Here is a 56469-nt window from a genome sequence, read left to right as displayed (position 1 = left end):
GAAGCGATCACCGGCATTGACCTCGTTCATGAGCAGATCCGCGTCGCATCCGGCGGTGGGCTTTCCGTCAAGCAGGAAGACATCAACTTCCACGGCCATGCCATCGAATGCCGCATCAATGCAGAGGACGCACGAACCTTTGTGCCTTCGCCAGGCACGATCACGCACTTCCATGCACCGGGAGGCCTCGGCGTCCGCGTCGATAGCGGTGCCTATCAGGGCTACAAGATCCCCCCCTACTACGACAGCCTCATCGGCAAGCTCATCGTATTCGGCCGTACGCGCGTTGAATGCATGATGCGTCTGCGCCGTGCGCTCGACGAATTTGTCGTCGACGGCATCAAGACCACGCTTCCGTTGTTTCAGGATCTGGTGGACAATCAGGACATCGCCAACGGCGAATATGACATCCACTGGCTGGAAAACTATCTGGCCAAGAAACCGGCGTAACAGAGAATGGCAGGATCGCGCAGGAAGTCTCCAGGCATAACACCGGAAATTCTCCTGCGCGCCTACTCCATCGGCCTGTTTCCAATGGCCGAGTCGGCTGACGACCCGGAGATATTCTGGGTCGAGCCTGATCTTCGCGGCGTGCTCCCGCTCGATGAATTCCACGTTTCAAGAAGCCTCGCCAAGACCATCCGGCGCAAGCCGTTCGACATCCGCTTCAACTTCGATTTCGATGCGGTCATTGCAGCCTGTGCGGCAGAGACCGGAGACAGGCCGAGCACGTGGATCAATCAAACGATCAGAACGCTGTATTCCACCCTGCATCGCATAGGACACGCCCACACAGTCGAGGCCTGGGACGGCGATGAGCTTGTCGGCGGCCTATACGGGGTGTCGCTCGGCTCGGCATTCTTCGGCGAAAGCATGTTCTCGCGGCGGACGGACGCTTCGAAGATCTGTCTCGTTCATCTTGTGGAGCGACTGCGCGCCAAGGGCTTCACCCTGCTGGATACTCAGTTCACGACCGAGCACCTGAAGACATTCGGAGCGGTCGATGTTCCGAAGGATGAGTATGCCCATCTCCTTGCAGCAGCGATGGAATCGCCGCACCTTGAATTCTAGGACCTAGTTGGCTGCCTTATCGGGCGCAGGAACGTCAGAGTTCTGCTTGCAGTCCTTCAGCCAGACGTCATAGATCGGATGCTCGACGGCGTTGAGACCCGGGCTGTCGGCAAACATCCATCCCGTGAAGATACGGCGGATCTTGCGGTCTAGCGTGATCTCGTCAACTTCCACAAAACCGTCGATTTTCTGCGCTTCGGCCTGGTCACGCGAGTAGCAGGCCTTCGGAGTAACCTGCAGCGCGCCGAACTGCACGGTCTCATTAACATAGACGTCGAAGGTCGTAATGCGGCCGGTGATTTTGTCGAGACCGGAGAAAACGGCAACCGAATTCTCGATGCGGGCAGCGGAGGCAGCCTGAGGGAGAAGGGTCGAGCCAAGCACCAGGGAAAGCCCGGCGGCACGCAGGAGCTGGTTCCGCGTGAAAAGCTTCATGTCTGCCCGTCTCCACAGCATCTTAAAATCGAAGGCCGCAATTGATGCGGCCATTCTGCGGGTAATGGTCAATTGTGGCTAAAAGCGGGGCCGGCGGCAACCGCTCAGTTGCCGGGCGTCCAGGCGTCATAGTCGCCGGTAACACGCGGACGCTCACCTGGAACGACCAGCGAACCGGGCGGGCGATATGCCTGCGGCGAACCGGTCGGGTTCGCCCGGTGCGGCTTCTGCCATTCCTTGGCTACGTAGTTCTCCTGGGTCGGCGGAACGTTCGTGCGGTGATGCATCCAGCCATGCCAGCCGGGCGGAATTGCGGAGGCTTCCGCATAGCCCTTGTAGATCACCCAACGCCTCGGCAGGCCATAGGACGACGTGCCGCCTTCGTAATAAACGTTACCCAATTCGTCTTCACCGACGCGCTTGCCAAAACGCCAGGTCGCGAAACGCGTACCGATCGTCTGACCGTTCCACCAGGTGAAGATTTGCACGAGGAGATTCTTCATGTCTTTTCCTTGAGCTTGCCAAACGGCGAGCGGGACCAGAATTTGATCCCTCGCTTATGCCGCTAGCGAGGCGCATTGTCCAGTGATTCCAAAGCCACACAGGCTCATTTCAGGGCCATCTTGAAGCCGAGATGCGATTGCTTGAAGCCAAGGCGCTCGTAAAAACGGTGTGCATCCTTGCGACCGGCGTTCGAGGTCAGTTGAACGAGGCGCAAGCCGCGACGTTTTGCCTCCGCGATGGCGAATTCGATCATCTGCGAGCCGATACCCTGCCCCCGCATATCGCTGCGCGTCTGCACCGCCTCGATAATCATCGACGACGAGCCGCGCCCGACCAGGGACGTCACGATCATCGTTTGAAAGGTTCCGACGGCCTGCCCGTCGCGTTCGGCAACGTAAAGCGTCTGGTCCCGCGAGGAGACGATCCGGTCGAAAGCCTTGAGGTAGTCGCCGAACGCCTCCGGTGTTGTCGTATCACCATGACCGCCGAGTTCATCGGCAGCAAAGATGGCGACGAGCGCGGCGATGTCGGCGCTCCGCGCCTCGCGAATGGTGATCTCGTTCATGAGGGGGTGCGACCTACTGCTGTTCGAGAGGCTTTTCGAGGATCAGCGTCGGGATGCCGGATTGCCCCGGTCCGTCGTTTTCATTGCGGCCGACATCTTCGAAGCCGTGGGCGTGATAGAAGGCGATTGCCGTCGTGTTCCGTGGCTCGACCTCAAGGCGCATGATCTCGGCGTCGGGAAAACAGGTTTCCAGCTCGGCAAAGATCTCGCGCCCAATGCCCTGGCGGTGTAGCGGGGGCCGGACATAGAGCAGATGAAGCATGACGGTCTTCGTCATTTCATCCGACATGGCGGCATAACCGATGCCGCCAATGTTCTTCCCATTGTCCGCGACAAGGAACTCGGCATTCTTCTTTGCCAGTCTCGTCTGCAACGCCGCCGGCGAAAAGAGGCGCTCGATGAGTTCGCTCACCTTGTTTTCGCCGTAGAGGCCAGCGTAGGTCGCGCGAAATCCTTCATCCAGCAAGGTGCGGATCCTGCTGAGATCACGCTCGCTGGCGGTGCGCACGAAATACACGACCTTACTCCTCGATGCCGAGCTTTGCCTTTACCAGGGCCTGAACGGCCTGCGGGTTTGCCTTGCCGCCGGTCGCCTTCATCACCTGACCGACAAACCAGCCGGCAAGCGTCGGCTTGGCCTGGACCTTTGCGACCTGATCCGGATTGGCCGCGATGATCTCGTCGACCGCACGTTCGATCGCGCCGGTATCGGTCACCTGCTTCATGCCGCGCGCTTCGACGATCTCGGCAGGATCGCCGCCCTCGTTCAGCACGATTTCGAACAGGTCCTTTGCGATCTTCCCTGAGATAGTCTCCGCCTTGATCAGGTCAATGATCGACCCAAGCTGAGCCGGCGAAACAGAAGTCTCCTCGATGCTCTTGCCGGTACGATTCAAGGCGCCGAGCAGGTCGTTGATGACCCAGTTGGCGGCTGCCTTGCCATCGCGGCCTTCGGCGACGGCTTCGAAATAGTCGGCGATCGCCTTCTCCGAGACCAGAACGGAAGCGTCGTAGATCGAGAGCCCGAGTTCGCGCACGAAGCGCTCCTTCTTGTCGTCGGGCAGTTCCGGCAGGTCGACTTCGAGAGCCTTGACGAAGGCATCGTCGAATTCGAGCGGTAGAAGATCCGGATCCGGGAAGTAGCGGTAGTCGTGTGCGTCTTCCTTGGAGCGCATCGAACGCGTTTCACCCTTGTTCGGGTCGAAGAGACGGGTTTCCTGCTCGATCGCACCGCCGTCTTCGAGGATACCGATCTGGCGCCGGGCCTCGTATTCGATCGCCTGACCGATGAAGCGGATGGAGTTGACGTTCTTGATTTCGCAACGCGTGCCGAAACCTTCACCCGGGCGACGGACGGAGACGTTGACGTCGGCGCGCATGGAGCCTTCGTCCATGTTGCCGTCGCAGGTGCCGAGGTAGCGCACGATCGAGCGCAGCTTCGTCATATAGGCCTTGGCCTCGTCCGAGGAGCGCATGTCAGGCTTGGAAACGATTTCCATCAGGGCGACGCCCGAACGGTTCAAGTCGACATAGGACATAGTGGCGTGCTGGTCATGCAGCGACTTGCCGGCGTCCTGCTCCAGATGCAGGCGCTCGATGCCGATCTCGATGTCCTCGAACTGGCCCTGACGATCCGGGCCGAGCGAGATGATGATCTTGCCCTCGCCAACGATCGGGTCCTTGAACTGCGAGATCTGGTAGCCCTGTGGCAGATCAGGATAGAAGTAGTTCTTGCGGTCGAAGATCGAGCGCTTGTTGATCTGCGCCTTGAGACCAAGGCCCGTGCGGACGGCCTGCCTGACGCATTCCTCGTTGATGACAGGCAGCATGCCGGGCATGGCCGCGTCGACGAGCGAGACGTTGGAATTTTGCGGCTTGCCGAATTCCGTTGCTGCACCCGAGAACAGCTTCGAGTTCGACAGCACCTGCGCATGGACTTCCATGCCGATGATGACTTCCCAGTCGCCAGTGGCGCCGGGAATGAAGCGTTTCGGATCAGGCGTGCGAACGTCGACAATGGTCATTGGGATGCTCTTTTTAAGGCTGTTCTTTTCAACTGGTGAGGTAACGGAAATGGCCTGCGGGTGCAAGGCTTTCGGCTGTGCGTCGCAGCAAGCCGGGCGGTTTGGTGCATGTTAACGCAATGGCTCTAGCGTGATTTGAATGACAGCGATTGATATTCTCAAGATCACCGGGCTCTTCGTGGCGTTGAATGCCTTCGTGTTCTCGATCTACTTCCTCGACAAGCAGGCTGCCCGCTATCGTCGGCGCCGGATCAGTGAGAGGACCTTGCTCACGCTCGCTTTCATCGGTGGCAGCGTGGGGGCTGTTTGTGCGCAAAGGCTTCTTCGGCACAAAACGCAGAAGGAACCGTTCCGGTCGTTCCTGAGGGCTATCGTCATGTTGCATGTGATGGTGGCGGCGCTCTTGCTATCGAGCGCTCTCAGCTACTTCACCCTGGAAGGCCCGTTTTAAAGCAGGCCGTAGGTGCCGTCGGCCCCGGATTCCAGTGACTTTGACAATCCGACCGACGGGACATCGCGATCGAGCTTGGGATTGTAGGCAATCGATAGCCAATGAATTGCGTACCCACGCTTCAGGAAAAAGCCGATCGCTTCGGAGTTGCCCGAGTGCGTCTGCATCATTGCCGTATCGAAGCCCTGCTCGGCTATGTCTTTCTCGATATCCTGCAAGAGTGCGGTCCCAAGACCGTGACCGGTGAAGGCAGGATCGATCCAGAAGTCCGAGATCTTCTCGTCGAGCATTTCGCGCGCCGCCCATCCTGCCGCATGCCCGTTCCATTCGACGACGGTGACGGTGATCCAGCTCCCCGCAACGAAGTTGAAGAACGCGCTTCGCGCGGCATCGACCATGGCATCTCCTTCACCGATGGATGCCATCGCCTTCTGCCAGGCCCTTACTCCGATCTCGCTCAAAAGCTCCGCTTCGCCTTCCCGGGCATTGCGAATGTGGATCAACGGCACCTCCGACGTTGCGCTGAGTAAAGCACCGAATCACCCGGTTATCCAAGCCTCATGTTTCGAGCGCGAGGCACGGTGCAAAGATCCTCCACCGGTTGCAAAACTTGACGGAATGCCGTCCAGCCGGTATCAAGGCCGCATGTTGAACTCATCCTCTGAGACCCGGTAGAGGCCCTGCCCGCAGGCTTTCTGCGCGCATGGGCCCGAAAAAAGCGAAGCCATGACGTCCCCCGGGACGCCAGATCGTTTTTACGCGCCTAGTCGGCGCCATACCGGATCGACATATCCATGGATATTTCACGCACGGAGCAGCGCATCCTGCACCTATTGGCCCAGGGCGGCCGCATTGAAATCGAACGCGACGACAACAGGAAAATCGAGACAGTGAAGTGTTTCACGCGCGACGGCTGGGTCTATCCCGGCTTTGGCCTCGAGTTGTTTCGCAAATTGAAGCAGAAGCGGGCGATCAAATCCTCGGGCGGGAAGCCCTATCGGATTACCGAGCGAGGACTGGTTCTCGTGAGAGCGGAGCAGGATAACAGGTAGCCTTTGACATTCAGCCGCGCGCTGTCCCGGCGCGCGGCTTCACCGAAAGGCTGCAAGCGCTGCCTTCATCACCGACCATTCCTCGGCCATGGTGCCGGTCCCGCGGCGTTTTCCAGCGCGGCGGTACCAATAGTCAGCATTCCAGTCGTCGCCTTCGATTCGATGGCAGATCGCATGTCCCCAGTCGAAAGGCACCTCGCCCTCATGCGCTTGGCAGATCTCGTGCACCGCCTGCCACTCCGCGCCCATGACGAACCCCACCGCTGCGAGGCGATCGAGCGCCTCGATCATATCAGTCAGATCCTGTTTGGACATAAGCCCCTCCCGAGATTGCGGCTTAGCCGAAGTGCCGCTCCATATGCACCTTTTCGAGCGAAATTCCGAGTCCCGCATCGAACCTCTCGCCACGCCAAACGATTGAGAAGCCGGCCCGCTCATAAAGTCGGATCGCGCCCACATTGCTAGCTCGCGTGTCAATTTTTGCGAAGTTGAACCCGTCGGCAATAATGCATGCAAGGAAATGACGAACAAGGGCGGAGCCGATACCACGGCCTTGGTGGATCGGATCAATCCAGATATCCGATATGTAATCGGGCTCGTTTTCTCGAGCGCCCCAACCGACCACCCTGCCTTCAAGTTCAGCGACGACGACATCGCCTTTTGCAGCAACAGGGTAATCGAAGAATGCATTGCGAGCACGTTCGATGACGTGTGCCTGGCTGAAGCCGGCCTCTTCGGCACTGCTGGATTTCCATGCCGCGAAACCGACTTCGCCGACCATGTGATGGTCGGCGACGGTCATTCTCCGGATTGTAAGCTCGCTTACCACCACTTGGCGGGCGTGAACTTGCCTGCCGCCTGCTCGATTACGTGCGCCGTCTTGAACAGCGTCTCTTCGTCGAAGGGCTTGCCGATCAGCTGCAGACCGAGCGGCAGGCCGCTGTGATCCAGGCCCGCAGGAACGGCAATACCCGGCAGCCCGGCCATGTTCACCGTCACGGTGAAGATGTCGTTGAGGTACATCTTGACCGGATCCGAGGCGAGGTTCTCGTCGGCGACGCCGAAGGCCGACGACGGAGTCGCGGGCGTCAGGATCGCATCGACGCCGGCGTTGAACGCCAGTTCGAAGTCGCGCTTGATCAGCGTGCGAACCTTCTGGGCCTTGATGTAGTAGGCGTCGTAGTAGCCTGCGGACAGAACGTAGGTGCCGATCATGATGCGGCGCTTGACTTCCTTGCCGAAGCCGGCAGCACGCGTCTTTTCGTACATGTCGACGATGTCCTTGCCATCGACCCGCAGGCCGTAGCGGACGCCGTCGTAGCGGGCAAGGTTCGAGGAGGCTTCCGCCGGAGCGACGATGTAATAGGCCGGCAGGGCGTACTTCGTATGCGGCAGCGAGATGTTGACGATCTCGGCGCCGGCATCCTTCAGCCAGGCAATGCCCTGCTGCCAGAGCGTTTCGATTTCCTCAGGCATGCCATCGACGCGGTATTCGTTCGGAATACCGATTTTCATGCCCTTCAGCGACTGGCCGAGTGCAGCCTCGTAGTCCGGGACCGGCAGGTCGACAGAAGTCGTGTCCTTCGCGTCGACAGACGCCATCGACTTCAAGAGGATCGCGGCATCGCGCACATCGCGCGCGATCGGGCCGGCCTGATCGAGCGAGGACGCGAAGGCTACCGTGCCCCAACGCGAGCAGCGGCCGTAGGTCGGCTTGATTCCAACAGTGCCGGTGAAGGCAGCAGGCTGGCGGATCGAGCCGCCGGTATCGGTTGCCGTGGCACCGGCGCAGAGGTGGGCCGCAACTGCGGCAGCGGAACCGCCGGACGAGCCGCCCGGCACCAATTGCTGGTTGGATCCGCCCGAGCGCCAGGGGTTAATCACCGCGCCGTAGTAGGAGGTCTCGTTGGAAGAGCCCATGGCGAACTCGTCCATGTTGAGCTTGCCGAGCATGACGGCGCCATCGTCCCACAGATTCTGGGTGACTGTCGACTCGTAGTGCGGCTTGAAACCGTCAAGGATGTGGCTGCAAGCCTGTGTATGGATGCCTTCGGTGGCGAACAGGTCCTTGATACCGAGCGGGATGCCTTCGAGCTCACCGCCCTTGCCGCCGGCGAGACGCGCATCGGAGGCTTCGGCCATCTGCAGCGCCTTCTCGGGCGTGACCTTGATATAGGCGTTGAGCTTTTCGTTGGCCGCTTCGATCGCCGAGATGTAGGCCTCGGTCAATTCGGTCGCTTTGATCTCCTTGGCACGCAGCTTCTTGCGGGCTTCGGCAATGGTCAGGCTGGTGAGTTCGCTCATGATAATTCGCTTCAAATCTGGAATGGCAACGGAGGTCGGAAAGCGGCTAATGCCTTATTCGACGACTTTGGGTACCAGGAAGAAATTCTGATCGGTGACAGGCGCGTTCGAAACGATATCGGCGGCCTTGTTGCCGTCGGTCACGTCATCCGTGCGCTTCTTCATTTCCATCGGGGTGACCGAGGTCATGGCCTCGACGCCCTCGACGTCGACTTCGGAGAGCTGCTCGACGAAGCCGAGAATACCATTCAGCTCACCCACCATGCGATTTGCCTCTTCTTCGGTGACGGCAATACGGGCAAGGCGCGCTACGCGCTTAACGGTGGCAAAGTCGACGGACATGGTATTCTCCGGATAGGATTTTTCCTACCCGCTATAAAGGCCACGCCCGCCGTGCGCAACGGGCATGGCCTTCGGATTGCGTAGAATTCCGCTGCCGAAATCGGGCGGTTTTGCAGACGTAACCTAGAAGGAAAGGCTCGCGCCGGGCTTCGGCGTCTTTACCGTTGTCTTCGATCCATCCATACCAGAGACAAACTTCTCGGGCGTCTGGTCGATAATCGGGAAGGTGCCGTAATGGCAGGGTATCGCCGTCTTGAAGTTGAAGTAGCGCTGGCAGGCCAGCGCCGCGACCGCGCCGCCCATCGTGAAGCGGTCGCCGACCGGCACCAGCCCGATATCCGGCTGGTGCAGTTCATTGATCAGCGCCATGTCCGAGAAGATGTCGGTATCGCCCATGGCGAGGATGGAGGCTTCCTCGTCGAAATGCAGCATCAGGCCGTTGGCGTTGCCGAGGGCATGCGAAACGCCGTCCTCGGTGATCTGGGCGGAGGAATGCAGCGCGTTGGTAAAGGTCGCCGAGAAACCGTCGAACGAAATCGTGCCGCCGGTGTTGCCCATTTCGAGCTTCGTCAGCCCCTTCGAGCCCAGCCACGACGCAAGGTCGGCGTTGGCGAGAACGACCGCTCCGGTCTCCTTGGCGAGCGCGACGGTGTCGCCGACATGATCGCCGTGACCGTGGGTCAGCAGGATATGGGTGACGCCGCTTGCGACATCCTTGATGCTCTGTCCGGAGAAGGAGGAATTGTGCGTGAGGAACGGATCCAGCAGGATTTTCGCCTTCCCAATCTCGATGCGGAAAGCGGAGTGACCGAGCCAAGTGATCTTCATAAAATGTCTCCTTCGATTATCGGATGCAAAAGCCTGTTTTGCTGGCTATGGACATATCGGATGCGGTCGCAAAGAAAAGCGTCACCGCTTCAATTTCTTTTGAGGGGATGAAACGACGATGACGGTGCTGACGATCGAAGAACTGGCAACTGCGTTGCAGCCGGGACAGGCGATCGCCGGTCTCGATCTCGGCACGAAGACGATCGGGCTTTCGATGTCCGATCTCGGTCGGCGTTTTTCGACGCCGCGGCCGGTCATCAAGCGCGAGAAATTTACGATCGATGCGACGACGTTGCTGGAGTTTGCCGCGAAGGAAAAGGTCGCCGCCTTCGTCATCGGCCTGCCTGTCAATATGGACGGATCGGCCGGACCGCGCGTTCAGGCGACGCGAGCCTTCGTGCGCAACATGGAGCAGAAGACCGATCTGCCTTTCGTCTACTGGGACGAGCGGCTTTCGACGGTCGCTGCCGAGCGGGCGCTGCTCGAAATGGACGTATCACGCAGGCAGCGTGCCGAGCGGATCGACTCGGCAGCGGCAAGCTTCATTCTTCAGGGAGCGCTAGACAGGCTATCGCTGCTCGGCAGAACGGCATCGGACGATTTTGACGCGTGACGTGCACGCCACCAGGCGGCAATCGCCTTGCGTCGGCGGAACCCAATGATTGCGAAGACTACAAGACTGTCCACGACGATCGCGCGGGCGACCAGCGGCGGAATGGTTTCCGGCGGAATGCCGAGCACCTTGCCGTAAATCTCGAAGGTCAGGTCATGCACCTGCCTGCTGAGCATATAGATGCCGAAATTCATGTCGTAATAGGAAAGCCAATACCATCCCGCCAGGAAGACAATGGGACCGGCCCAGAAGATCAGGAACCACTTCATGCGGTCGTCTCTCGTTCTCTTCGAATGGATAGCCCCTCGTGGGAAACCGCCCATATCGACAACGCCATCGAACCCAAAACCAGCGCCGGCACAGCGATATCCAGCGCAAGCACAGCGAAAAACATCATCGCGGCAACAAGAAACGCGGCTCTCGCGATTTTAGTTCCCATGGTTCCAGACACCCAACATTTTGGACTGCCTGGCAAACTGACGTCTTAACCGGAAAGGCGCAACGTAAACCATTTGCTAAGGTTAACGCGCACCGGGACGCCTGTGGAAAGACTGTGCTCCGGCTCCGCCCTCAGCCGTAGACGCCGCGAACGATGCGTTTCAGAGCCGTTGCGGCCTTATCCCAATCCTTCGCCGTTTTCAGCGCCAGTCCGGCACACTGGCCGCCAGCGGATGCGGAGAGAACGAGATGCTGGATGGCCGCGATCAAAATCGCATTGACGGCCACAACGTCGACACCCTTCGGCGGCGTCAGCGATCCACGCATGCGATCGAGCCAGGTTGCCAGGGCCTTTGACCGCGCCTCGGAAAGCCGCCTCACCTGCTCCGTGTTCTCGGACACTTCCCAGGCAACGATTCGACGAACAAGCGGATCATCCCGCAACGCTTCGAGGAAAAGCAGCGACAGCCGCTCCATGAGGTCGCCGTAGGTCAGAAGGAACATGCCGCCAGTATCCTCGGGAATGCGGTCCTTGACCCAATTGCCGAGATCGGCGCCGATCGCTTCCACGAGGCCATTCAAGCCGCCGTAATAGCGGTAGATCAGCTGCTTGTCGCAGCCGGCGCGGCGGGCGACCGCGTTGATGCCGAAATTCTGGAATCCTTCTTCCGCTAGCAACGACTTGGCCGCATTCAGGATCGCTTTTTCCGTTGCGCCGCGGTCGCGGACGCGCTTTTCGGGTTCGACGCGGATTGCGTCGGCAACGGGTGCAAGCACCATGGGGTCGTTTAGCATGAGGGATTCGGTCCAGTTGTCACTTTGCGGTGAGTAACAACGCCACAGATCAGCGGCAACGGACAAGTCTTGCAAAGATTGTGGACAGTTCGCGAAAGACGGCAACGATTTCAAAGTGTCACCATACGGTGACATTTAGCTGCCTGTCCTTATAGCCTCTGTCCGAACCAGACCGTTCGGTCGGAAGCGTCGACCAATGGCGGGCCAAGTCGGCTGAACCCGCGGGAGCCCCAAAAACGCAGAGCGCCATAATTGTTGGCATTGGCGCCGAGGTGGACGGCTTCGACGCCGGCCTCCCTTGCATTCTTCAGCCATCGGTCGAGGAGCTTCGTGCCCATCCCCTGCCCCTGCAAACGCGGCAGCAGGTTCATGTGGATGTGCGCGGGAAAGGCTTCGAGGAGCGCAGCAGGCGCCGAAGAAGGATGGTGGATCGCGGCTATGCGTTTCTGATCGGCGTCCCAGCTCTCGGGATCGCCCTGTGGATCACTGTAGGCTTGACGAAGTGACGGCCACCAATCGCGTTCAAGCCGCTGTTCGAATGCAACCGTATCGAACACGCCGACGATGTAGCCGGCGACGCCTTCGGAGTCCTCTGCCACGAAAGCAGTTTCGGGGCTCAGCATGACGTAAGGTGCGGAGTAGATGTGCCCGATCAGCTTGCCATCGCGATGCAATTTGGTCGCGTCGCTGCCGGCATCGCCCGTCACCAGCGAGATCTGATAAATCTGCTCGAGATCGCCGGCGCGGACGGGACGCAGCACAGTCATAAGTTTGCCGGCGGATAGAGCAGATCGACGATGTAGCTGGCGTCGAAGCGTGAATCCAGCATGCCGTAGGTCGAGCGCCAGCCGCCTGCGAGGCGGGTTTCGATGAAGGCGTCGGCGATCCGCCCTGCCCCCAGGCGATAAAGCTCGGCGGCGCCGGCGGCGAGCGCCAGCTGTTCGACCAGCAGGCGCGCAGCACCCTCGTCGCGCTCGCAAAGCGCCATGGCGGCACGAAGCACGTCGATCGTCTTCTTGCCTGCCGGACCGAGATCGCGCGCGAGCCCTGCAAACACGGTCTCGAAGAGATCCTTGCCCCGGTTCAGAATGCGCAGCACGTCGAGCGCCATGACGTTACCCGAGCCTTCCCAGATCGCGTTAACGGGCGCTTCGCGGTAGTGGCGGGCGATAGGCCGTTCCTCGATATAGCCGCTGCCGCCGATGCACTCCATCGCTTCGTAGATCAGCGCAGGCGCGATCTTGCAGCACCAGTATTTCGCGACCGGCGTCATGACGCGGGCGTAGGCGGCCTCTTCGGCGCTGCCGCGTGCCCGGTCAAAGGCATCGGCAAGGCGGAAGGACAGCGCCGTCGCAGCCGCCACATCGAGGGCCATATCGGCCAGGACACGCGTCATGATCGGCTGGCTCACCAGCATCTTTCCGAAAACGCTGCGGCCGCGGGTGTGATGCACGGCTTCCGCCAGCGACGCGCGCATGATGCCCGAGGATGCCAGCGCGCAGTCGAGCCGCGTCAATGTCACCATATCGAGAATTGTGCGGATACCGCCATCCGGCGTGCCGAGCAGGAAGCCGAACGTATCGTTGAACTCGACCTCGGAGGAGGCATTGGAGCGATTGCCCACCTTGTCCTTGAGTCGCTGGAAGTGAAGGCCGTTCGCCGAGCCATCCTCCAGCAGCCGAGGAACGAGGAAGCAGCCCATTCCATCTTTCGTCTGCGCCAGCATCACGAAGGCGTCGCTCATCGGCGCAGACATGAACCACTTATGGCCGGACAGGCGGTAGATGCCTTCACTGACCTTTTCGGCCGTCGTGGTGTTGGCGCGAACGTCCGTGCCGCCCTGCTTCTCGGTCATGCCCATGCCGATCGTCACGGCGGACTTCTGCATGGCAGGCTTGTTGGTGGAATCGTATTTGCGCGAGAGAATCTTCGGCGCCCAGTCCTTCTGCACGGCCGGCGAAGCCGAAAGCGCCGCGACCGAAGCGCTGGTCATCGTCAGTGGGCAAAGATGGCCGGATTCCAGCTGCGCCGTCAGATAGAAGCGTGCCGCCCTGACCTTATGCGCCTGGTTCTTCGCCTCGGTATCCGCCTGCGGATCCCAGACCGATGAATGCAGCCCCGACGACATCGAACGGCGCATCAGCGCATGCCAGGCCGGGTGGAACTCGACCACATCCAGCCGCTCACCACGCGGACCATGCGTGCGCAGTTGCGGCACGCCCTGATTCGCCATGCGCGCCAGTTCCTGCGCCTCCGGCGAGGTCACGTATCGGCCCATGCTATCAAGGTCATCGCGGATGCCGCGCGGCAGCGTGCCTGTCAGATCGACGATCAGCGGATCGGACCTGTAGGCATTGATGCCGGACCACAGGCTCGGCTGGTTCAGTTCGGCAAGTTTCTCTTCGGCGGGCGTCATGAATCGCTTCTAGTGCAAGAGGCAGGCAAAGGGAAACCGGAAGTTACAATTTCCCTGTCCTCTGCAATAGTTGAATTCGGGCAAAATTGCAGGGGGAGACGGGCCTTTGCCCACAGCACAAGCTTGCCGCCGCCCGGCTCACTCTTTATAGACCCCGCAGACGACAGCAAGAGGCAGGTTCATGGTCTTCTTTCCCCACCGCCACCTCATCGGTATCAAAGGGCTCACAGAGCAGGATATCACCTTTCTCCTCGACAAGGCCGACGAGGCCGTCAAGATCAGCCGGCAAAGGGAGAAGAAAACGTCGACCCTTCGCGGCCTGACTCAGATCAATCTGTTCTTCGAGGCATCGACGCGAACGCAGGCTTCCTTCGAACTCGCAGGCAAACGCCTCGGCGCCGACGTCATGAACATGTCGGTCGGCAATTCTTCGGTGAAGAAGGGCGAGACCCTGATCGATACGGCGATGACACTGAACGCGATGCGGCCCGACGTGCTCGTGATCCGCCATTCCAGCGCAGGTGCCGCCGCCCTGCTCGCACAGAAGGTTTCCTGCTCGGTGGTCAACGCCGGCGACGGCCAACATGAGCATCCGACGCAGGCGCTGCTCGACGCGCTGACAATCCGCCGCGCCAAGGGCAAGCTGTCGCGCATCATCGTCGCGATTTGCGGCGACGTGCTGCATTCGCGCGTGGCGCGCTCGAACATCCTGTTGCTCAACGCCATGGGCGCACGCGTGCGCGTCGTAGCGCCAGCGACCCTGCTGCCATCAGGCATCGCCGACATGGGTGTCGAGGTCTTCCATTCCATGAAGGAAGGTCTGAAGGATGCTGACGTGGTGATGATGCTGCGTCTGCAGCGCGAGCGCATGTCCGGCGCCTTCGTGCCGTCGGTGCGCGAATACTACCACTTCTATGGGCTCGACGCGGAAACGCTGAAGGCGGCGAAGGAAGACGCGCTTGTCATGCATCCCGGCCCGATGAACCGCGGCGTCGAGATCTCCTCCGAGGTTGCCGACGGCCCGCAGAGCGTGATTGCAGAACAGGTGGAAATGGGGGTCGCAGTGCGCATGGCCGTGATGGAGACGCTGCTGGTCTCGCAGAACCAGGGTCCGCGCACCGAAGGAGCCGGCGCATGAAGAACTCGATCGTCCTCAAGAACGTTCGCATCGTCGACCCCTCGCGCAATCTCGATGAAGTCGGCAGCATCATCGTCAGGGATGGCCTGATCGTTGCGGCCGGCGCGGATGCACAGAACCAGGCAAGCCCCGCTGGTGTCGAAGTCCGCGATTGCAGCGGTCTCGTCGCGACGCCTGGCCTCATCGATGCCCGCGTCCATATCGGTGAGCCAGGCGCCGAGCATCGCGAAACAATCGCTTCGGCGAGTCGGGCGGCAGCGGCCGGCGGCGTTACGTCGATCATCATGATGCCGGATACCGATCCCGTCATCGACGACATCGCGCTTGTCGAGTTCGTCAAGAAGACGGCGAAGGACAATGCTCTCGTCAACGTCTATCCGGCGGCTGCGATCACGAAGCATCTTGCCGGCGAGGAAATGACCGAGATCGGCATGCTGATGGAAGCCGGCGCCGTCGCGTTTACCGACGGCCGCTCGAGCGTCCACGACACGCAGGTCCTGCGCCGCGTCATGACCTATGCGCGTGAATTCGGCGCCGTGATCTCGTGCGAGACGCGCGACAAATATCTCGGCGCCACCGGCGTCATGCATGAGGGACTGTTTGCAAGCTGGCTCGGTCTCGGCGGCATCCCGAAGGAAGCCGAGCTCATCCCGCTCGAACGTGACCTGCGTATCGCCAAGCTGACGCGCGGCAACTACCACGCCGCGATGATCTCCGTCCCGGAATCGGTCGAGGCGATCGAGCTTGCCCGCAGCCGTGGTGCGCGCGTTACCTGCGGCATCTCGATCAACAATCTGTCGCTGAACGAAAACGACATCGGCGAGTACCGCACCTTCTTCAAGCTCTATCCACCGCTGCGGTCCGAAGATGACCGCGTGGCGATGGTCGATGCGCTGGCGCGCGGCGCGATCGACATCATCGTCTCCTCGCACGACCCGCAGGACGTCGACACGAAACGCCTGCCCTTCGGCGAAGCAGCCGACGGCGCGATCGGTCTCGAAACTATGCTCGCGGCTGCGCTGCGCCTACATCACAGCGGCCAGGTCAGCCTGATGCGGCTGATCGATGCCATGTCGACGCGGCCTGCTCAGATCTTCGGTCTCGAGGCCGGCACGCTGAAGCCGGGCGCGAAGGCGGATATTACGCTGATCGATCTCGATGACCCTTGGCTTGTCTCGAAGGACATGCTTCTTTCCCGCTCGAAGAACACGCCGTTCGAAGACGCTCGCCTCAGCGGACGCGCTGTTGCGACCTACGTCGCCGGTCGCTGCGTACACACCATTTAAATCAAGACATACTCACACAGGTTAAATCAAGACATACTCACACAGGAGGCAACATGGTCTCGAATCTCATGACGTGGCAGATCACGCTACCGATCGCGTTGGCGGCGGCCGCTATCGGCTACCTGCTCGGCTCCATCCCGTTCGGCCTGATCCTGACGAAAGCGGCCGGGCTTGGCGACGTCCGCAGTATCGGGTCTGGCAATATCGGCGCGACCAACGTGCTCAGAACGGGCAACAAGAAGCTTGCAGCCGCAACGCTCCTTCTCGATGCGCTGAAGGCATCGGCCGCAGCCTGGATCGTCGGCTATTTCCTGGGCAACGAAGCAGCGCTGATCGCGGGTTTCTTCGCCTTCATCGGTCACCTCTTCCCGATCTGGATCGGCTTCAAGGGCGGCAAGGGTGTTGCCACTTACATCGGGACGCTGCTCGGCGTCGCGCCGATCATGGTCCTGGCTTTCGCCGTGGTCTGGCTGGCTGTCGCTTTCACGACCCGGTACTCCTCGCTTGCCGCACTGGTTGCAATGCTTGTCATTCCGGTTGCATTGTGGATACTGGGCGCCGAGAAGGTTGCAGCCGTTATGGCGATCATGACCGTGATCTCCTACTGGAAGCACAAGGCCAACATCTCTCGCCTGATGAGCGGGACGGAAAGCAAGATCGGGGCGAAGGGATAGAATGGACGCTCGCAGCGCAAGGCCAAAAGGAATTGCGCTGACGGAACGCCAACGCATCGCGTGGCTGCGTCTCATCCGCTCCGACAACGTTGGGCCGGCAACCTTTCGCGACCTCATCAATCATTTCGGATCCGCAGAGACGGCTTTGGCCGCCCTGCCCGAACTCTCGGCGCGTGGTGGGGCCACGCGCTCCATCCGGATTGCAACGGAAAGCGAGGCGCACAAGGAGTTGGAGGCCGCGCGGCGCTTCGGCGCCCAGTTCGTCGGCATCGGCGAGCCGGACTATCCCCAAGCGCTGAAGCAAATCGACGGCGCTCCGCCGTTGCTCGCAGCCAAAGGCAATCTCTCCGTTTCCTCGCAGCCGGCCGTCGGCATCGTCGGCTCCCGCAACGCGTCTATCAGCGGTGCCAAGTTCGCCGCGACAATTGCGCGCCAATGCGGCCAGGCAGGCTATGTCGTCGTTTCCGGCCTTGCGCGTGGCATCGATACGGCAGCGCATCGCGCGAGCCTCGACAGCGGAACCGTAGCCGCCATGGCAGGGGGACTGGATCAGCCCTACCCGCCGGAAAATGCCGGTCTGCTTGACGATATCTGGAACGGCAATGGGCTCGCCATCAGTGAGATGCCGTTCGGCTGGGAACCGCGGGCACGCGACTTTCCACGCCGAAACCGGCTCATCGCCGGCGTTTCGTTGGGCGTCGTTGTTGTCGAGGCGGCGATGCGCTCGGGCTCGCTGATCACGGCAAGGCTGGCCGGCGAATTCGGCAGGCTGGTCTTTGCGGTACCCGGTTCGCCGCTCGATCCGCGCTGTCACGGCACCAATGGACTGCTTAAAGACGGTGCGATGATTGTCACGTCGCCGGACGACGTCACCGAAGCGCTGGCACCACTCTCGCAGATCGAGCGCTACTCGGCGCCGGTCGCCGAGGAGCCGGAGCGCCAGGAAGGGCGTTCCATGCTTCCGCCTGGCGAATCCGATCGTTCGCTTATCGTCGATGCGCTCGGCCCGACACCTGTCGAGATCGACGACATCATCCGCCACACCGGTCTGCCAGCGTCGTCGGTCTACCTTGTCCTGCTGGAGCTCGATATCGCCGGACGGCTTCATCGCCATCCCGGCGGCTTCGTCTCACTTGCGATGGGCGATTGAGATCCCTACATGCGGGCCTGCAGATCGCCAGCCTCCACGTAGGCCATCTCAATAAGATAGCACAGCATATCGGCGTTCTCCTTTTCCGCCACTCGCCGCAACTCAGCGAGCATCTGCCTGATAAAGGCGATGTTCTCATGCGAGCCGGATCGTCCGGTATCTTTCTTTGCGAACTTGGGCGCCATGGGATAGTCTCTGAGAAAAGAGAAACGCTGCCTTTCGGCAAGCCCGAACCACACTTCAAAAACGATACCTCAATTATCAGAAATTGCAATACGTTTACTATCTCGCATTGGTTGCAACGCGTTGTAATGCGCAAAAATGAGGTCAAACCACTTGACCGAAACGATTTCCCTGTCCATGTCGAAGAACCGGTTATCTTGGCGCGGCAGGGATTCCATTAGCTTATCCGCCCGCCTGGCACATTTTTTAGAGAATCATGATGAATGTTGTAGTGGTGGAATCGCCTGCCAAGGCTAAGACGATCAACAAGTATCTGGGCTCCGGATACAAGGTGCTCGCCTCCTTTGGCCATGTCCGCGATCTGCCTGCCAAGGACGGCTCTGTTCTTCCGGATCAGGATTTCGAGATGTTGTGGGAGGTCGATGGCGCATCGGCCAAGCGGATCAAGGACATCGCCGATGCGGTGAAGTCGTCCGACGGCCTGTTCCTCGCAACCGACCCGGATCGCGAAGGTGAAGCGATTTCCTGGCACGTCCTCGACATGCTGAACAAAAAGCGCGTCCTGAACGGCAAGACCGTAAAGCGGGTCGTCTTCAACGCGATCACGAAGAAGGCCGTCCTCGACGCCATGGCCGATCCGCGCGACATCGACGTGCCGCTGGTTGATGCGTATCTTGCCCGCCGCGCCCTCGATTATCTTGTCGGCTTCAACCTCTCGCCGGTTCTGTGGCGCAAGCTTCCCGGCGCACGTTCGGCAGGCCGCGTTCAGTCAGTTGCGCTGCGCCTTGTCTGCGATCGCGAATCCGAAATCGAACGCTTCATTTCGGAGGAATACTGGAACCTCTCGGCTCTCCTGAAGACGCCGCGAGGCGACGAGTTTGAAGCGAAACTGGTTGCGGCGAATGGCAAGCGGTTGCAGCCTCGCTCGATTGCGAACGGCGAAGAAGCCGGCAAGCTCAAGGCGCTTCTGGAAGGTGCGACCTACGTCGTCGACACGGTCGAGGCAAAGCCCGTCAAGCGCAACCCAGGACCACCCTTCACAACCTCCACGCTGCAGCAGGCGGCGTCCTCGAAGCTCGGCTTTTCCGCGTCCCGGACCATGCAGGTTGCCCAGAAGCTCTACGAGGGTGTCGACATCGGCGGCGAGACGGTCGGTCTGATCACCTACATGCGTACGGACGGCGTTCAGATGGCGCCCGAAGCCATCGATGCGGCGCGGAGCGCAATCGTCGATCAATTCGGCCAACGCTATCTGCCGGAGAAGGCTCGCTTCTATTCCACCAAGGCCAAGAACGCCCAGGAAGCACACGAGGCGATCCGCCCGACCGATTTCAATCGCTCGCCCGACCGCGTGCGGCAGTTCCTCGATGCCGACCAGTTGAGGCTTTACGACCTTGTCTGGAAGCGCGGCATCGCGAGCCAGATGGCCTCGGCTGAAATCGAGCGTACCACGGCTGAGATCACCGCCGACAACAAGGGCGAGAAAGCCGGTCTGCGCGCCGTCGGCTCGGTGATCCGTTTCGACGGCTTCATCGCCGCCTATACCGACCAGAAGGAAGATGGCGAACAGAGCGATGACGGTGACGAGGATGGTCGCCTGCCCGAGATCAACGCTCGCGAAAACCTTGCGAAGCAGAAGATCAATTCGACCCAACACTTTACCGAGCCGCCACCGCGCTATTCGGAAGCATCTCTGATCAAGAAGATGGAAGAGCTCGGGATCGGCCGTCCGTCGACTTACGCTGCGACTCTGGCGACGCTGCGGGATCGCGAATATGTAACCATCGATAAGCGCAAGCTCATTCCGCAGGCCAAGGGCCGGCTGGTGACGGCCTTCCTCGAAAGCTTCTTCACCAAGTACGTCGAGTACGACTTTACGGCAGACCTTGAAGAGAAGCTCGACCGGATCTCGGCCGGGGAGTTGAACTGGAAACAGGTGCTACGCGATTTCTGGAAGGATTTCTTCTCCCAGATCGAGGATACGAAGGAACTTCGCGTCACCAACGTTCTCGACTCGCTCAACGAAGCGCTGGCGCCACTCGTTTTCCCGAAGCGCGAAGATGGCGGCGATCCGCGCATTTGCCAGGTCTGTGGCACAGGCAATCTTTCGCTGAAGCTCGGCAAGTACGGCGCCTTTGTCGGCTGCTCAAACTACCCTGAATGCAACTATACGCGCCAGCTCTCCTCGGAGGGCGGTTCGGAAGCCGAAGGCGTTGCGCTGAACGAGCCCAAGAACCTCGGTACCGATCCCGTGACCGGCGAAGAATTGACCCTACGTTCGGGGCGTTTCGGTCCCTACATCCAGCGTGGAGACGGCAAGGAAGCCAAGCGTTCTTCGCTGCCGAAGGGTTGGAAGCCAGAGGACATCGATTATGAAAAGGCGATGGCGCTGATTTCGCTGCCACGCGACATCGGCAAACATCCGGAAACCGGCAAGATGATTTCTTCCGGCATCGGTCGCTATGGGCCATTCCTGTTGCACGACGGCGGCTACGCCAACCTCGAAAGCGTCGAAGACGTCTTCTCGATCGGCCTCAACCGCGCTGTGACCGTGATTGCCGACAAGGCGAGCAAGGGACCTGCCGGACGCGGCCGGACTGCTGCCGCAGCGTTGAAGGAACTGGGCGACCATCCGGATGGTGGCGCAATCACGGTTCGCGACGGCAAGTACGGCCCCTATGTCAACTGGGGGAAGGTCAATGCGACACTGCCGAAGGGCACCGATCCGCAGGCCCTGACTGTCGAAGAAGCGCTGGCGCTGATCGCCGCCAAGGCTGGCAAGGCACCGGCATCGAAGAGCAAGGCAAAACCGAAGGCGAAAGCCGCGGCGGCTGAAACCAAGACGACGAAGACCGCCGCCAAGCCGAAGGCGGCGAAAGCCAAGGCGCCGGCAAAGACGAAAAAGAGCAAAGAGTGAGCAAAATCCCGCGGGAAAGAATGAAGGGCATGGGCAAGCGTCCCGGCAAGATCGGACGCGCCAGCCAGCAACCCGCAGCCGAGCCGCTGAACATCGCCCATGGGGCCTTACCCTCTCGCGAAGTGATTCTGCGGTTCATTGCCGACCATCCGCAAAAAGCATCGAAGCGCGAGCTGGCAAAAGCCTTCGGGCTGAAAGGCGAAAGCCGGGTCGAGCTGAAACACCTCCTGCGCGAACTGGAGCAGGAAGGAATGCTCCAGAAGACGCGCAAGTCGCTGATCCGACCGGGCGCATTGCCGCCGGTCACAGTGCTCGACATCACGACACGCGACAAGGACGGCGAACTGATCGGCCGCCCGGCGGAGTGGCCGGATGATCAGGGCGTTGCACCTGCTGTCGCTATTCGCCAATCGACATCTCCCGCGGGGCGCAACGGCAAGGGCAAGGCTCCCGTTGCCGGCATGGGCGACCGTATCCTGGCGAAGATCTTTCCGGCCGCCGATCGCGGCGGTCCGGCCTACACCGCGCGCATCATCAAGGTTCTGGACAAGCGCCGTGGCGCCCTGCTCGGCGTCTTCAAGGATGCCCCGGGCGGAGCCGGTCGTCTGCTGCCGATCGAACGGCGCGGCGAGGAAATGGTGATCGACCCCGAGTACAAGGGCGAGGCCAAGGATGGTGATCTTGTCGAGGTCGAAGTCGCCCGTCTTGGTCGCTTCGGCCTGCCCCGTGCCAAGGTGCTGTCTGTTGTAGGCTCCGTTGCATCCGAGAAGGCGATCTCGATGATCGCCATCCATGCACACGGTATCCCATACATATTCCCGCCTGCCGTTGTCGCCGAAGCTGACGATGCCAAGCCTGCGACGATGTCGCATCGTGAGGACTGGCGCGATGTGCCGCTCATCACCATCGATCCGGCTGACGCGAAGGACCATGACGATGCCGTCTATGCCGAGGCGGACCCGTCGCCCGACAATCCTGATGGTGTCATCGTTACCGTCGCCATCGCTGATGTCTCCTATTACGTACGCCCGAACTCTCCGCTCGATCGCGAAGCCCTGAAGCGCGGCAACTCAGTATATTTCCCCGACCGGGTTGTGCCGATGCTGCCCGAGCGCATCTCGAACGATCTGTGCTCGCTGAGAGAAGGTCAGGATCGCCCGGCGCTTGCCGTTCGGATGATGTTTTCGAAGGAAGGCCGCAAAATCGGCCATACTTTCCATCGTGTAATGATGAAGAGCGCCGCAAAGCTCTCCTATCAGCAGGCGCAGGCGGCGATCGACGGCACACCCGACGACAAGACCGGACCGCTTCTCGAACCGATCCTGAAGCCGCTCTGGAACGCCTATCGGATCATGACGCGCGGCCGCGAGCGTCGTCAGCCGCTCGAACTCGACATGCCGGAACGCAAGATCCTGCTGAAGCCCGACGGCACCGTGGATCGCGTCTTCGTGCCGCCGCGGCTCGACGCGCACAAGCTGATCGAGGAAATGATGATCCAGGCCAACGTCTCGGCCGCCGAGACGCTGGAGAAGAAGCGGCAGGTCCTGATCTACCGCATCCATGACGGTCCGACGCTCGCCAAGCAGGAAGTGCTGCGCGAGTTCCTGGCGACGCTTGGCATATCGCTTCCCAAGGGCGGCAACATGCGCGCCAACAATTTCAACATGATCCTCGCCAAGGCGGATGACACGCCGCACCAGACGATGGTCAACGAGATGGTGCTGCGCTCGCAGAGCCAGGCGATCTACAGCCCGGAGAATATCGGGCACTTTGGCCTGAACCTGATGAAGTACGCGCACTTCACCTCGCCGATCCGCCGCTACGCGGACCTGATCGTGCACCGCGCGCTGGTCGGCTCGCTCGGCTTTGGCGAAGGTGGGATCACACCTGACGAAGAAGCCGCACTCGACGATATTGCCGCCGAGATTTCGACCTTCGAACGCCGCGCCATGGCCGCAGAGCGCGAGACGGTCGATCGTCTCATTGCGCATCATCTTGCCGGTCGTGTCGGCGAGGAATTCGAAGGGCGCATAGGAGGCGTGACGAAATCGGGACTATTTGTCGCCCTGCCGGACTATGGAGCGGACGGCTTCATTCCTATATCTACGCTCGGAACGGACTACTTCATCTATGATGAGGCGCATCAGGCGCTGTCTGGCGAGAAAACCGGCCTTGGATATCGCCTGGGGGACAGCGTTACGGTGAAACTTGCGGAAGCCATTCCGCTCGCCGGTGCGCTTCGTTTCGAGATGATCAGCGAAGGGCGAAAGATGCCCACTGCTGTACGTTCGTTCCATAAGGCCGGCCGGCGCGACGCAAGCCGCGCGCGCAAACAGGCCGGAACAAGGCCGCCAAGAGGGCGGCGATAGGCGTGTAGGGACGCCGCGAAAGGAAACGTGCGATGACGACCACCTCGACCGACCAGCCAATCCGTTACGGAGCAAGCGAGGAGGTGGAACGTCCGCTCGGCCGTTCTATCAAGCGCGGCATGCTGAACACCTGCCCTGCCTGCGGCAGCGGCAAGCTGTTCAAGAGCTTCCTGAAGCCGGTCGACAACTGTGCCGCCTGCGGCGAAGCAATGCATCACCATCGCTCGGATGACCTGCCACCCTACCTTACGATCGTGGTCATCGGCCACCTCATCATCGGCGGCTATATGGCAACCGACCTCGTTTGGCCGATGCCGCTCTGGCTGACGTTCGCGATCTGGACGCCGATCACGCTGCTGGCAACACTGCTTATCATCCAGCCGATCAAGGGCGGTGTCATCGGCCTGCAGTGGGCATTGAAGATGCACGGCTTCGGTGGCCAGACCGACGATCACGACGCTTACGAGGTACCGGGCCGCAAACGTTAGGCGGTCGCTGCCCTGCCCTTTCACCTTCGCGACACAATTGACGTGTAGTGCCACGCCCCAACGGCGCTTCGGCGCCGCGGGGCGAAATCTCACGTATTTCGGTAGGGTTCTTTGACTATACGAATTCAAGATCATCCAGCTTATTGCCGCCAGCGCGTTTCATCCTGTAAAGCACGGCCGTCACTTGGATTTGGTACGACCGTGCCTTTCTATGGTGCCTCGCGGTGAGCGATTCTGTGCAGCAGGTCTCTAAGGATGCGTATATGTCTCAGCCGCGAAACGGCACAGCAGGCGATGTCGAAGAAATTCACTGGCCTTCGCTGGTAGCAGCCGTCTCGTCCATTTCCGCTGTCGGCATTGCGATCGGCCTGGGACTTCCACTTCTCAGCATCATCCTCGAGAAGCGCGGCATTCCCTCCACGCTGATTGGTCTGAACACAGCAATGGCCGGCATTGCGGCGATGGCGGCAGCTCCGATCACCACAAAACTGGCGCACAAGTACGGTGTGGCGCCAACCATGATATGGGCGGTGTTGATCTCGGCATTCAGCGCCCTCGGCTTCTACTACGCCCAAGATTTCTGGATGTGGTTCCCGCTGCGTTTCGCCTTTCACGGTGCGACAACGACGCTCTTCATCCTGTCGGAATTCTGGATCAACGCTGCCTCGCCGCCTTCCAAGCGCGGTTTCGTGCTCGGCATCTATGCAACCGTCCTATCGCTCGGTTTCGCGGGCGGGCCACTGCTCTTCTCTATTCTCGGCAGCGACGGAGTGCTGCCGTTTGCCGTGGGTGCCTGCGCCATCCTGCTTGCCGCCATCCCGATCTATATCGCGCGATATGAGAGCCCGGTCCTCGAAGAGAAGCCCGAGCTCCATTTCATGCGCTACGTCTTCCTGGTGCCGACAGCGACGGCCGCAGTCTTCATCTTCGGGGCAGTCGAGGCTGGTGGCCTGGCGCTATTCCCGATCTATGCAGTGCGGGCCGCTTTCACCGAATCGCAGGCAGCCCTTCTGCTGACTGTCATGGGAATCGGCAACGTCATTTTCCAGATCCCGGTCGGCCTGCTTTCGGACCGCATGAAGGACAAGCGACCGCTGTTGGCCGCCATGGCCTTCATGGGCCTGATCGGCTCCCTGATGCTGCCGGTCCTGGCGCACAGCTGGATTCTGATGGCCACGGTACTGCTCTTCTGGGGCGGATGTGTCGCGGGCCTCTACACGGTGGGGCTCAGTCATCTCGGCTCTCGCCTGACCGGCTCCGATCTCGCCGCGGCCAACGCCGCCTTCGTATTCTGTTACGCCGTTGGCACCGTGGCCGGACCGCAGGTCATCGGCGCCGCCATCGACGTTGCCGGCAACAACGGTTTTGCCTGGGCTATCGCCGGATTCTTCGGGCTTTATGCCCTGCTTTCCGCTGTCAGACTGCTTTTCCTCCGAAAGCGGGCTTGACTTTTCGAGCGGGATTCGTAGTTTCGCGCCAGAATTTGCCGTGGAGCCTATCCGGCCTGCCACGGCTTTCATTTTATTAAAGGCAGGACGACCATGGCCAAGGCTACCACAATCAAGATCAAGCTGCTGTCGACGGCCGACACCGGTTTCTTCTACGTCACGACGAAGAACAGCCGTACGATGACCGACAAGATGACGAAGACCAAGTACGACCCGATTGCTAAGAAGCATGTCGAGTTCAAGGAAACCAAGATCAAGTAATCACTTGATCTGATGTTCTTCAAAAGGCGCGCGCCCAAGGGCTGCGCGCCTTTTTGTTTGCCGGCTTTGCGAGCTGACGTCCGTGCCCGAAACAAGAACGCCGTCCTTCCGAAAATGCGGAAAGGACGGCGTTTTCTTGAAAGGGGGTCGACCGGCAAGCAACGCGGCACGAGGAACCGCTTAATGTTGCAAACCAGCCGACCGACCCCACGACCCAGGAGATGCGGCGGACCTGAGCATCATGGGGTATCTCGGACTCCTCACGCGGAGTGCTTATCTCTTATGCCTCGATAATTTGCTCGAAAACGGAAGAAAATCAACAAATTCTTAATGGTTAGATTTTTGAGGTTGATTTTATGGTTAAAAGTACGGCTTTAGGACAGTTTTTAGACCATCGAATCGTGTTCGGCAGCAAGAATAACGCCAAAGTTGGCAAGGAACGCTGCAATATAGAACAATAGTGTTAGTTTCCGGCGCTGCAGCGCCAGACTTGAGCTTAGCTCCCGGACACAACCGAACGCCGGCTAAACCTGAAGATCTCTCATATTCAGCGCAAGCCCAGGTGTGTCTTTGCTTGGACCAATAGATTTGAAGCAGCCCGGCACGCGATCGAATGGCCGGCTTTCTGTTGGAACTACTTGTTTGAAACGCATCGCGACGCAGCTGTGGATGACGCGAAAAGCTGGAACGAAGTGCCGATCAGGCGGCAGCGACGACGCGATTCCGACCACCCGTTTTTGCTTCGTAGAGCGCCAGGTCGGCCTGCTTCATCAGCTGTCCGGGTGTGATGACCGACGGGATGCGCGATGAGATGCCGAAGGACGCGGTGACGCTCAACTCTTGCCCCGATGACTTCAGGACGAACGGCGTCGACTCGACCACGGAGCGCAGCCGCTCCGCGACAGTTGCCGCTACTTCCGGCGAGGTATCGGGCATCACCACCACGAATTCTTCACCGCCGTAGCGGCAGGCAAGATCAGCACCACGGACCGTAGAACGAATTCGGCCGGCAAACTCCCGCAGCACATCATCCCCGGCATCATGCCCATAGGTGTCGTTGACCTGTTTGAAGCGATCGATATCCGTAATCAGCACAGACAGGGGACGCCCCCGCGCCATCGAGCGATTGAACAGCGTACTCAGGTGATTATCCAGGTAGCGGCGGTTGCTGAGCCCGGTCAGCGGATCGGTGACAGCGAGCTCGATCGTCTGCTTCACGCTCGCACGCAGGCGATCGTTGTAGCGCTTCCGGCGCATCTGCGTCAGGCTGCGTGCCACGAGTTCGTTGGGATCGACGGGTCGGACAATGTAGTCATTGACGCCGAGCTCCAGCGCCCGGATCACCATATCGTCGTCCCCCTGCTCGGTGATGATCAGGAGCGGCAGAAAACGCGTGCGCTCCAGAGAACGGAGCTGCGAACACAGGCGTAACGGATCGTAGTCGTCGAAATTGGCGTTGACGATGACCAGCTCAAACGGGTTCTCCGCAGCCTCAAAAAGAGCCGCCTGCGGATCCGAAATCGCGGAAACGTCAGCGATAGGCTTTAGCGCCTTGATGATGCGCTCCTGCGAATTGGCGCGCCCGTCGACGAGCAGAACCTGACCCGATTCGTCGCTCCGCCCCTCGCCCGAGCGCAGCAACTCGTCGATCCCCATCGTCTGCGCGGTTTCAGCGCGAATGCGCAGTTCGTCGCTGAGCGTCTTCAGCCGCAGAAGGCTTTTCACGCGCGAGATCAGTTGAAGGTCGTTAACCGGCTTGGTGAGAAAATCGTCGGCGCCAGCCTTGAGGCCACGAACACGGTCTGCCGACTGATCCAGGGCCGTTACCATGACCACCGGTATGTGCGAGGTCTTCGGGTTGGCCTTCAGACGCTCGCACACTTCGAAGCCGTCCATTCCATGCATCATGATATCGAGAAGGACGAGATCGACCTGGTTTCGCTCGCAGATTGCCAGGGCTTGATAGCCGTCGCCCGCCGTTAGAACGTCGAAATACTCGGCGACCAGCCGCGCCTCGAGCAACTTGACGTTAGCCGGAATATCATCAACCACCAGAATGCGCGCAGTCATAGGCTTCTTTCCGATGCGTCAGGCATCGCCCAAATAGGTCTTGATCGTCTCAATAAATTTAGGAACTGAAATGGGTTTGGAGACATAGGCCTCGCAGCCGCCCTGGCGGATGCGTTCCTCGTCTCCCTTCATGGCAAATGCAGTCACGGCGATAACAGGAATGACGTGCAGATCGTCGTCTTCCTTCAGCCATTTTGTAACCTCGAGGCCGGAAACCTCGGGGAGCTGAATGTCCATCAGGATCAGATCTGGACGGTATTTGCGTGCAAGATCAAGCGCTTCCATGCCGTTTCGCGTCTGGATCGTCGTATAGCCAGACGCCTCGATAAGGTCGCGAAAGAGCTTCATGTTGAGCTCGTTATCTTCTACAATCATAACCTGTTTGGGCATGACACGCGTCCTACGTCCGTTCCGGTAACCGCTACTCCGCATAAAAAAGGCTTATGCGACGGCATGGTTCCATAGAACCGATAGCTGCACACTATCGGTATTTGGTTGAAAAATAGGTAACTTACGCCGAAAAATGCAAAGCAACTTCAAGACTTCGAAACAACTTGCGGCCGATCCGCAGCAGACCGCAATCGCCGTTCTCGCGTGGCTCGCAAACGAACCAGACTTGTTCAGCCGTTTCCTTGCATTGACCGGCGTCGAACCCGCGCAGGTCCGACATGCCCTTAATGAGCCCGGATTTCTCTCCGGCATGATGGATTTCATCATGCAGCACGAACCGACTGCCATGGCCTTTTGCCAGGCAACCGGAACTGCACCCGAAACATTGAACGCAGCGTGGCTGCACTTTTCGCCGCCCGGACTCGGCTCGGGAGAATACTGAACATGGACATTGCTACCAACGTAAGCCAGGTGCGCCTCGGCGACCGCCCCCTGATCGTCTGCGACATCGATGAGGTGGTCCTTGAGTTTCTCTCTCCGTTTACCGCTTTCCTGCGCTCGCATAGCTACGACCTCCTGCCCCGGTCGTTCCGCCTCTACGGCAACATCGTCTCCCTCCTCGATGGCAGCGAGCTCGACAAAGCCGCGGTGGATTCTCTTGAGGAAATATTCTTCGCCAACCAGCACCTCTGGCAAAACCCGGCTGAAAAGGCCGTGGAAACACTGCAGGCGCTCTCCGCCGACGCCGACATTGTCTTTCTGACCGCAATGCCGCCTCATCACCACAGCATCCGGCGCAAGCTGCTTGATGAACTCGACCTTTCCTTCGATCTGATCGCCACCGTGGAACCCAAGGGCCCTGTAGTCGCCAGACTGCATGATCGCAGGAACGTGCCTGTCGCTTTCATCGATGACATGCAACGCAATCTCCTCTCCGTAGCAGACCATGTTCCGGAATGCCTGCTTCTGACCATGATGGCCAATTCCGATTTCAAGGCATTCGCGCCATCCCCAGTCGGAGACATTGTTGCCGCGACAGATTGGGGCCACGCCGCAGAGCTGCTGAGGGCACATTTTTCGGCGGACAATCTCAGGGTTGCGATTACGGCCGCATAGGCGGCCGTAATCCCGCTTCTGCCGGTCCTGCTCGAAACGGAGTCAATATCCAGCGCAAACCTCCAAGCCTCTCTTGAGACTCAAAAGTTTAGAGGCTAATGTTGCGATGTTCAATCTTTGTTCTCGTCATGACACCTGTGCACGCCAAGACACCCGGCTTCTGTCGCGACTGCCTTGCCGAGCAGAAGGCCGAAACGCGCCGTTGCGCGGCTTGCGGCAGTCCCCGCGTGGTACGGCACAAGGAGCTGTACGAGCTAACGCTGGCACATATCGATTGCGATGCCTTCTACGCCGCAATCGAGAAGCGTGACAATCCCGAGCTAGCCGACAAGCCCGTTATCATCGGTGGCGGTAAGCGCGGGGTGGTCTCGACAGCCTGTTACATTGCCCGCATCCACGGCGTTCGTTCGGCGATGCCGATGTTCAAGGCTTTGGAGGCGTGTCCGCAGGCCGTTGTCATCAGACCCGACATGGAGAAATACGTGAAGGTCGGACGCGAGGTCCGCACCCTGATGGAGGAGCTGACGCCGCTGGTTCAGCCACTCTCGATCGACGAGGCGTTTCTGGAACTTGGCGGAACCGAACGCCTGCATCACGATCCGCCGGCGCGCACGCTTGCCAAGTTCGTCCAGCGTATCGAGAAGGAGATCGGCATCACCATCTCCGTCGGCCTTTCCTATTGCAAGTTTCTCGCCAAGGTCGCGTCCGACTTGCAGAAGCCCAGGGGCTTCTCGGTGATCGGCCGCGAGGAAGCCGTGTCCTTTCTCGCGCCGCGGCCGGTGACGACCATCTGGGGCGTCGGCAAGGCGTTCGCGGCAACGCTTGAGGCAGACGGCATTCGAACGATCGGCCAACTGCAAACAATGGAGGAAGGCGACCTCATGCGCCGATACGGCAGCATGGGGCAGCGGCTTGCGCGTCTTTCCCGCGGCATCGACGATCGCGAAGTGCATCTGAACGACGCAGCAAAGAGCGTTTCGTCCGAAACGACCTTCTCCGATGACATCTCGCGCTACGACGAGCTCGTTCCGATCCTCCGCAGTCTTTCCGAGAAAGTGTCCTGGCGGCTGAAAAAGCACGATATTGCCGGTCGGACAGTAGTCCTGAAAATGAAGACCAAGGACTTCAAATTGCGTACCCGCAATCGCAAGCTTGAGGACCCCACTCAGCTTGCCGACCGGATCTTCCGCACCGGGCTGGAACTCCTGGAGAAGGAGACGGACGGCACCAAGTTTCGCCTGATCGGGATCGGTGTGACGGATCTTTGCGACCCCGCGCGCGCTGATCCGCCCGACCTTGTCGATGTGCAATCAGGCCGCAGGGCCGCCGCAGAAGCGGCAATGGACAAGCTGCGCGACAAGTTCGGCAAAGGCACCGTCCAGACCGGATATACCTTCGGCGGCAAGCGCGATCACTAGTATGTGAGCCAGCCGCAAGGCTCCGTATTTCAAGTTTTCCTTAAGCTTCGGCGCTTAGGCTGGCGTTTCAAGTATTGCGTATCGGTTGAGTCATATGTTGTCGCGTCTCGTTTTCGGCCTCGGCTTGCTGTCGGCCACCGCACTCGTGCACCCCGCGCTCGCGGCGGATGCACGTACGCTGCAGATCTTCGTATCGAAGGATGCGCAGTCGCTCACGCTCTATGACGGCGCCGACGTCGTCGCAACCTCGAAGGTCTCGACGGGTAAATCTGGCCACACCACGCCAAGCGGCATCTTTTCCGTCATCGAGAAAAGGAAGTATCACGAGTCCAACCTCTACTCGGCGGCGCCCATGCCCTTCATGCAGAGGCTGACCTGGTCCGGTATCGCGCTTCACGAGTCGGACTCGGTACCGAACTATCCTGCATCACACGGCTGCGTCCGTCTGCCCGCTGCCTTCGCCAAGCAGCTCTACACCATGACACAGATGGGAGTTCCGGTTGTCATTGCCGACGCCGAATTAACCCCGGAACCGATCAATCATCCGACTCTCTTCCGACCGGACATGCCCGAGCCCCCGGCGCTGCTTTCGGACGCTGCACTGAGACCGGCCATAGGACAGGCTCCTATTCAGGTCGCGATGAACGACGTCGCGCTACCGAGTGCCCAAAACCGCGCAGCCAGCCCCCCCACGAACGACACGCCGATTCGCATTCTCATCACACGCCGCAGTCAGCGCGAGGAAGTCATTGACCTCCAGACCTACCTGAATGAACTCGGATTTGTCGTCGGTGAACCCGACGGCTTGCTCGGATCGGCAACGCTGCAGGCGATCAGCGATTTCAAATTGCGATATCCGGTGGAGCCAACCGCAGACAAGTCACCAATGAGTGACGCGCTCATCAAGGCGGTCTATGCCGCGGCCGACAAGGGTACGCGGCCGAACGGTGTCATCATGATCCGCCAAGGCTTTCAGCCTGTTCTCGAGGCGCCGATCTCGATTGCAAACCCTGGCCTTGCCCTCGGCACGCACTTCTTCTTTGTCCACAACGTCGATTTCGAAACCGGCTCAGCGGACTGGATGGGCGCGACGCTTCCCGACACGCTGTCGCGCGCGACCATGACGCGACTCGGCATCAGCAGTCTCGAAAGCTCGATCATCTCGGGCACGCCAATTACCAATGCCCTGAGCCGCATTGATATTCCCGAGGAAACGCGGCGCAAGATCGACAGCATGCTGACCACCGGCTCGACGCTGACGATCTCCGATACCGGCCTCGGGACCGAGACCGGCAAAGGAACCGACTTCATCACCGTCACAAAAGGCTGAGGTCAGACCAACTCGACGTCGATGACCCCGGGTGCTGCGCGAAGCGCTGCGGCAATCTCGGGCGTGATGCGATACTTCTGCGGAAGCTCGACCTCCACCTCGCGCTTGCCCTCTTCCTTGATGACGATGAAGGAGACTAGGCCATCGCCCTTGGCATTCAGGTGGGCCGCGACGGCGCGAAGCGGCCCGGAATCGCGCACATAGACACGAAGAGCCTTCTGCATCTGCAGAGACTTCTCCTCGAGCGATTGAATCGTCTGCAAGCGAAGGCCGATACCTTCTGGCCGCTCCTCGCCGGTCGCCGTGATCACGAACGATTTTCCGGACTCCAACACGTCGCGATACTGGTTCAGCATCTCGGAAAACAGCACGGCTTCGAACTGACCCGACGAATCCGAGAACACGATGATGCCCATCTTGTTGCCGGTTCGCGTCTTGCGTTCCTGCTTCGAAATGACAGTGCCCGCAAGGCGACCGTTGCTCGCTCCCTGCTTCACCGCGGCCGAAAACTCCGCAAAGGTCTGCACTCGCATCTTCTGCAGAATGCTCTGGTAGCTGTCGAGCGGATGCGCTGTCAGGTAAAAGCCAAGGACCTGGAATTCCTTAAGCAGTTTCTCTGAAGCCAGCCACGGCGAGAACGGCGGCAGCGAGATTTTCTCGGGGCCGGACGACAGAGCGCTTCCGAAGATGTCCGACTGGCCACTCAGCTTGTTTTCCTGCGCACGCTGGGCATAGCCCATGATGCGGTCGAGACCACCTGCCAGTTGCGCGCGATCGAGCCCGAAGCAATCGAAAGCACCGGCAAAGATCAGGCTCTCCAGCACGCGACGGTTCACCTGCTTGGGATCGATGCGCAGGCAGAAATCCTCCAGGCTCGCGAATGGCGTGCCACCACGCACCGCCACGATATGATCGACGGCAGATTCCCCGACCCCCTTCAATGCGGCCAGCGCATAGTAGATCCTGCTATCACCGGTCTCGAAGTGGCGGAACGAGGTCTGCACCGACGGCGGGATCACCTCGATCTCGAGGCGCTTGGCGTCCTGGCGGAAGTCGTTGACCTTTTCGGTGTTCGACATATCGAGCGTCATCGACGCGGCGAGGAACTCGACCGGGTAATGCGCCTTCATGTAGGCCGTCTGATAGGAGACGATCGCGTAGGCGGCAGCGTGCGACTTGTTGAAGCCGTAGTTGGCGAACTTTGCGAGCAGTTCGAAGATGTTGTCGGCCTGCGGCTTCGACACGCCGTTCTTCACGGCACCGACGACGAAGCGCTCGCGCTGCTGGTCCATCTCCGCCTTGATCTTCTTACCCATGGCGCGGCGCAGAAGGTCGGCCTCGCCGAGCGAGTAACCCGACAGCACCTGGGCGATCTGCATCACCTGTTCCTGGTAGACGATAACGCCCTGTGTTTCCTTGAGCAGATAGTCGATCGTCGGATGGATCGACTCGATCTCCTCCTCCCCGTGCTTGCGGGCGTTGTAGGTCGGGATGTTTTCCATCGGGCCCGGGCGATAGAGGGCCACGAGCGCGATGATGTCTTCGATGCAGTCCGGCCGCATGCCGATCAGCGCCTTGCGCATGCCCGCACTTTCCACCTGGAACACGCCGACGGTTTCGCCGCGCGAGAGCATCTCGTAGGTCAGCTTGTCGTCGAGCGGGATCGAAGCAAGGTCGACCTTGATGCCGCGCTTGGCCACGAAATCGACGGCGACCTTCAACGTGGTCAACGTCTTCAGACCGAGGAAGTCGAATTTGACGAGGCCGGCCTGCTCGACCCACTTCATGTTGAACTGGGTGACTGGCATGTCGGAGCGCGGATCGCGGTACATCGGCACTAGCTTGGACAGCGGGCGGTCACCGATGACGATACCGGCAGCGTGCGTCGATGCGTGGCGGTAGAGACCTTCGATCTTCTGCGCGATATCGAGCAGGCGGGCAACGACGGGCTCCTTGTCGGCCTCCTCCTGCAGCTTCGGTTCTTCCTCGATCGCCTTTGACAGCGGCGTCGGGTTGGCCGGATTGTTCGGTACCAGCTTGCAGATCTTGTCGACCTGACCGTAAGGCATCTCCAGCACACGGCCGACGTCGCGCAATGCCGCACGCGCCTGCAGCGAACCGAAGGTGATGATCTGCGCGACCTGTTCGCGCCCGTATTTTCGCTGCACGTAGCGGATCACCTCTTCGCGGCGATCCTGGCAGAAGTCGATATCGAAGTCGGGCATCGAAACACGTTCCGGATTGAGGAAGCGTTCGAAGAGGAGCGAGAAGCGCAGCGGATCGACGTCGGTGATCGTCAGTGCGTAAGCGACGAGCGACCCCGCGCCCGAACCGCGGCCCGGACCGACCGGAATGTCATGCTGCTTTGCCCATTTGATGAAGTCCGAAACGATGAGGAAGTAGCCGGGGAACTTCATGCGCTCGATAACGCTGAGCTCGAATTCCAGCCGTTCGCGGTAATCCTTCTCCTCATAGCCTGGAGACAGGCCGAGCGTGCCGAGGCGATTGTCCAGCCCCTCCTCCGCCTGCCGGCGCAGTTCGAGCGCTTCCTCGCGCTCCGCTTCCTCAGGATCGGCCGTGGCGCCGGTGAACCGTGGCAGGATCGGCTTGCGCGTCTTCAGGATGAAGGAGCAGCGCCGGGCAATCTCGATGGTGTTTTCCAGCGCTTCCGGCAGATCGGAGAAAAGCTTTGCCATCTCGGCGCGGCTTTTCAGATAGTGATCTGGCGTCAGGCGGAAACGCGTATCATCCGAGACGATGGCGTTATGAGCGACGGCCATCAGGGCGTCGTGCGCGTCATAGTCCTCACGAGTCGGGAAAAACGCTTCGTTGGTGGCAACCAGCGGCAGGTCATGCTCGTATGCGAGGCCGATGATCTTCTGCTCGTGGCGCTTGTCATAGGTGCCGTGGCGCTGCAGCTCGACATAGAGCCGATCGCCGAAATGGCGCTTCAGCAGCAGAAGACGCGCCTCGGCCTGCGCCGCGTGCCCGTCCTTGATTGCCATGTCGATCGGCCCCGTCGAGGCTCCGGTCAACGCGATCAGGCCGTCCGTCCCGATCTCATCGAGCCACGAGGACCGAATATGAATCGAGCCATTCCCCTCGCCGCCAAGGTAGGCGCGACTGACGAGATCCACGAGCCGCTCATAGCCGGCGTCCGTGGCTGCCAAGAGCACTAGCGACGGGAACTTGACGAGCGCCTGCTGGCCGCCGCGCCTTTCCGTCTCCAGACCGTCTTCCATATCGATCGAGACCTGACAGCCGATGATCGGCTGCAAGCCCTCATCCATCGCTTTCTGTGAGAACTCGAGAGCGACGAAAAGATTGTTGGTGTCGGTAATGGCGATAGCTGGCTGGCTATCGCCCGATGCCTTGTAGAGGATCTTCTTGAGTGGCAGCGCGCCCTCAAGCAACGAATAGGCCGAGTGGACCCGCAGGTGAACGAAGCCCGGCGTACCGCCGATGAAACCGCTTTCCGCGTCCTTCTCCCCACCCGCCATGACATGCCTTTCAATCACCTGATTCAATCAGGTCTATTCTCAGCATTGAGGGGTCGATGTCCAGACAAGCGATTGCGTTCGGACCGCATGGCAGCCATGCGGTCCCCGGAATTCTTACATTGCCATGCAGATCAGCGAGAAGCTGGCAACGAACATTGCGATGGAGGTGAATGCTGCGATATCACGGATCATGTCAGTCATTTGGCGCTCCTGTTCTCTTATGTTTTTAATTTGTTCTCTCATTGTTCTATTGTCAACAGGATTCTTTTCCGCTCTGCTGACGGCATGGCGACGGGAGAAAAGCATGTTTAAGTTTGTATTAATTGCCGGAGTGGCTCTGTCGGCGGCATTTACCGCGATGGCCGACCAGATCGACCCCGCGCGCATCGTCGATGCGGCCACAGGGGATTGGGATAGCGACGGACGGACCGATCTCGCGCTGCTTGTCGCGCCACAAGACAGCAATGGCGACGATCAGATCGGTATCTACATCTATCTTCGCGACAGCGACCACGAACTGCTGAGACTCTCGCTGAGTGCACCCAACAAGATTTGGAGCAGCACCGGTGCCGACGGAGTGTTTGGCCAGGAACCTTCGATCAAGGCGGCTGGCAAGTCCTCGATCGCCATTCACTCGCAAAACAGCGCTGTCGGCCGCGAGCGATGGGACCAGACACTCACCCTCGCCTACCGCAACAAGGAGTTCGTCGTGGCCGGCTACACATATAATCACTATGACACGCTCGATCCCAATGCCGGCGGCTCGTGCGACTACAATGCTCTGACAGGCAATTTGCTGAAGAACGGCAAGACGACCAAAGCCGAGCCGCGCGTCATCCGGATCGCCCAGTGGGACGATGACACAGGGCAGGCGATCTGCGGCCAATAGCCATTGTTCTCATTTTGTTCTTTACATCTGGCGACATTGCTGAGACGCTGTCAACCAGGAGGCGACGGGCCATGAATCTTGCCGCATTGGACAGTTTCATCGTCGAGGCGAAGGCCGCGACCTATGTGGGCGGTGGACGCCCTGCGCCTGCCTGTCGGACGGGATCACACGACATCGCCTACCGGCGCGGCCCGTGGCGCTATCTCGACAGTTACTTTGGTGGAACCGATTTCGCCGGGCAGGAAGTGGTCTGGCTGAGCGACGAACCAGTCTGGGCGATGAACTACTTCGGACGCATTGTCGAGCACTCGCTGATCGACGGAGAACGAGCGGGCATTGTTATCAAGGCGGCCCTGTCAAAAATGTACGCGGACTATCGACGCTTCCTCGGCGGAATGGAGCTCGAGCATCCGTTCGGTTTCTATGCCGACCAAAGCACTGGCGACTGCAGCCACTTCAGCGGTCGCGAAGTGATTGTCGTGAACGAACGCAGAGCCTACGAACTGGACTATCGTGGCGGTCTCGTCCGTCCCTGATCAGAAATCCACGACTTTGCCATCGGCGATCGTGACACGCCGGTCCATACGACCGGCGAGTTCGTGATTGTGGGTTGCGATCAACGCTGCCAGACCGGATTGACGCACCAGCGCTTCCAAGGCATCAAAAACATAGCTTGCGGTTTCAGGATCAAGGTTGCCCGTCGGCTCATCCGCGAGCAGCAGACTTGGCGCATTGGCGACGGCGCGTGCAATCGCCACGCGCTGCTGCTCGCCACCCGAAAGTTCTCCGGGGCGATGGGCGCCGCGATGGCCGATCCGCATGTAGTCAAGCAACTGAGCCGCCCGCTCTTTCGCTTCCTTGCGCGGCAGACCGGCGATCATCTGCGGCATCATGATGTTCTCGATCGCGGAGAATTCCGGCAGCAGGTGGTGAAACTGATAGACAAAGCCAATTTCGCTGCGCCGAATTGCCGTACGCTTATCGTCCGGCAAGCCATCGCAGGCATTGCCGTTGATGATCACCTCGCCGCCATCGGGGTGCTCCAGCAAACCGGCAACGTGAAGCAGCGTCGATTTGCCTGTACCTGATGGAGCTACGAGCGCAACGATTTCACCGCTGTTCAGCGTAAAGTCGGCACCCTTGAGGATAGAGAGCAGTGTCTCGCCCTGGCCATAGTGGCGCTCGACGCCGGAAAGCTTGAGAACGGTATTCCGCTTCATGAACAGAGCATTCCTTATTCGTAGCGCAGGGCCTGCACGGGATCGAGCTTGGAGGCTCGCCATGCCGGGAAGATGGTCGCGAGGAAGGACAGTGTCAGCGCCATGATGACGACAGAGAGTGTCTCCCTGAGGCTCATTTCGGCGGGCAACTGGCTGAGGAAATAAAGTTGCGGGTCAAACAGCACGGTGCCCGAGACCCAGGAGAAAAACTCGCGGATTTTCTCAATGTTGATGCAGACGATGACGCCGAGAAGCACCCCGGCGAGCGTGCCCACGACACCGATCGCCGCACCCGTCATGAAGAAGATGCGCATGATCGCGCCGGAGCTTGCGCCCATCGTGCGCAGGATGGCGATATCGCTGCTCTTGTCCTTCACCAGCATAATAAGGCCGGAAATGATGTTCAGCGCAGCAACGAGCACGATGAGCGTCAGGATCATGAACATGACGTTCCGCTCGACCTGCAGCGCAGAGAAGAAGGTCTGGTTACGTTGGCGCCAGTCGGTGATCGCGATCTGACGACCGGCTGCTGCCTCCACCTTCGGTCGCATGCTGTCGATCTCGTCGGGATTGTCGACGAAGAGCTCGATGGATTGAACCAGCCCATCCGTATTGAAATAGAGCTGGGCCTCCTCGAGGGGCATGTAGATGATCGTCGCGTCGTACTCCGACATGCCGATCTCAAAGATGCCCGATACCTTGTAAGATTTGACCCGTGGGTTGATACCCATCGGCGTGACGTCACCCTCTGGTGACACCAGCGTGATATTGTCGCCCGCTTGGAGGCCGAGCTGTTCGGCCATACGCGACCCGACTAGGACGCCCTGTCCGGCGGCAAAGCCGACAAGATCGCCGGACTTGATGTTGCCCGAGACGGTCTTCACCTTCTCCAGGTCTTCCGGTCGGATGCCGCGGACCAGCGCGCCTGTGCCTGCGCCGCCTTGCCCGGAGGCGAGCGTCTGGCCCTCGACAAGCGGCAGAGCCAGCTTGATTCCCGGTACGGCGGCGAGCCTGTCGGTCAGGGCCGCATAGTCGTTGAACGGGGAATCGACCGGCTGAACGATCATGTGACCGTTGATGCCGAGAATGCGGGAAATGAGCTCCGTGCGAAAGCCGTTCATCACAGCCATAACGATGATGAGCGTGGCAACACCCAGCATGATGCCGATGAAGGAAAAGCCGGCGATCACCGAAATGAACGCCTCCTTTCGGCGGGCGCGCAGATAGCGCCACGCCACAAGCCGTTCGAAGGCGGAAAATGGCCGGCCGGCCGGCGCCAAGCCGGATTTAGAACCCTGCTGCTGGCTCACCGCTGCATCTGCCATTTTTCCTCCTGCCTTCTCAGCCCAAGAGCTTGTTGATCGCCGCGTCGATTGTCATCGTTTCGCGGGCGCCCGTCTTGCGGTCCTTCACTTCGACTTCGCCGCTCGCGACCGCACGCGGGCCGGCAATGATCTGCAGCGGAACGCCGATCAGGTCGGCGGTCGCGAATTTGGTCCCGGCACGGTCGTCGGTATCGTCGTAGAGGACATCCTTGCCGGCGTTGGAGAGCGCCGCATAGATCTTCTCGCAAGCCGCATCACACGCCGCATCGCCTGCCTTCATGTTGATCACGACAACATCGAACGGCGCCACCGACGCCGGCCAGATGATTCCGTTCTCATCATGCGATGCCTCGATGATGGCGGGAACAAGGCGGGTCGGGCCAATCCCGTAGGAACCCATGTGGACAGTGTGTTCCTTGCCATCGGGCCCCTGCACCTTCGCGCCCATCGGCTCCGAATACTTGGTGCCGAAGTAAAAGATATGGCCCACTTCGATGCCGCGCGCGGAAAGCCGGTCGCCTTCCGAAACAGCATTGAATGCGGCTTCGTCATGCATCTCGGATGTGGCTGCATAGAGCGATGTCCACTTGTCGAAGACAGCCCTCAGGCCCTCGACGCTGTCGAAGTCGGTATCGTCAGCCGGGATGTCGAAATTCACGAAGTCCTTGTGGCAGAACACTTCGGACTCGCCAGTCTCTGCCAGGATGATGAACTCGTGGCTGAGATTGCCGCCGATCGGGCCGGTATCGGCGCGCATCGGAATAGCACGCAAGCCGAGGCGGTCGAACGTGCGCAGGTAGGCAGTAAACATCTTGTTGTAGGAATGCTCCGCACCTTCGCGCGTAAGGTCGAAGGAATAAGCATCCTTCATCATGAACTCGCGCGAACGCATGGTGCCGAAACGCGGGCGGATCTCGTCGCGGAATTTCAGCTGGATATGATACAGGTTGAGCGGCAGGCTCTTGTAGGACTTCACGTAGGACCGGAAGATATCCGTGACCATTTCCTCGTTCGTCGGGCCATACAGCATCGGGCGATCCTGGCGATCCTTAATGCGCAGCATCTCCTTGCCATAGGCATCATAACGACCGCTTTCCTGCCAAAGCTCGGCTGACTGCAGCGTCGGCATCGACAGCTCGATTGCGCCGGCGCGGTTCTGCTCCTCGCGTATGATGTTGTTCACCTTGTCGAGAACGCGCTTTCCGAGCGGCAACCAGGAATAGATCCCCTGTGACTGCTGCCGGATCATGCCGGCACGCAACATGAGCCTATGGGAGACGATCTCCGCCTCCTTGGGATTTTCCTTGAGGATGGGCATGAAATAGCGAGAAAGGCGCATGGCGAATTCCAGAGCGGTTGAGATCCCGCAAGTCGCGGAATCGAAGGCGATCACAAATATTGGCAGAGTTCATATCTGCTTCGCGAAAGGAAAGAAACCCGCGACGGGTTCCAGCGACCTCCCGCTGAAGCAAGTTCGCACTGGCGAAGCACACAAAGTAAGAAAACGGCGGAATTATAATGGTTTGTACGAAATTCTTATCAACAGAAAAAAATTGCTAGAGTGTAGCAAAAATGCAAAAAAACCTGATGACAAAGCCCATTCTTTGAGCTAGTTTTAGCCCACAAAACAGGCAGGGAGTTCAAATCCTTGCCGATTTCGCGGTCAAGTCTTGGGAGGATCAGATCTTAGGCGCGCTTGTCGCAGCCCCGGCAACGGATAAGGATCACGCGATACTTAAAACAAGGCTTTCAGCCTTGTTTTTTTTTTGCTTTTCGCTACCCCGAGAAACACTTGAAAAACCTTTACCTGCCGTAACGCAACGTCGGTATTACGTTGCGGCACTTCCATGCCTTAACTTGATGACATCTGTGTGACAGCACACCTCGGCATCCGCCCAAAAACTGGGCAAACGCTCTTAGACGTTCGAGAACGAGGGACCGATCTGTGGCAAGGCGTCAAAGCCCCAGCCGAAGTAATTCGACGCCACATACCAAAGCGCATAGATGGCGGCAGAAATCACGGTTGTCATCGAGAAGACAAACAGGGGCCGGAACCGCGTCGGCGCACTGTGCACGGTGCCCAAGACAATATCATTATCTTCTGCCTGGGTACGCAGTCCGATCGGGAGGACGGCAAAGAGGGTGATCCACCACACGATAAAGTAGACGGCGAAGCCCTGTAAGAATGTCTGCAGCATCTGCATGTCCCGCTAGTTTGCCGTGCTTATAAGCCAGAAGAGCCACTAACTCAAAGCCAGCTTGAGCCACTTGCCGAGATTTTCTGGACCTGGGTCGTTCTGACGCGGGCAGATCAGACCTGCTCGAGTTCGATCAGGGTGCCGAAGAAATCCTTCGGATGGAGGAAGAGCACTGGCTTTCCATGGGCGCCAATCTTGGGTTCGCCGTTGCCAAGCACTCTTGCGCCGTTCTGAATCAAATGATCACGGGCCGAAAGGATATCACTGACTTCGTAGCAGATGTGATGCATTCCGCCAGACGGGTTCTTGTCAAGGAAAGCGGCAATTGGCGAATCCGCTCCCAGTGGCTCAAGCAACTCGACCTTCGTATTCGGCAACTCGACGAAGACGACGGTGACACCATGCTCCGGCAAGCCCTGCGGGGCTGACACGCTCGCTCCCAGTGTATCCCGATATGCGGCGCTTGCGGCCGCAAGATCGGGAACAGCGATTGCAACGTGATTTACCCGGCCGAGCATTCGTCAGACCTTTGTAACGAAGACGGTGACCACTGGTTTTTTCCCCCAGATCTGGTTCGCTGTCGCGCGGATCGCGCGGCGAACCGATTCCTGCAGCAGGTCCAGATCCTTCCGGCGCGCCCGTGGTATGCTCTCGATGGCGCCTACTGCAGCATCATAGAGCGCATCTTCCATTTCGTCGCCCTCGTCATCGTAGACAGGGAGGCCGATCGCAACCAGGTCCGGATCGCCGAGCATATCGTAGCGGCTGTCGATCACGACGCTGACGGCGACATGGCCGACATAGGAGAGCTTCTTGCGCTCGCCGATGCCCATCTCGTCGAAATCGCCGATCAGCGCGCCATCCTTGTAGATACGGCCATGCGGCGCCTCATCGATCACCTCGACAGCGCCTGGGGCCAGGCGAAGAATATCGCCGTTGCGAACGCGCGGCACGATCGAGATACCTGACTGCTCCGCCAGCTCCTTGTGCGCTGTGAGGTGCGTCGCCTCGCCGTGCACCGGCACGACGATCTTCGGCCTTGTCAGCTCGTACATCTTCTGAAGCTCGTTGCGGCGCGGATGTCCGGACACGTGGACGAGAGCCTCACTGTCGGTAATCACGTGCACGCCCTGTTCGATGAGGCCGTTCTTGATATCCTGGATCGCCTTTTCGTTGCCCGGAATCGCGCGGGAAGAAAACACGACGATATCGCCGGCGGCGAGCGCCACATTCCGCATCTCGTCGCGCGACAGCTTGGCAAGGGCCGCCCGCGGCTCGCCCTGGCTGCCGGTGAGGATGACCACCACCTTGTCGCGCGGGATATAGCCGTACTCATCTTCGGAGATGAACGGCTTGATACCCTCCATCAGGCCGATATCGCGCGAAACATCAACGACGCGCTTGAGCGAACTACCGAGCAGAAGGACCTCGCGGCCGGCAGCTTCGGCTGCCTCCGCCACCGTGCGAATCCGGCCGACATTCGACGAGAATGTCGTCACCGCCACGCGCCCTTCCGCATTCTCGATAATCTTGCGCAGGCTTTCCGAGACGTCCTTTTCCGATGGCGAAACACCATCTCGAAGCGCATTGGTGGAATCGCACATCAGCGCCAGCACGCCTTCGTCGCCCAGCTGGCGGAAACGCGTCTCGTCCGTCAACGGGCCGAGGGAGGGTTCGTGGTCGATCTTCCAATCGCCCGTGTGGATCACGTTGCCGAGCGGTGTGCGGATCACCAGCGACATCGGCTCCGGGATGGAATGGTTGACGGCCACGCCTTCGACGCTGAAGGGGCCGGCATTGACGGTGTCGCCGGCGGTGAACAGCGTGATCGGAATTTCGCCGATGGCCGACTTCTCGAAGTTGCGCTTCGCCTCCAGCAATCCAGCCGTGAAGGCCGAGGCATAGACCGGTACATTCAGGCCGGGCCAAAGATCGGCAAGCGCGCCATAGTGGTCTTCGTGCGCGTGGGTGATGAAGATCGCCTTCAGGCTCTTCCGTTCGCTGGCAAGATAGCGAATATCTGGTAGAACGAGATCAACGCCGGGCAGGTCCGGTCCTGGGAAGGTGACTCCGCAATCGACCATGATCCACTGGCGGTGGTCGGGCGGGCCGTAGCCGTAAAGGGCGAGATTCATCCCGATCTCGCCAACGCCGCCCAACGGCAGAAATACCAATTCGTCCTGCTTCGCCATATTATTCTTTTTTCCAATCAACCAAAGAAGACATCGCCGGCGGCGATCGTCATCATCCTGCCTGCCCCAGTATCGAGCATCAACAGGCCATTATCATCAATTCCGGCGAAGTGGCCGGAAATCGACCGGTCCGGCAGGTTCACGGTTATCTTTTCCCCGATACCACAAGCGACTTTACGCCATCGCTCGGTAATTTCGCGCACCCCATGCCCGCGGTCCCATGCCTGCAACACCTCGGCCATCGACTGGAAGAGATGTGCGAAAACCTCTTCGGGCGACGCGGAGCTGCCCTGCTCGCGCAGACATGTCACCGGATAGAGCGGGTTGTCGGGCATGAAGGCCACATTGATGCCAATCCCGATCACGAGCGCATAGCGTCCGTCCGACAAGGCTTCGCCCTCGACAAGAATGCCGCAGGTCTTTTTCCGGCCAATCAGGATATCGTTGGGCCATTTCACTTCCAGCGGCTCGGAAGTATGCGGCAGCACCTGACGCACGGCCTGGTGAACCGCCACCGCAATCGCTAGCGGCAACGAACCGAGACGCTGCATGGATGCCGGGTCCATAAGGAGGAGCGACGCGTAGAGGTTCCCTCTTTCGGACACCCAGGGGCGTCCCCGGCGGCCCCGGCCGCCGGTCTGCTTTTCCGCAGTCACCCAGAGGAGACCGCGGTCCCCTGCCCGCGCACGGGCAAGGCATTCGCTATTGGTGGACGACGTCTCCGACAGTGCCTCGTGCCGGAAATCGTCAAGCGAGATCCGGCGCCGTGCCGCAGAGTTCATCAGAACAACGTCGCAGCGGCGAGCTCGGCCGCACCGCCGATCGGACCGCCGATGAGTACATAGGCGAGAACGAAGAGGCCGGAGATGCCGAAGACCAGACGCAGCGAACCAGACACGCGAGCAAACTCGCCGGTCGCCTCATCGAACCACATCAGCTTGATGACGCGGAGGTAGTAGTAGGCGCCAACCACCGACGCGAGCACGCCGATGATGGCGAGCGCGTAGAGCTTCGCCTCGATGGCTGCAACAAACACGAAGTACTTCGCGAAGAAGCCTGCGAGCGGCGGGATACCGGCCAGCGAGAACATCAGGATCGTCAGCACCGTCGCCATGAACGGATTTGTGGAGGACAGGCCGGCGAGGTCGTTCACCTCCTCGACGACAGTGCCGTCCTTGCGACGCATCGACATGATGATCGCAAAGCTGCCGAGCGTCATGACCATGTAGATGACCATGTAAAGCATGACACCCGAGACACCGGTCTGCGTGCCCGAGGCAAGGCCCACCAGCGCGTAACCCATGTGACCGATCGACGAGTAGGCCATCAGTCGCTTGATATTCTTCTGGCCGATTGCGGCGAAGGAACCAAGCAGCATGGAGGCGATCGAAATGAACACCACGACCTGCTGCCAATCAGCCAGAACCGGCTGGAAGGCACTGATGACGATACGGGTCATCATCGCCATGGCCGCCACCTTCGGAGCGCTGGCAAGGAAAGCCGTAACCGGGGTCGGCGCGCCTTCGTAAACATCCGGCGTCCACATATGGAATGGAACAGCGGAGATCTTGAAGGCGATACCAGCCAGAATGAACACGAGGCCGAAGATAAGGCCAAGCGAGCGAGCCCCTTCAACGGTCAGCGCCTGGGCAATCGCCGCGAACTGGGTGTGGCCCGTGAAGCCATAGACCAGCGACATGCCATAGAGCAGCATACCGGAGGAGAGTGCACCAAGCACAAAGTACTTGAGGCCAGCTTCCGTTGACTTGACGCTGTCACGGTTGATCGCAGCGACGACGTAGATTGCCAGCGACTGCAGTTCGAGGCCAAGGTAGAGCGAGATGAGGTCGTTGGCCGAGATCATCAACAGGATGCCGAGCGTGCAGAGCACGATGAGAACCGGGAACTCGAACTTGTCGAGCTGGTTTTCCTTGGCAAGCCCCAGCGACATGAAGAGTGCCACGATCGAGCCGATCAGCGCCGTGATCTTCATGAAGCGGCCAAAGCCGTCCGAAAGGAAGACGCCGCCATAGGCAAGGCCTTCGCTCGGAACGAAGATAAGCCATAGGGCGGCAGCAGCCAGCACGATGATCGCGAGAACGCTGACCATCCGGCCGGAGCGCTCTCCCGAGAAAACGCCGATCATAAGTAGCACCAGTGCGCCGACCGCGAGGATCAGCTCCGGTATGGAAAGATGCAGGCTTGCGAGAATAGTTTCAGAGGTCATGTCCCAAAAGTCCCGTCATCATTTCATCGACAGCGCAACATCATGCGCTGCCTGGACTGCGGCCGAATAGCTATTAACCAGCTGGTCGACAGACGCGGCGGTCGCGTCGAACACCGGAGCCGGATAGACGCCGAAGAAAATCGTCAGTGCGACCATCGGATAGAGGATCAGCTGTTCACGCGGCGAAAGGTCGAGCAACGCCTTGAGCTTTTCCTTGTCGAGCGCGCCAAAAATGACCCGGCGATAGAGCCAGAGGGCATAACCGGCGGAGAGGATGACGCCCGTTGCTGCGAACAGCGCGACCCAGCTGTTGACGCGGAAAACGCCGATCAGGGTCAGGAATTCACCAATGAAACCGGACGTACCGGGCAAACCGACGTTCGCCATGGTGAAGACCATGAAAGCAACAGCGTACTTCGGCATATTGTTGACCAGACCACCATAGGCCGCGATCTCGCGGGTATGAGTACGGTCGTAGACAACGCCGACGCAAAGGAAGAGAGCACCCGATACGATGCCGTGCGACAGCATCTGGAAGATCGAACCCTGAAGGCCCTGCGAGTTGGCTGCGAAGATGCCCATCGTAACGTAACCCATGTGGGCAACCGACGAATAGGCGATCAGCTTCTTGATGTCGTCCTGCATCAGCGCCACGAGAGACGTGTAGATGATGGCGATTACCGACATTGCGAAGACGAGCGGCGCGAAGAACTCGGAGGCAACCGGGAACATGCCGAGCGAGAAGCGGATCAGGCCATAGCCACCGAGCTTCAGAAGCACGCCAGCCAGGATGACCGAGCCTGCCGTCGGCGCCTGAACGTGCGCGTCGGGCAGCCAGGTGTGAACCGGCCACATCGGCATCTTCACCGCAAACGACGCGAAGAAGGCAAGCCAGAGCCAGGTCTGCATCTGTGGCGGGAACTTGTAGGCCAATAGCGCCTGAATGTCCGTCGTGCCGGCCTGCCAGTACATCGCCATGATGGCGAGCAGCATCAGAACCGAACCGAGCAGCGTATAGAGGAAGAACTTGTAGCTTGCATAGACGCGATCCTTGCCGCCCCAAACGCCGATGATGAGGAACATCGGAATGAGACCGGCTTCAAAGAACACGTAGAAGAGCACGATATCGAGCGAAACGAACACGCCGACCATCATCACTTCCAGGATCAGGAAGGCGATCATGTATTCCTTCAGGCGCTTCTCGATCGAGAGCCAGCTCGCCAGCACGCAGAAGGGCATCAGGAAGGTCGACAGGATGACGAACAGCATCGAGATGCCGTCGACGCCGACATGATAACCGATACCCGTGCCGAGCCAGCCATGCTTCTCGATCATCTGGAAACCCGGGTTCGCATTGTCGAAGCCGGCCCAGATGAAGAGCGAAAGAACGAAGGTCACAACGGTCGTGATCAACGAGATGTTGAGCACGTTGCGGCGGCCGTTCGGGCCGTTCTCGTTCATCAAAAGCAGGAGCACCACGCCGACGAGCGGCAGGAAGGTGACCGTTGAAAGAATAGGCCAATCGGTCATCAGAAGGAACTCCCGAGCATCATCCAGGTAACAAGCGCTGCGATGCCGATCAGCATGGCGAACGCGTAGTGATAGAGGTAACCCGTCTGCAGACGGACCACGCGGTTGGTGACGTCGACGACGCGGGCAGCAATGCCGTTCGGGCCATAGGTGTCGATAACGCCGACATCACCCTTCTTCCACAGGAACCGGCCGAGCGCCTTGGCGCTGCGTACGAACAGGAAGTCGTACAGCTCGTCGAAGTACCACTTGTTGAGCAGGAACTGGTAAAGGACCCGGTGCTGCTGCGCGAGAACACGCGGCGTCGAGGGCGACTTGATATACATGTACCAGGCTGTCACGAAGCCAACGAGCATGGCAATGAACGGGCTCAGTGCAACCCAAGCCGGAACGTGATGGAAGTGCTCCAGCAGCTCATTGTGTTCCGACGTGAAGAGCGCACCCTTCCAGAACTCGGCATACTCCTCGCCATAGAAGCGACCTTCGAAGAGGACGCCCGCAAGAACTGCTCCCGCTGCAAGAATATAGAGCGGAACCAGCATGACCTGCGGCGATTCATGAACATGGTGCATGACTTCGTGCGAAGCGCGCGGCTGACCGAAGAACGTCAGGAACGCAAGACGCCAGGAGTAGAAGCTGGTGAAGAGCGCCGCGATGACCAGAAGCGTGAAGGCGAAGCCCGCGACCGGTGAATGCGCAGCGTAAGCAGCCTCGATGATCACGTCCTTAGAGAAGAAGCCGGCAAAGCCGATCGGGGTGAACGGAATGCCGACGCCGGTCAGCGCCAGCGTGCCGATCGTCATCATCCAGAACGTCACCGGGATGTGCTTGCGCAGACCACCCATGTAACGCATGTCCTGTTCGCCATCGACGGCGTGGATCACCGAGCCGGCGCCAAGGAACAGCAGAGCCTTGAAGAAGGCGTGCGTGAAGAGGTGGAAGATTGCCGCGCCATAAGCGCCGACGCCGAGAGCCACGAACATGTAGCCGAGCTGCGAGCACGTCGAATAGGCGATAACGCGCTTGATGTCGTTCTGGACCAGACCGACGGTCGCTGCGAAGAAGGCAGTGATCGCACCGATAACGGTCACGACGACCAGGGCATCCGGCGACAGTTCGAACAGCGGCGACATGCGGGCAACCAGGAAGACACCTGCGGTAACCATGGTTGCAGCATGAATGAGCGCCGAAACCGGCGTCGGGCCTTCCATGGCATCAGGCAGCCAGGTGTGCAGCAGGAACTGCGCCGACTTACCCATCGCACCCATGAAGAGCAGCAGGCAGGCGCCCGTCAGCGCATCGGCCTTGTCGAGGTGCATGCCGAAGAGGTTGAGAACGACCTCGTGCCCCTCGCCACCTTCTGCATGAGCAAAGCTCGCGGCATTGGCGAAGATCGTGTCGAAGTTGATCGCACCGAACAATACGAAGACGCTCGCGATACCGAGAATGAAGCCGAAGTCGCCCACACGGTTAACGATGAACGCCTTCATTGCAGCGGCATTCGCCGACGGCTTCTTGAACCAGAAGCCGATGAGCAGGTACGAGGCCAGACCGACGCCTTCCCAGCCGAAGAACATCTGCGCAAGGTTGTCAGCAGTCACCAGCATGAGCATGGCGAAGGTGAAGAGCGACAAATAGGCGAAGAAGCGTGGACGATGCGGATCATGATGCATGTATCCGATCGAATAGACGTGCACGAGTGTCGAGACCGTGTTGACGACGATCAGCATGACGGAGGTGAGCGTGTCTACCCGCAGCGACCAGGAAACGTCGATACCGCCGGACTGGATCCAGCGAAGGACTTCCACCTTGATCGGGCCGCCTTCGTGGTGACCCATTCCAACCGTGATGAAGACATACCACGACAACACCGCGGCGACGATCATCAGGCCCGATGTAATGTATTCCGATGCCTTGGCGCCGATCGCACGTCCGAAAAGGCCGGCAATGATCGCGCCAATCAGGGGAAGAAAGACGATAGCTTTATATAAGAACATGAGCCCTCAGCCCTTCATCATATTGACGTCTTCAACAGCGATCGAGCCGCGGTTGCGGTAGAAGACGACGAGAATTGCAAGACCGATAGCCGCTTCAGCTGCAGCCACGGTCAGAACGAACAATGCGAAAACCTGGCCGACGATATCGTTGAGGAACGACGAGAAGGCGACCATGTTGATGTTGACCGCAAGGAGAATGAGTTCGATCGACATCAGGATAACGATGACGTTCTTCCGGTTCAGGAAGATACCGAAGACGCCGAGCGTGAAGAGGATGGCGCTGACCGTCAGGTAATGGGAAAGTCCGATGACCATTGTATTTGTTCCTTAAGCTCGCGCCTGCTTCACACGCCCTGCCCGGGCTTCACCTTGACCACCTCGACAGCGGTCTTGGGATTGCGGGCAACCTGGTTGGCGATATTCTGTCGCTTGACGTTCTGGCGATGCTTGAGCGTCAGCACGATCGCACCGATCATTGCGACGAGCAGCACCAGACCCGCGATCTGGAAGAAGTAGACATAATTCGTATAGAGGACGTCGCCGAGCGCCGCGGTGTTCGTGCGCTCGCTCAGCGCCGGGATCGGCATTGCGACCGTCTTGGCGATCTCAGGCGAGATGACGCTGCCGCCAACGACGACAATCAACTCAGCAGCAAGGATCAACCCGATAATTGCGCCAATCGGCGCGTAGGCAAGCACGCCTGCGCGCAATTCCGTAAAGTCGATGTCGAGCATCATGACGACGAAGAGGAAGAGAACGGCCACCGCACCGACATAAACGACGAGCAGGATCATCGCCAGGAATTCGGCGCCGAGCAGCAGGAAGAGGCCGGCCGCATTGAAGAAAACCAGGATCAGGAAGAGAACCGAATGAACCGGATTCTTCGACCAGATGACCATGAACGCCGACGCTACCGCGACAAAGGCGAAAAGATAGAAAAATAGAGCCTGCAGACCCATGTTGGTGCCTTTTTCATCTTCCCCCGGGCAGCCGGGAGTTTCCCTGCCCGATGAAGCTTCGCGCGGAATTCTCCGGCAAAACTCCGGTGCATGTTGACCGGAAGCCGCGCATTGGGCGGCCCACCGGCATTTCAATTTCGATCAACGGTATGGAGCGTCGAGCGCGATGTTGCGCGCGATTTCGCGCTCCCACCGATCGCCGTTCTCCAGAAGCCGCGCCTTGTCGAAGTACAGTTCTTCGCGGGTTTCCGTTGCAAATTCGAAATTCGGACCTTCGACAATCGCGTCGACCGGGCATGCTTCCTGGCAAAAGCCGCAGTAGATGCACTTTACCATGTCGATGTCGTAACGAACGGTACGGCGCGTGCCATCGTTGCGGCGCGGGCCGGCTTCGATGGTGATCGCCTGTGCAGGACAGATGGCCTCACACAGCTTGCAGGCGATGCAGCGCTCTTCGCCGTTCGGATAACGACGCAGTGCGTGCTCGCCGCGGAAGCGCGGGCTGACCGGTCCCTTCTCGAACGGGTAGTTGACCGTTGCCTTCTGCTTAAAAATGTACCGGAAGGTCAGCCAGAACGCACTGACGAATTCCTTCAGGAACAGCGAGCTGACCGCGTTGGACAAGCCTGCCATCTTCAACCTCCAATATTGCTTGAAACGAGGGCCGGCATGATCATGCCCAACCCGTCAGCTTCAGCACGAATGCAACGATAACGACCATGGCGAGCGACAGCGGAAGGAATACCTTCCAGCCGAGGCGCATCAGCTGGTCGTAGCGATAGCGCGGGACAAATGCCTTGACCATCGCAAACATGAAGAACACCAGGCACGACTTCAGCATGAACCAGATGACGCCCGGTACCCAGTTCAGGAACCATACATCGACCGGCGGCAGCCAGCCCCCGAGGAACAGGATCGTCGTCAGCGAGCACATCAGAACGATGGCTGCGTATTCGCCGAGCATGAACATCATGTAGAGCGAGGAGCCGTATTCGACCATGAAGCCGGCAACCAGTTCCGATTCCGCTTCCGGAAGATCGAATGGCGGACGGTTCGTTTCAGCCAGAGCCGAAATGAAGAAGATGATGAACATCGGGAACAGCGCCAGCCAGTGCCAGTCGAGGAATGACGACGGCAGACCAAGGCGCGTGCCGAGGCCGGCCTGCTGGGCGTGAACGATATCCGTCAGGTTCAACGAACCGACGCAGAGCAGAACAGTGACGATGACGAAGCCGATGGAGACTTCGTAGGAAACCATCTGCGCGGCGGAACGAAGCGCACCGAGGAACGGATATTTCGAGTTCGAAGCCCAGCCGCCCATGATGATGCCGTACACTTCAAGCGACGAGATCGCAAAGATGTAGAGAATGCCGACGTTGATATTGGCGATGACCCAGCCATCCGCGAAGGGCACGACGGCCCAGGTGGAGAGAGCCAGAAGCACCGTTACCAGCGGAGCCAGGAGGAACACGGCCTTGTTGGCGCCGGCCGGAATGATCGGCTCCTTGAAGACGAACTTCAAAAGGTCGGCGAAGGACTGGAAAAGACCCCAAGGACCCACCACATTCGGACCACGACGCAGCTGGACCGCGGCCCAGATCTTGCGGTCGGCCAACAGAATGTAGGCGATGAAGACGAGCAGGCAGACAAGGACGAGAAGCGACTGACCGACCATGAGAAGGCCAGGCAAGACATAAGTTGAAACAAACGAATCCATAGTCCCCTGCCCTTACTCTGCCGCGACTTTGAAGTTGTTGCGGGCCAATGCCGAGCACTCGGCCATCACTGCCGAAGCGCGCGCAATCGGGTTCGTCAAATAGAAGTCTTTGACCGGCGACGCAAACCCGGATTTGTTCATCTTGCCGGCTTTTTTCGCAACTGCGGCAATTTTGGCGCTGTCGCTTTCGGCGATCTCGTCAAGCGCCGCGAAATGCGGGAACGCCGCGTAGAGCTTCGCGCGCAACTCGCCAAGCGAATCAAACGGAAGCTTCTTGCCGAGCACGTCGGAAAGGGCACGGATGATCGCCCAGTCTTCGCGGGCGTCGCCAGGCGCGAAGCCTGCGCGGTTGCCCATCTGAACGCGGCCTTCGGTGTTCACCCAGGTGCCGGACTTTTCGGTGTAGGCGGCGGCTGGCAGGATGACGTCGGCATTGTGTGCGCCGTTGTCACCGTGCGAACCGACGTAGACCGTCAGCTTTGCCTTCTTGGCTGCGAAATCGAGTTCATCGGCGCCGAGCAGGAAGAGCACGTCCATAGACGCCAGCATGTCCGCAGCATTGACGCCCTTTTCGCCCGGCACGAAGCCGAGGTCGAGGCCGCCGACGCGCGATGCCGCGGTGTGGAGGACGGCAAAGCCGTTCCAGCCGTCGACAACCGCACCCACAGTGCCTGCAAGCTTTGCAGCGCTTGCGAGAACGCCAGCACCATCAGCGCGCGACAGCGCGCCCTGGCCGATAAGGATCATCGGCTTCTTGGCATTGGTCAGAACCTTCGCGAAGGCATGGTTGCCGTCGACGAGATCCTTCAGGGTGTCCGGGCCGGCACCGAGATATTCGTAGTCATAACGCAGTTCGCCTGCTTCACCGATCACACCGATCGGGAAATTGCCACGACGCCAGCGCTTGCGGATGCGGGCGTTGAGGACTGCAGCTTCAAAGCGCGGGTTTGCGCCGATGATCAGCAGCGCATCTGCCTGCTCGATGCCTTCGATCGTCGGGTTGAAGACGTAGCTTGCGCGACCGAGCGACGGATCAAGTGCCGTCCCATCCTGGCGACAGTCGAGGTTCTCGGAACCGAGCGACTTAACCAGCTCAGACAGAGCGTACATTTCTTCGACGGATGCGAGATCGCCTGCGATCGCGCCGATCTTGTCGCCGCTCGTTGCCGAAACAGCGGCCTTGATGGCGCCGAAGGCTTCGCCCCAGGTCGCAGCCTGCAGACGGCCGTCCTTGCGGACATACGGACGATCGAGACGCTGCGTCTTCAGGCCATCCCAGATGAAGCGGCTTTTGTCGGAGATCCACTCTTCGTTGATCTGGTCGTTGACGCGCGGCAGCACGCGCATGACTTCGCGGCCACGCGTATCAACGCGGATGGCAGAGCCGAGCGCGTCCATGACGTCGATCGATTCGGTCTTGTTCAGTTCCCACGGGCGAGCCGTGAAGGCGAAGGGCTTCGAGGTCAGGGCGCCAACCGGGCAAAGGTCAACGACGTTGCCCTGCAGCTCCGAGGTCATCGCCTGCTCGAGATAGGTGGTGATCTCGGCATCCTCGCCGCGGCCGATCAGGCCGAGTTCGGAAATGCCGGCCACTTCGGTCGTGAAGCGGACGCAGCGCGTGCAGTGGATGCAGCGGTTCATGACCGTCTTGACGAGCGGCCCAATGTACTTGTCTTCGACGGCGCGCTTGTCTTCCTGATAGCGCGAGCTGTCGATACCGAAGGCCATCGCCTGGTCCTGCAGGTCACATTCGCCACCCTGGTCGCAGATCGGGCAATCCAGCGGATGGTTGATCAGCAAGAATTCCATCACGCCTTCGCGGGCCTTCTTGACCATCGGCGTATTGGTGAAAACCTCGGGCAGTTCGCCGTTCGGGCCGCCGCGGATATCGCGGACGCCCATGGCGCAAGATGCCTGCGGCTTCGGCGGACCACCCTTCACCTCAACGAGGCACATGCGGCAGTTGCCGGCAACCGAAAGGCGCTCATGGAAGCAGAAGCGCGGAACTTCAGCACCGGCTTCCTCGCACGCCTGCAGCAGCGTGAAATGATCCGGAACTTCGATCTCGTTACCGTCAATCTTCAGTTTTGCCATCGTCACTCAGTCCTGTTTCGCGTTTGCCGGATTGCGGCAAACAAACCCATTCTTGCAACAATTCCGCTGCCAGGCCGGATTTCCTATCCCGTTGGCATCGGTGTCGCTCAAATTCTCTGCTCATCCCGAGACCCGGGATCAGCTTTGGCGTCAGCAGTGCAGGGCCCCTGCCCTTCACTGTTCAGCCTTGACCTTGCTCCGGCCTTCCGGCCGAAAAACTACTTCCGTTTGCGCCCGGCGAGCGCCTTTGCCTGCGCTACCCAGCCATCACGAGCCACGCGCCCGTCGAAGCCGAGCTCAGCATCGACCCGCGCCACATCCTCGTCAGACCATCCAGCAATGACAGCAAGGGAGCGAATACCCTTGGCATTCAAGACCTGCTCAATCTTCGGGCCAATACCGGAGATCTGCTTCAGATCGTCGGCCTTCCGGACGCGGGACGCGGGCTTTGTAACCACCGCAGGCTTTACGTCTGGTTTCTTCAGCGGAACAACTGCGAGCTTGACTTCGGCATTCGTGTTCTTGATCGGCGACGGGCGAATGTTTTCCGGCCGGACCTCTACCTCAGGTTTGCCTTCATCAGGTGGTGTCTCATCAAGAACCGCCGCCAGCTTGCTCGTCGCATCAAGCGCGCCTTGCAGTGCTCCAAAGAAAGCGCCTGCCATCTGGGTCGAAAAGCCGAAGCCAATCGCGGTCGCCGCAGCCATTGCCGCCGCCGGATTGACCATCGCAGACGGCATCGGCAGCGCACGGGCATTCTCCAGCATCTCGGCAGCAAGACGGCCGAAGTCGGCCGAAAAATCAGCCGCTCCTTCCTTGTCAGTGCTGTCAGGCGCCTTCGTCATCAGCCCTACTCTGCAGCCTCGAGAACCGCACCGTGATCCAGCGCGCTTGCCGTATATTGGTCGATACGCGCTTCGATCTCCGGACGGAAATTCCGGATCAGCCCCTGCACCGGCCATGCGGCAGCATCGCCGAGCGCACAGATGGTGTGGCCTTCGATCTGCTTGGTGACCTGGAACAGCATGTCGATTTCGCGCTTCTGCGCATTGCCCTTGGCCATGCGCTCCATGACGCGCCACATCCAGCCCGTACCTTCGCGGCACGGCGTGCACTGGCCGCAGCTCTCATGCTTGAAGAAGGCCGAGATACGGGCAATCGCCTTGATGACGTCGGTGGACTTGTCCATGACGATCGCGGCTGCGGTGCCGAAAGACGAACCGACAGCACGCAGGCCGTCGAAGTCCATCGGGCAGTCGATGATGTCCTTGGCCGGAACGATCGGGCACGATGCGCCGCCGGGAATGACCGCGAGAAGGTTGTCCCAGCCGCCGCGAATGCCGCCGGCATGGCGATCGACGAGTTCACGGAAGGTGATGCCCATCTCTTCTTCAACAGTGCACGGCTTGTTGACGTGGCCGGAGAGCATGAAGAGCTTGGTGCCGACGTTGTTCGGACGACCGATCGACGAGAACCAGCCGGCGCCACGACGCAGGATGGTCGGAGCAACGGCGATCGACTCGACGTTGTTCACGGTCGTCGGGCAGCCGTAGAGACCCATGTTCGCCGGGAACGGCGGCTTCAGGCGCGGCTGGCCCTTCTTGCCTTCAAGGCTTTCAAGCAGCGCGGTTTCTTCACCGCAGATGTAGGCGCCGGCGCCATGATGGACGTAGATGTCGATGGGATAGCCGAGCTTGTTATTCTTGCCGAGCAGGCCGTAGTCATAGCACTCGTCAATGGCGGCCTGCAGCGCTTCACGCTCGCGGATGTATTCGCCGCGAACGTAGATGTAGGCAGCGTTCGCACCCATGGCGAAACTCGCGATAACGCAGCCTTCGATCAGCGTATGCGGATCGTGGCGCATGATATCGCGGTCCTTGCAGGTGCCAGGCTCCGACTCGTCAGCATTCACGACGAGGTAATGCGGACGACCGTCGGATTCCTTCGGCATGAACGACCACTTGAGGCCGGTCGGGAAGCCTGCGCCGCCACGTCCGCGAAGACCCGAAGCCTTCATCTCGTTGATGATCCAATCGCGACCCTTTTCGAGAATCTGCTTGGTGCCGTCCCAGTGGCCGCGGCTCATCGCGCCCTTCAGAGACTTGTCCTTGAGGCCGTAGATGTTGGTAAAGATGCGGTCTTTATCTTGTAACATGCTTCACCTTCTTACCGCGGCTTCTTACCGAAGACCTTGATATATTCCGCTTCGCCGCCCTTGGCGAGCGCCTTGGCCTGCTTGACCCAATCGTCGCGCTCGATACGGCCCTTGAAATTCAAGTAACCGTCGACCCATTCACGTTCGGCCTTCTTCCAGCTCGCAACCTGCGCGAAGGTAAAGATGCCGATCTCGTGCAGCGTCGATTCGATCTTGGGGCCAACACCGGAGATCATCTTCAGATCGTCAGGCGTCTCAGGCTTGTCGATGCCTGCCGGGCGGTTCTTGTCGGTGAGCGAGGGCTTTCCGGTTTCGGCAGCAGTGACAGGAGCCGCAACTGCCTGCTCTTCGACAGCCTTCACGTTTTTCGCCGCAGCCTTTGGTGCCGTT

57 protein-coding genes (2 of these 57 cut by a window edge) are annotated in these 56469 nt (G+C 59.8%); 20 read left to right on the top strand and 37 right to left on the bottom strand.

Features of this window, described 5'->3' with window-relative positions; all coding sequences use genetic code 11:
- Together accC and aat are read left to right on the top strand one after the other, a co-directional pair.
- On the top strand, positions 1-450 hold the 3' end of the coding sequence (gene accC, locus JNB88_RS05395) for an acetyl-CoA carboxylase biotin carboxylase subunit (RefSeq protein WP_037127442.1). The gene continues 897 nt to the left of window position 1, outside the view; the window shows 450 of its 1347 coding nt (coding positions 898-1347); the start codon falls outside the window, past its left edge; the stop codon is at positions 448-450.
- A gap of 6 nt (positions 451-456) precedes the next feature.
- Positions 457-1071: a leucyl/phenylalanyl-tRNA--protein transferase gene (gene aat, locus JNB88_RS05390; RefSeq protein ID WP_220354555.1), complete on the top strand. Its 615-nt coding sequence runs from the start codon at positions 457-459 to the stop codon at positions 1069-1071.
- A 3-nt stretch (positions 1072-1074) separates the two neighbouring features.
- Here the strand turns inward: aat and JNB88_RS05385 are convergent, their stop codons facing one another.
- The 5 genes from JNB88_RS05385 to gatB all read right to left on the bottom strand — a co-directional run bounded on the left by JNB88_RS05385 (position 1075) and on the right by gatB (position 4599).
- Positions 1075-1506, bottom strand: coding sequence for a DUF2155 domain-containing protein (locus tag JNB88_RS05385; RefSeq protein ID WP_220354554.1), 432 nt, complete (start codon positions 1504-1506; stop codon positions 1075-1077).
- 104 nt (positions 1507-1610) lie between these two features.
- Positions 1611-2009: an NADH:ubiquinone oxidoreductase subunit NDUFA12 gene (locus JNB88_RS05380; protein WP_037127439.1), complete on the bottom strand. Its 399-nt coding sequence runs from the start codon at positions 2007-2009 to the stop codon at positions 1611-1613.
- Positions 2010-2113: 104 nt separating this feature from the next.
- Positions 2114-2575 carry a GNAT family N-acetyltransferase gene (locus JNB88_RS05375; RefSeq protein ID WP_220354553.1) on the bottom strand — a complete coding sequence of 154 codons (462 nt, stop codon included), beginning with the start codon at positions 2573-2575 and terminating at the stop codon, positions 2114-2116.
- A gap of 13 nt (positions 2576-2588) precedes the next feature.
- Positions 2589-3092 carry a GNAT family N-acetyltransferase gene (locus JNB88_RS05370; protein WP_220354552.1) on the bottom strand — a complete coding sequence of 168 codons (504 nt, stop codon included), beginning with the start codon at positions 3090-3092 and terminating at the stop codon, positions 2589-2591.
- A 4-nt stretch (positions 3093-3096) separates the two neighbouring features.
- Positions 3097-4599, bottom strand: coding sequence for an Asp-tRNA(Asn)/Glu-tRNA(Gln) amidotransferase subunit GatB (gene gatB / locus JNB88_RS05365; protein WP_220354551.1), 1503 nt, complete (start codon positions 4597-4599; stop codon positions 3097-3099).
- 139 nt (positions 4600-4738) lie between these two features.
- Between gatB and JNB88_RS05360 the strand changes: the two genes are divergently transcribed.
- Entirely contained in the window at positions 4739-5050 is a 312-nt protein-coding gene (locus JNB88_RS05360) for a DUF1294 domain-containing protein (protein WP_220354550.1), read from the top strand.
- Here the strand turns inward: JNB88_RS05360 and JNB88_RS05355 are convergent.
- Positions 5047-5553: a GNAT family N-acetyltransferase gene (locus tag JNB88_RS05355; RefSeq protein WP_220354549.1), complete on the bottom strand. Its 507-nt coding sequence runs from the start codon at positions 5551-5553 to the stop codon at positions 5047-5049. The two genes, JNB88_RS05360 and JNB88_RS05355, sit on opposite strands and share 4 nt — an antisense overlap.
- Positions 5554-5844: 291 nt before the next feature.
- Here JNB88_RS05355 and JNB88_RS05350 point away from each other — a divergent pair, with 291 nt between their 5' ends.
- A complete protein-coding gene (locus JNB88_RS05350; RefSeq protein WP_037127427.1) occupies positions 5845-6102 on the top strand; it encodes a YjhX family toxin in 258 nt (85 codons plus the stop codon).
- A gap of 39 nt (positions 6103-6141) precedes the next feature.
- Here the strand turns inward: JNB88_RS05350 and JNB88_RS05345 are convergent, their stop codons facing one another.
- The 5 genes from JNB88_RS05345 to JNB88_RS05325 all read right to left on the bottom strand — a co-directional run bounded on the left by JNB88_RS05345 (position 6142) and on the right by JNB88_RS05325 (position 9576).
- Complete coding sequence (locus JNB88_RS05345; RefSeq protein WP_220354548.1) at positions 6142-6417, bottom strand: hypothetical protein; 276 nt, start codon at positions 6415-6417, stop codon at positions 6142-6144.
- Between the two features lie 22 nt (positions 6418-6439).
- Positions 6440-6904, bottom strand: a complete 465-nt coding sequence (locus JNB88_RS05340; protein ID WP_220354547.1) for a GNAT family N-acetyltransferase — start codon at positions 6902-6904, stop codon at positions 6440-6442.
- 20 nt (positions 6905-6924) lie between these two features.
- Positions 6925-8406, bottom strand: coding sequence for an Asp-tRNA(Asn)/Glu-tRNA(Gln) amidotransferase subunit GatA (gatA, locus tag JNB88_RS05335; RefSeq protein ID WP_220354546.1), 1482 nt, complete (start codon positions 8404-8406; stop codon positions 6925-6927).
- Positions 8407-8460: 54 nt separating this feature from the next.
- Entirely contained in the window at positions 8461-8748 is a 288-nt protein-coding gene (gene gatC / locus JNB88_RS05330; protein ID WP_016553653.1) for an Asp-tRNA(Asn)/Glu-tRNA(Gln) amidotransferase subunit GatC, read from the bottom strand.
- A gap of 123 nt (positions 8749-8871) precedes the next feature.
- The gene (locus tag JNB88_RS05325; RefSeq protein WP_220354545.1) at positions 8872-9576 is read right to left on the bottom strand and encodes a metal-dependent hydrolase; all 705 of its coding nucleotides are present in this window, start codon (positions 9574-9576) and stop codon (positions 8872-8874) included.
- A gap of 118 nt (positions 9577-9694) precedes the next feature.
- On the opposite strand from JNB88_RS05325, the gene ruvX reads away from it, so the two are divergent.
- Positions 9695-10189, top strand: coding sequence for a Holliday junction resolvase RuvX (gene ruvX / locus JNB88_RS05320; RefSeq protein ID WP_220354544.1), 495 nt, complete (start codon positions 9695-9697; stop codon positions 10187-10189).
- Here ruvX and JNB88_RS05315 read toward each other — a convergent pair.
- The 4 genes from JNB88_RS05315 to JNB88_RS05300 form a co-directional block, all read right to left on the bottom strand.
- Positions 10126-10458: a DUF6105 family protein gene (locus JNB88_RS05315; RefSeq protein WP_220354543.1), complete on the bottom strand. Its 333-nt coding sequence runs from the start codon at positions 10456-10458 to the stop codon at positions 10126-10128. The genes ruvX and JNB88_RS05315 overlap by 64 nt on opposite strands.
- Positions 10459-10759: 301 nt before the next feature.
- Positions 10760-11422, bottom strand: coding sequence for a TetR/AcrR family transcriptional regulator (locus JNB88_RS05310; protein ID WP_220354542.1), 663 nt, complete (start codon positions 11420-11422; stop codon positions 10760-10762).
- Positions 11423-11571: 149 nt separating this feature from the next.
- Entirely contained in the window at positions 11572-12189 is a 618-nt protein-coding gene (locus JNB88_RS05305; RefSeq protein ID WP_220354541.1) for a GNAT family N-acetyltransferase, read from the bottom strand.
- Positions 12186-13838 (bottom strand): acyl-CoA dehydrogenase family protein, encoded by a 1653-nt coding sequence (locus tag JNB88_RS05300; RefSeq protein ID WP_220354540.1) that lies wholly within the window; start codon positions 13836-13838, stop codon positions 12186-12188. Before JNB88_RS05300 ends, JNB88_RS05305 begins: the two co-directional genes overlap by 4 nt.
- A gap of 181 nt (positions 13839-14019) precedes the next feature.
- On the opposite strand from JNB88_RS05300, the gene JNB88_RS05295 reads away from it, so the two are divergent.
- Genes JNB88_RS05295 through dprA form a run of 4 tightly spaced genes read left to right on the top strand, consistent with a single transcriptional unit; the run spans position 14020 to position 18086 of the window.
- On the top strand, positions 14020-14976 hold the full coding sequence (locus tag JNB88_RS05295; protein ID WP_037127400.1) for an aspartate carbamoyltransferase catalytic subunit: 957 nt from the start codon (positions 14020-14022) through the stop codon (positions 14974-14976).
- A complete protein-coding gene (locus tag JNB88_RS05290; RefSeq protein WP_220354539.1) occupies positions 14973-16262 on the top strand; it encodes a dihydroorotase in 1290 nt (429 codons plus the stop codon). Before JNB88_RS05295 ends, JNB88_RS05290 begins: the two co-directional genes overlap by 4 nt.
- 53 nt (positions 16263-16315) lie before the next feature.
- Complete coding sequence (gene plsY / locus JNB88_RS05285; protein ID WP_220354538.1) at positions 16316-16936, top strand: glycerol-3-phosphate 1-O-acyltransferase PlsY; 621 nt, start codon at positions 16316-16318, stop codon at positions 16934-16936.
- 1 nt (position 16937) lies between these two features.
- A complete protein-coding gene (dprA, locus tag JNB88_RS05280; RefSeq protein WP_220354537.1) occupies positions 16938-18086 on the top strand; it encodes a DNA-processing protein DprA in 1149 nt (382 codons plus the stop codon).
- Between the two features lie 5 nt (positions 18087-18091).
- Here dprA and JNB88_RS05275 read toward each other — a convergent pair whose 3' ends face one another.
- Positions 18092-18271, bottom strand: a complete 180-nt coding sequence (locus tag JNB88_RS05275; RefSeq protein WP_037128168.1) for a hypothetical protein — start codon at positions 18269-18271, stop codon at positions 18092-18094.
- A gap of 257 nt (positions 18272-18528) precedes the next feature.
- Here JNB88_RS05275 and topA point away from each other — a divergent pair, with 257 nt between their 5' ends.
- The 5 genes from topA to rpmG all read left to right on the top strand — a co-directional run bounded on the left by topA (position 18529) and on the right by rpmG (position 25752).
- The gene (gene topA, locus JNB88_RS05270; RefSeq protein ID WP_220354697.1) at positions 18529-21186 is read left to right on the top strand and encodes a type I DNA topoisomerase; all 2658 of its coding nucleotides are present in this window, start codon (positions 18529-18531) and stop codon (positions 21184-21186) included.
- The gene (rnr, locus tag JNB88_RS05265; RefSeq protein WP_220354536.1) at positions 21183-23555 is read left to right on the top strand and encodes a ribonuclease R; all 2373 of its coding nucleotides are present in this window, start codon (positions 21183-21185) and stop codon (positions 23553-23555) included. Before topA ends, rnr begins: the two co-directional genes overlap by 4 nt.
- A gap of 32 nt (positions 23556-23587) precedes the next feature.
- Positions 23588-24043 carry a DUF983 domain-containing protein gene (locus tag JNB88_RS05260; protein WP_220354535.1) on the top strand — a complete coding sequence of 152 codons (456 nt, stop codon included), beginning with the start codon at positions 23588-23590 and terminating at the stop codon, positions 24041-24043.
- Between the two features lie 263 nt (positions 24044-24306).
- A complete protein-coding gene (locus JNB88_RS05255) occupies positions 24307-25491 on the top strand; it encodes an MFS transporter (RefSeq protein WP_220354534.1) in 1185 nt (394 codons plus the stop codon).
- Between the two features lie 93 nt (positions 25492-25584).
- Positions 25585-25752: a 50S ribosomal protein L33 gene (gene rpmG, locus JNB88_RS05250; RefSeq protein WP_003587245.1), complete on the top strand. Its 168-nt coding sequence runs from the start codon at positions 25585-25587 to the stop codon at positions 25750-25752.
- A gap of 699 nt (positions 25753-26451) precedes the next feature.
- Here the strand turns inward: rpmG and JNB88_RS05245 are convergent.
- Positions 26452-27822, bottom strand: a complete 1371-nt coding sequence (locus JNB88_RS05245; RefSeq protein ID WP_220354533.1) for a PleD family two-component system response regulator — start codon at positions 27820-27822, stop codon at positions 26452-26454.
- A gap of 18 nt (positions 27823-27840) precedes the next feature.
- Positions 27841-28212 (bottom strand): response regulator, encoded by a 372-nt coding sequence (locus JNB88_RS05240; RefSeq protein WP_007531841.1) that lies wholly within the window; start codon positions 28210-28212, stop codon positions 27841-27843.
- A 133-nt stretch (positions 28213-28345) separates the two neighbouring features.
- Here JNB88_RS05240 and JNB88_RS05235 point away from each other — a divergent pair, with 133 nt between their 5' ends.
- From JNB88_RS05235 to JNB88_RS05220, 4 genes are all read left to right on the top strand, one after another.
- A complete protein-coding gene (locus JNB88_RS05235; RefSeq protein WP_037127377.1) occupies positions 28346-28654 on the top strand; it encodes a DUF3572 domain-containing protein in 309 nt (102 codons plus the stop codon).
- Positions 28655-28656: 2 nt separating this feature from the next.
- Positions 28657-29328, top strand: a complete 672-nt coding sequence (locus JNB88_RS05230) for a hypothetical protein (protein WP_220354532.1) — start codon at positions 28657-28659, stop codon at positions 29326-29328.
- 128 nt (positions 29329-29456) lie between these two features.
- Entirely contained in the window at positions 29457-30746 is a 1290-nt protein-coding gene (locus JNB88_RS05225; protein WP_476705528.1) for a DNA polymerase IV, read from the top strand.
- A 94-nt stretch (positions 30747-30840) separates the two neighbouring features.
- Entirely contained in the window at positions 30841-32076 is a 1236-nt protein-coding gene (locus tag JNB88_RS05220; RefSeq protein ID WP_220354530.1) for a L,D-transpeptidase family protein, read from the top strand.
- A 2-nt stretch (positions 32077-32078) separates the two neighbouring features.
- On the opposite strand, the gene dnaE is transcribed toward JNB88_RS05220, so the two are convergent.
- Entirely contained in the window at positions 32079-35576 is a 3498-nt protein-coding gene (gene dnaE / locus JNB88_RS05215) for a DNA polymerase III subunit alpha (RefSeq protein ID WP_220354696.1), read from the bottom strand.
- A 304-nt stretch (positions 35577-35880) separates the two neighbouring features.
- Between dnaE and JNB88_RS05210 the strand changes: the two genes are divergently transcribed.
- Together JNB88_RS05210 and JNB88_RS05205 are read left to right on the top strand one after the other, a co-directional pair.
- The gene (locus JNB88_RS05210; RefSeq protein WP_220354529.1) at positions 35881-36465 is read left to right on the top strand and encodes a hypothetical protein; all 585 of its coding nucleotides are present in this window, start codon (positions 35881-35883) and stop codon (positions 36463-36465) included.
- A 71-nt stretch (positions 36466-36536) separates the two neighbouring features.
- Positions 36537-37001 carry a DUF5680 domain-containing protein gene (locus JNB88_RS05205; RefSeq protein ID WP_220354528.1) on the top strand — a complete coding sequence of 155 codons (465 nt, stop codon included), beginning with the start codon at positions 36537-36539 and terminating at the stop codon, positions 36999-37001.
- Here the strand turns inward: JNB88_RS05205 and JNB88_RS05200 are convergent, their stop codons facing one another.
- From JNB88_RS05200 to JNB88_RS05115, 18 genes are all read right to left on the bottom strand, one after another.
- A complete protein-coding gene (locus JNB88_RS05200; protein ID WP_037127361.1) occupies positions 37002-37685 on the bottom strand; it encodes an ABC transporter ATP-binding protein in 684 nt (227 codons plus the stop codon).
- A gap of 14 nt (positions 37686-37699) precedes the next feature.
- Positions 37700-39010, bottom strand: a complete 1311-nt coding sequence (locus JNB88_RS05195) for a lipoprotein-releasing ABC transporter permease subunit (RefSeq protein ID WP_220354527.1) — start codon at positions 39008-39010, stop codon at positions 37700-37702.
- 16 nt (positions 39011-39026) lie between these two features.
- Positions 39027-40349, bottom strand: a complete 1323-nt coding sequence (proS, locus tag JNB88_RS05190) for a proline--tRNA ligase (protein WP_220354526.1) — start codon at positions 40347-40349, stop codon at positions 39027-39029.
- A gap of 577 nt (positions 40350-40926) precedes the next feature.
- Positions 40927-41208, bottom strand: coding sequence for a DUF1467 family protein (locus JNB88_RS05185; RefSeq protein ID WP_037128167.1), 282 nt, complete (start codon positions 41206-41208; stop codon positions 40927-40929).
- 113 nt (positions 41209-41321) lie between these two features.
- Positions 41322-41726: a methylmalonyl-CoA epimerase gene (gene mce, locus JNB88_RS05180; protein WP_220354525.1), complete on the bottom strand. Its 405-nt coding sequence runs from the start codon at positions 41724-41726 to the stop codon at positions 41322-41324.
- 3 nt (positions 41727-41729) lie between these two features.
- A complete protein-coding gene (locus JNB88_RS05175) occupies positions 41730-43400 on the bottom strand; it encodes a ribonuclease J (protein ID WP_220354524.1) in 1671 nt (556 codons plus the stop codon).
- A gap of 17 nt (positions 43401-43417) precedes the next feature.
- The gene (locus tag JNB88_RS05170; protein WP_220354523.1) at positions 43418-44182 is read right to left on the bottom strand and encodes a biotin--[acetyl-CoA-carboxylase] ligase; all 765 of its coding nucleotides are present in this window, start codon (positions 44180-44182) and stop codon (positions 43418-43420) included.
- Positions 44182-45627 (bottom strand): NADH-quinone oxidoreductase subunit NuoN, encoded by a 1446-nt coding sequence (gene nuoN / locus JNB88_RS05165; RefSeq protein ID WP_220354522.1) that lies wholly within the window; start codon positions 45625-45627, stop codon positions 44182-44184. Before nuoN ends, JNB88_RS05170 begins: the two co-directional genes overlap by 1 nt.
- An 18-nt stretch (positions 45628-45645) precedes the next feature.
- Positions 45646-47157 carry an NADH-quinone oxidoreductase subunit M gene (locus JNB88_RS05160; RefSeq protein ID WP_220354521.1) on the bottom strand — a complete coding sequence of 504 codons (1512 nt, stop codon included), beginning with the start codon at positions 47155-47157 and terminating at the stop codon, positions 45646-45648.
- Positions 47157-49154 (bottom strand): NADH-quinone oxidoreductase subunit L, encoded by a 1998-nt coding sequence (gene nuoL / locus JNB88_RS05155; RefSeq protein ID WP_220354520.1) that lies wholly within the window; start codon positions 49152-49154, stop codon positions 47157-47159. The genes JNB88_RS05160 and nuoL overlap by 1 nt, the downstream gene beginning before the upstream one ends.
- A 6-nt stretch (positions 49155-49160) precedes the next feature.
- Positions 49161-49469 (bottom strand): NADH-quinone oxidoreductase subunit NuoK, encoded by a 309-nt coding sequence (gene nuoK, locus JNB88_RS05150; RefSeq protein ID WP_037127340.1) that lies wholly within the window; start codon positions 49467-49469, stop codon positions 49161-49163.
- 29 nt (positions 49470-49498) lie between these two features.
- The gene (locus tag JNB88_RS05145) at positions 49499-50113 is read right to left on the bottom strand and encodes an NADH-quinone oxidoreductase subunit J (RefSeq protein ID WP_220354519.1); all 615 of its coding nucleotides are present in this window, start codon (positions 50111-50113) and stop codon (positions 49499-49501) included.
- Positions 50114-50254: 141 nt separating this feature from the next.
- Positions 50255-50746: an NADH-quinone oxidoreductase subunit NuoI gene (nuoI, locus tag JNB88_RS05140; protein WP_037127335.1), complete on the bottom strand. Its 492-nt coding sequence runs from the start codon at positions 50744-50746 to the stop codon at positions 50255-50257.
- A gap of 40 nt (positions 50747-50786) precedes the next feature.
- Complete coding sequence (nuoH, locus tag JNB88_RS05135) at positions 50787-51830, bottom strand: NADH-quinone oxidoreductase subunit NuoH (RefSeq protein ID WP_037127333.1); 1044 nt, start codon at positions 51828-51830, stop codon at positions 50787-50789.
- Between the two features lie 12 nt (positions 51831-51842).
- On the bottom strand, positions 51843-53924 hold the full coding sequence (nuoG, locus tag JNB88_RS05130; protein WP_220354518.1) for an NADH-quinone oxidoreductase subunit NuoG: 2082 nt from the start codon (positions 53922-53924) through the stop codon (positions 51843-51845).
- Positions 53925-54142: 218 nt separating this feature from the next.
- Positions 54143-54769 carry a 5' DNA nuclease gene (locus tag JNB88_RS05125; protein ID WP_220354517.1) on the bottom strand — a complete coding sequence of 209 codons (627 nt, stop codon included), beginning with the start codon at positions 54767-54769 and terminating at the stop codon, positions 54143-54145.
- A gap of 5 nt (positions 54770-54774) precedes the next feature.
- The gene (gene nuoF / locus JNB88_RS05120; RefSeq protein ID WP_037127328.1) at positions 54775-56079 is read right to left on the bottom strand and encodes an NADH-quinone oxidoreductase subunit NuoF; all 1305 of its coding nucleotides are present in this window, start codon (positions 56077-56079) and stop codon (positions 54775-54777) included.
- An 11-nt stretch (positions 56080-56090) separates the two neighbouring features.
- On the bottom strand, positions 56091-56469 hold the 3' portion of the coding sequence (locus JNB88_RS05115) for an NADH-quinone oxidoreductase subunit E (RefSeq protein WP_220354516.1). 755 nt of this gene lie beyond the right edge of the window; the window shows 379 of its 1134 coding nt (coding positions 756-1134); its start codon lies off the right edge, out of view — the gene reads right to left on this strand; it ends in the stop codon at positions 56091-56093.

This window comes from Rhizobium cauense (assembly GCF_019511525.1).
Lineage (GTDB): Bacteria > Pseudomonadota > Alphaproteobacteria > Rhizobiales > Rhizobiaceae > Rhizobium > Rhizobium cauense.
The sequence above is the reverse complement of the archived record's forward strand: the minus strand, read 5'-3'. Positions and strand labels throughout refer to the sequence as shown.

Coding starts and splice junctions, on each gene's coding strand:
- aat (WP_220354555.1), top strand. CDS start 457: ATGGCAGGATCGCGCAGGAAGTCTCCAGGCATAACACCGGAAATTCTC.
- JNB88_RS05385 (WP_220354554.1), bottom strand. CDS start 1,506: ATGAAGCTTTTCACGCGGAACCAGCTCCTGCGTGCCGCCGGGCTTTCC.
- JNB88_RS05380 (WP_037127439.1), bottom strand. CDS start 2,009: ATGAAGAATCTCCTCGTGCAAATCTTCACCTGGTGGAACGGTCAGACG.
- JNB88_RS05375 (WP_220354553.1), bottom strand. CDS start 2,575: ATGAACGAGATCACCATTCGCGAGGCGCGGAGCGCCGACATCGCCGCG.
- gatB (WP_220354551.1), bottom strand. CDS start 4,599: ATGACCATTGTCGACGTTCGCACGCCTGATCCGAAACGCTTCATTCCC.
- JNB88_RS05360 (WP_220354550.1), top strand. CDS start 4,739: ATGACAGCGATTGATATTCTCAAGATCACCGGGCTCTTCGTGGCGTTG.
- JNB88_RS05350 (WP_037127427.1), top strand. CDS start 5,845: ATGGATATTTCACGCACGGAGCAGCGCATCCTGCACCTATTGGCCCAG.
- JNB88_RS05345 (WP_220354548.1), bottom strand. CDS start 6,417: ATGTCCAAACAGGATCTGACTGATATGATCGAGGCGCTCGATCGCCTC.
- JNB88_RS05340 (WP_220354547.1), bottom strand. CDS start 6,904: ATGACCGTCGCCGACCATCACATGGTCGGCGAAGTCGGTTTCGCGGCA.
- gatA (WP_220354546.1), bottom strand. CDS start 8,406: ATGAGCGAACTCACCAGCCTGACCATTGCCGAAGCCCGCAAGAAGCTG.
- gatC (WP_016553653.1), bottom strand. CDS start 8,748: ATGTCCGTCGACTTTGCCACCGTTAAGCGCGTAGCGCGCCTTGCCCGT.
- JNB88_RS05325 (WP_220354545.1), bottom strand. CDS start 9,576: ATGAAGATCACTTGGCTCGGTCACTCCGCTTTCCGCATCGAGATTGGG.
- ruvX (WP_220354544.1), top strand. CDS start 9,695: ATGACGGTGCTGACGATCGAAGAACTGGCAACTGCGTTGCAGCCGGGA.
- JNB88_RS05315 (WP_220354543.1), bottom strand. CDS start 10,458: ATGAAGTGGTTCCTGATCTTCTGGGCCGGTCCCATTGTCTTCCTGGCG.
- JNB88_RS05310 (WP_220354542.1), bottom strand. CDS start 11,422: ATGCTAAACGACCCCATGGTGCTTGCACCCGTTGCCGACGCAATCCGC.
- JNB88_RS05305 (WP_220354541.1), bottom strand. CDS start 12,189: ATGACTGTGCTGCGTCCCGTCCGCGCCGGCGATCTCGAGCAGATTTAT.
- JNB88_RS05300 (WP_220354540.1), bottom strand. CDS start 13,838: ATGACGCCCGCCGAAGAGAAACTTGCCGAACTGAACCAGCCGAGCCTG.
- JNB88_RS05295 (WP_037127400.1), top strand. CDS start 14,020: ATGGTCTTCTTTCCCCACCGCCACCTCATCGGTATCAAAGGGCTCACA.
- JNB88_RS05290 (WP_220354539.1), top strand. CDS start 14,973: ATGAAGAACTCGATCGTCCTCAAGAACGTTCGCATCGTCGACCCCTCG.
- plsY (WP_220354538.1), top strand. CDS start 16,316: ATGGTCTCGAATCTCATGACGTGGCAGATCACGCTACCGATCGCGTTG.
- dprA (WP_220354537.1), top strand. CDS start 16,938: ATGGACGCTCGCAGCGCAAGGCCAAAAGGAATTGCGCTGACGGAACGC.
- JNB88_RS05275 (WP_037128168.1), bottom strand. CDS start 18,271: ATGGCGCCCAAGTTCGCAAAGAAAGATACCGGACGATCCGGCTCGCAT.
- topA (WP_220354697.1), top strand. CDS start 18,529: ATGAATGTTGTAGTGGTGGAATCGCCTGCCAAGGCTAAGACGATCAAC.
- JNB88_RS05260 (WP_220354535.1), top strand. CDS start 23,588: ATGACGACCACCTCGACCGACCAGCCAATCCGTTACGGAGCAAGCGAG.
- JNB88_RS05255 (WP_220354534.1), top strand. CDS start 24,307: ATGTCTCAGCCGCGAAACGGCACAGCAGGCGATGTCGAAGAAATTCAC.
- rpmG (WP_003587245.1), top strand. CDS start 25,585: ATGGCCAAGGCTACCACAATCAAGATCAAGCTGCTGTCGACGGCCGAC.
- JNB88_RS05245 (WP_220354533.1), bottom strand. CDS start 27,822: ATGACTGCGCGCATTCTGGTGGTTGATGATATTCCGGCTAACGTCAAG.
- JNB88_RS05240 (WP_007531841.1), bottom strand. CDS start 28,212: ATGCCCAAACAGGTTATGATTGTAGAAGATAACGAGCTCAACATGAAG.
- JNB88_RS05235 (WP_037127377.1), top strand. CDS start 28,346: ATGCAAAGCAACTTCAAGACTTCGAAACAACTTGCGGCCGATCCGCAG.
- JNB88_RS05230 (WP_220354532.1), top strand. CDS start 28,657: ATGGACATTGCTACCAACGTAAGCCAGGTGCGCCTCGGCGACCGCCCC.
- JNB88_RS05225 (WP_476705528.1), top strand. CDS start 29,457: ATGACACCTGTGCACGCCAAGACACCCGGCTTCTGTCGCGACTGCCTT.
- JNB88_RS05220 (WP_220354530.1), top strand. CDS start 30,841: ATGTTGTCGCGTCTCGTTTTCGGCCTCGGCTTGCTGTCGGCCACCGCA.
- dnaE (WP_220354696.1), bottom strand. CDS start 35,576: ATGGCGGGTGGGGAGAAGGACGCGGAAAGCGGTTTCATCGGCGGTACG.
- JNB88_RS05210 (WP_220354529.1), top strand. CDS start 35,881: ATGTTTAAGTTTGTATTAATTGCCGGAGTGGCTCTGTCGGCGGCATTT.
- JNB88_RS05205 (WP_220354528.1), top strand. CDS start 36,537: ATGAATCTTGCCGCATTGGACAGTTTCATCGTCGAGGCGAAGGCCGCG.
- JNB88_RS05200 (WP_037127361.1), bottom strand. CDS start 37,685: ATGAAGCGGAATACCGTTCTCAAGCTTTCCGGCGTCGAGCGCCACTAT.
- JNB88_RS05195 (WP_220354527.1), bottom strand. CDS start 39,010: ATGGCAGATGCAGCGGTGAGCCAGCAGCAGGGTTCTAAATCCGGCTTG.
- proS (WP_220354526.1), bottom strand. CDS start 40,349: ATGCGCCTTTCTCGCTATTTCATGCCCATCCTCAAGGAAAATCCCAAG.
- JNB88_RS05185 (WP_037128167.1), bottom strand. CDS start 41,208: ATGCTGCAGACATTCTTACAGGGCTTCGCCGTCTACTTTATCGTGTGG.
- mce (WP_220354525.1), bottom strand. CDS start 41,726: ATGCTCGGCCGGGTAAATCACGTTGCAATCGCTGTTCCCGATCTTGCG.
- JNB88_RS05175 (WP_220354524.1), bottom strand. CDS start 43,400: ATGGCGAAGCAGGACGAATTGGTATTTCTGCCGTTGGGCGGCGTTGGC.
- JNB88_RS05170 (WP_220354523.1), bottom strand. CDS start 44,182: ATGAACTCTGCGGCACGGCGCCGGATCTCGCTTGACGATTTCCGGCAC.
- nuoN (WP_220354522.1), bottom strand. CDS start 45,627: ATGACCTCTGAAACTATTCTCGCAAGCCTGCATCTTTCCATACCGGAG.
- JNB88_RS05160 (WP_220354521.1), bottom strand. CDS start 47,157: ATGACCGATTGGCCTATTCTTTCAACGGTCACCTTCCTGCCGCTCGTC.
- nuoL (WP_220354520.1), bottom strand. CDS start 49,154: ATGTTCTTATATAAAGCTATCGTCTTTCTTCCCCTGATTGGCGCGATC.
- nuoK (WP_037127340.1), bottom strand. CDS start 49,469: ATGGTCATCGGACTTTCCCATTACCTGACGGTCAGCGCCATCCTCTTC.
- JNB88_RS05145 (WP_220354519.1), bottom strand. CDS start 50,113: ATGGGTCTGCAGGCTCTATTTTTCTATCTTTTCGCCTTTGTCGCGGTA.
- nuoI (WP_037127335.1), bottom strand. CDS start 50,746: ATGGCAGGCTTGTCCAACGCGGTCAGCTCGCTGTTCCTGAAGGAATTC.
- nuoH (WP_037127333.1), bottom strand. CDS start 51,830: ATGGATTCGTTTGTTTCAACTTATGTCTTGCCTGGCCTTCTCATGGTC.
- nuoG (WP_220354518.1), bottom strand. CDS start 53,924: ATGGCAAAACTGAAGATTGACGGTAACGAGATCGAAGTTCCGGATCAT.
- JNB88_RS05125 (WP_220354517.1), bottom strand. CDS start 54,769: ATGACGAAGGCGCCTGACAGCACTGACAAGGAAGGAGCGGCTGATTTT.
- nuoF (WP_037127328.1), bottom strand. CDS start 56,079: ATGTTACAAGATAAAGACCGCATCTTTACCAACATCTACGGCCTCAAG.